Here is a 57,671-nt window from a genome sequence, read left to right as displayed (position 1 = left end):
GCGCCGGTCGTGACATTCACGGCCGGCGCTTTTGTTTGTGGACTGCCGGCCGCCGTAGCGCGACCGAGCGGCCCCGAGGAGAGGAACCCGCCCATGATCCTGCTCTCGCGCCTTGCCGTCCTGGCCCTGCTGTCGATCGCCGCGCTCTCCCCCGCTTACGCGGCTCCTGCAGCGCCGGTGGCCGGCGTGGATTACGTCGAGATCCCCGGCGGCATGCCGTTCGACACTGCGCCCGGCCGGATCGAAGTGGTCGAGGTGTTCGGCTACACCTGCTCGCACTGCGCCGCGTTCGAACCGGCGGTCGCGGCGTGGAAGCGCAGGCTGCCCGACGACGTGTCGTTCGTGCCGGTGCCGGCGCCCTTCAGTGGCTACTGGCTGCCGTATGCACGGGCGTACTACGCCGCGCAGGCGCACGGGCTTGTGGAGCGCACCCACGCGGACATGTTCCGCGCGCTCCACGAGGAGCAACGTCTCCCGATCATGCGGGCCACGCCGGCCGAGATCGCCGCCTTCTACGCCGGCTACGGCGCCGACCCGGCCGCGTTCGCCGCCGCCATGACCAGCGCCGCGACCGATGCGCAGCTGGAACGCGCGCGGACATTCATCCGCCGCAGCGGCGTCGACGGCACCCCGAGCCTGGTCGTGGCCGGCCGCTACCGCGTGATTGGACGCAGCTTCGAGCAGGTACTGGACACCGTGGACGCGCTCATCGCCCGCGAGCGAGCGCGCCTGCGGTCGACCGCAGGCAACTGAACCTACGTCACCCGGCGACCAGCCACCGATCGGTATCCTTGGCCGAACGTCATTCCAACCCTTCCGAATCCGGAGATCCACCCATGACCGCACGCCCGGCAACGTTCCACCGTCTCGGCCTCGCCCTCGCGGGCGCCCTCGCCCTGGCCGCCTGCTCGCAGGAAGCGCCCGCGCCGGCGACCCCGGCCGCCACGGATGCTGCTCCGGCCGGCACCGCCGATACCGCGACGCCTGGCACCAACGCCCCGGCCGTCGCCGAGGCGCCGGCACGCACGCCGGGCCCGGTCGTCCCGCCCACCGGCCCGGCGCCGGTGGCCGGCCAGGATTACATCGTGATCCCGGGCGGCACCCAGTTCACCCCGGGTAACGACATCGAGGTGGTCGAGGTGTTCGGCTACACCTGCCCGCACTGCGCCACGTTCGAGCCGCTGGTGAGCAGCTGGGCGGCGAAGTTGCCGGCCGACGTCGGCTTCGAGCCGGTGGCAGCAGCGTTCGGCGGCTACTGGGAGCCCTATGCGAAGGCGTTCTACGCGGCCCAGGCGATGGGTGTTGCCGAGCGCAGCCACGATGCGATGTTCCGCGCTGTCCACGTCGACCGCAGCCTGCCGGTGCAGCCGCTGCCGACCGACGAGCAGCTGGGCCAGTTCTACGCGCAATTCGGGGTCGACCCGAAGCAGTTCGCCAGCACGATGTCGAGCTTCGCGGTGAAGGCCAAGATGAACCAGGCCGGCCAGTTCCTGCAGCGCAGCGGGGTCGACTCCACCCCGGTCCTGATCGTCGACGGCAAGTACCGCGTCACCGGCCGCAGCCACGAAGAAAACCTGCGCATCGCCGAGCACCTGGTGGCGATGGAACGCGCCGCCGATGCCGGTGCCGCCCCGTCGGCCCCCGCCGACGGCGCCAGCGCCGACTGAGCGACACCGGGCACCGTGTCCAGCCCAGGTCCCGACCAGCAACCCGCCGTTGCGGCGCCGCCGCGCGGCGCGCGGCGGTTGCGGCTACTCAGCGCCAACATCCAGGCCGGGTCCAGCACGCGCGGCTACCACGACTACGTCGCGCGCAGCTGGTCGCACGTGCTGCCGGCCGGCAACAAACGCGGCAGCCTCGACCTGATCGCGCAGCTGGCCGGGCAGTACGACATCGTCGGCCTCAACGAGAGCGACCCCGGCAGCCTGCGCTCGGGGTTCACCAACCAGACCCACTACCTCGCCCAGCGCGGCGGCTTCGACTACTGGAGCCACCAGCCCAACCGGCGGGTCGGCGGGGTGGCGTCCAGCGCCAACGGACTGCTCAGCAAGCTCGAACCTCGGGAGGTCATCGACCACTCGCTGCCGGGACGCATCAGTGGCCGCGGCGTGCTGATGGCACGTTTCGGTGACGGCGACGCGGGGCTGGTGATCGCGGTGGCGCACCTGTCGCTCGGGGCGACGTCGCGCGCGTCGCAGCTGGGCTTCATCGCCGAGCTGCTGCAGGACCATCCGCACGCGGTGCTGATGGGTGACTTCAACTGTCCGGTCGAACGGCCGGAAATGCAGGCACTGTTCCGCACCACCCGGCTGCAGCCGCCTGCGTGCGTGGTGCCGACGTTCCCCAGCTGGCGTCCGCAGCGCGCGATCGACCACATCCTGATCAGCGACGGGCTGGCGTGCTCCGACACCTGCGCGATGCCGGCGGCGATGTCCGACCACCTCGCGCTGTCGCTCGAGCTGGACGTCCCCGAAGAGGCGCTGTCCTGACACGCGGCCGGTGGCGAACCACCGGCCGCGCCTTGACCGCTCCGATCAGAACCGCAGGTCGGCCCGCATGTAGAAGTAACGGCCACCCGGGATGTCGTAGGTGGAAGCGTCGTAGCCGTTGAGCGAGCACGACAGGCAGATCGGCGGATCGTCGTCGAGCAGGTTGTTCACGCCGGCAGTCAGCTGCAGGCTCCTGAAGACTTCGAACCGGTACCCGACCTGCAGGTCGTGGTAGGTCATCGCCTCGAGCGTGTTGGTGCCCTCGGCCTGGTTGCCGCAGATCGCGAACGATGCGGCGTCACCGCAGTTCTCCTCCAGCTCGCTGATGTGGCGCACGCTCCACGAGGCGTTCCACGGGCCGCGGCGCCAGTCGAGCGTAGCGGTCGAGGTCCAATCCGGGATCGCGCTGTCGTTGACCTCGATGCCCACGCCCTGCGGCTGGCGCTGGCCCGCCGCGCCGACGGCGTCGTAGCCGGTCACGAAGGTGTTCTGCCAGATCACCTTGAACTGGCCTGCCGCCATCTCCGGCAGGGTCCAGAACACGTCGGCATCCCAGCCGGCGGTCTTGATCGAGCCGAGGTTGGTGAGGCGGTTGTTGAATGCGCTGATGCCGCCGATCGGCGAACGCTCGATGCCTTCGCAGTACAGCGGATCAAGCGTCTCCACGCACAGGTTGAGCTGGGTCTGGGCGTCGATGGCCTGGACCGCGCCGTCGATGCTGTGGCGGTAGTAGGTCAGCTCAAGGTCGAGCCGGTCCGACCACGACACGCCGCTGGCCAGCGACGGGCTGAACACCAGCCCCGCGGTGAAGCTGCGCGCGGTCTCCGGCTCGAGGTCCTCGTTGCCACCGGTGGTGACCGATATCTGCGAGTTGGTCTGCTCGGCCCCGACCGGCACGCCGAGCGCGGCGCAGTTGCCCGGGTCGCCGGTCGGCGCGCTGCCGTCGGTGCCGACCAGGCAGGGGTCGTCGATCTGCAGGTCGGCCCGGCTCGGCGAGCCGAACAGTTCGCCGATCGACGGCGCGCGGAAGCCTTCGGCGTACGTGGCGCGCAACAGCAGCTCGTCGGCCACCTGCCAGCGCAGGCCGTACTTCGGCGTGAACTGTCCGCCGAAGGTGGAGTAGTCCGAATAGCGCCCGGCCAGGCTCAGGTCCAGGCTCTTGCCGAACGCGCCCTCGGTGATGAGCGGCACGTTGAGCTCGAGGTAGGCCTCGTTGACGTCGTAGTCGCCCGAGGTCGGCAACGACGGCACGCCGTTGTAGAAGCCGGCGACGGTGAGCGGGTCGGGCGTGTACGAACCCTCGTAGCGGCGATGCTCGATGCCGGCGGCGGCCGACAGCGGGCCGGCCCACAGTTCCAGCAGGTCGCCGGAGATGTTGGCCGTGAACTGGCTGAGCTTCTGCTCGCTGCGGTCGTGCACGACCGGCTGGATGAAGGCCAGCATCTCCGGGGTGATGGTGCCCGGGCCGCCGAACAGGTTCAGCGGCACGCAGCCCGCCACCGCGGCGCAGGCCGCCGGGTCACCCAGCGCGAGGGCGATGTTGCGGATGTCGTAGCTGCCGAAGTTGGTCTGCTCGGCCTCGTTGCGGCTGTGCGCCGCGTTGACGTCCCAGAACCAGGTGCGATCGCCGGCGGTGAAGCTGCCTTCGAGCCCGGCGCCGACGTACTGGGTGTCGACCTCCTGCTCGAACACGCGCGGACCGCCCTCGACCGGACGCCGGCCAAGCAGGATGAAGTTGAGTTCGTTCTCCGGCGTCGCCGGGTCGTCGACCGAAACCAGGTCGAACCCGAACGGGTTGTACGGGTTGTCGGCCGAGATGAACATGCCGTCGGAGATCGGGTTGCCGGTGCCGGCGTCCGCGCCCAGGAAGATCGGCTCGGGCGCGGCCTGGTTGACCGACTCGCGGCGGTTGACCAGGGCCTTCGCGTAGGCGTGCACGGTGTCGCTGAAGTAGAACCGGTACTGGCCGAACAGCCCCATCCGTTTGGACGGCGTCAGCAGCATGTTGTACTGGGCGAAGTTGAAGCGGTCCGGCGTACCGAAGCAGTGGTAGTCGTCGGTGCGCTCGCAACCGGTCTGGGCCGGGTCGTAGGTCGGGTCGCTGGCGCCTTCGTTGGGCGTCAGGTCGAGCGTGGCGCCGGTGGCCGGGTCGGTGAAGATGAAGCGGCCACGCGGCGTGCCCGAGCTGCCGAATGCCAGGCCGGTGCCCGGCACCGGAAAGCTCGCCTGCTCGCGGGTGTTCGCCAGGATCTCGTCCTGCTCGACGTAGCTGGCTCCCAGGAACAGGTTGCTGCGGTCGGTATTCATGCCCCATGCCACGTCGACGCCCTTGCTGGTGCCGTCGCCCTCGCCGTACTGGCCGACGTTGAGCGAGAGCTGCCCGCCTTCGAAGTTGCGCCGGGTAATGATGTTGACCACGCCGGCAATGGCGTCCGAGCCGTACAGCGATGACGCACCGTCCTCGAGCACGTCGATGCGCTCGACGATCGCCAGCGGGATGGTGTTGAGGTCGGTGGTCGCGCCCACGCCGGACGCGGAGGACTCGTTGACCCAGCGCATGCCATCGACCAGCACCAGCACGCGCTTGGCGCCCAGGTGGCGCAGGTCGACCTGGGCCGAACCCGCGCCGACGCCGTCGCCGTTGGGCGAGAAGCCGAAATTGCCCGACGAGTTGAACTTGGTGTTGAGCGCGGAGCCCGCGCCGGTGAGCTCCTGCAGGATGTCACCGACCGAGGTCAGGCCGGTGCGCTCGAGGTCCTCGCGACTGAGGGTCTGGACCGGTGTCTGGCTTTCGATCTCCGCCTTCTTGATGCGGGTACCGGTGACCTGGACGGTGTCCAGGGTGGTGGCGCTGGATGGCTGCGGCGCGTCCTGGGCAACGGCCAACCCGGGGGCGGCGGCGATCAGGCACAACGAAACGGCGGTCGCCAGGCGATGGCGATGGGGTGCGTTCATCGACTTCTCTCTCCATAGAAAAACGATCAAGGGCGCCGCACCCCTGTCTGCGGCGTGGTTCCGGTTGTAAACAATTCATGACCCCGCCACAACAGGCAAAGGGCACCCGCCCCGGGCCCAGGCCGGTCGCGAACCGCTATCGGCCTGCCAGCAGGCTCACCCCGACCGCCACCAGGAACAGCGCGAACACCCGCTTGAGGACGTCGCCGTGCAGCCGGTGGGCAAGCCGGGTGCCGTACGGCGCGGCCAACACCGATGCCACCGCCACGCCGATGGCGGCGGGCAGGTATACATAGCCGATCGCGTGCTCGGGCAGCGCCCCGGGCGGCGCGTGCAGCGCGTAGCCGGCGGCGCTGGCCAACCCGATCGCCACGCCGCAGGCCGACGAGGTCCCCACCGCGCGCACCGGTGCGACACCGCGCCAGACCAGCAGCGGCACCGTCATGCTGCCTCCCCCGATGCCGACCACCGCCGACAGTGCACCGATGCCGGCGCCTGCGCCGCTCATCGCCGGACCGCGTGGCACCACCGCATCTCCGCCGCCCGTGCGCGGCTTGCCGAAATGCAACTGCGCGGCCGCCAGCAGGCAGTAGCCCGCCACCACGTAGCGCAGCACGTCATCATCGATCCGCACCGCCAGGCCGCTGCCGAGCCAGCCGCCCAGCAGCAATCCCGGGACCATCCAGGCGACCGTCGGCCACAGCACGCTGCCGCGCCGCGCGTGCGCGCGCGCCGAGGCCGCCGCGGTCAGCACGATGCTTGCCAGTGAACTCGCCAGCGCCGCGTGCATCGCCGCCTCGGCCGGCACGCCCAGCAGCGGCAGCAACCACGCCAGGGCGGCCACCAGCACCAGCCCGCCCCCCACGCCGAGCAGGCCCGCGAGCACGCCCGCGACAACGCCCAGCAATGGAAACAGCAACCACTCGATCGACATGCGGACTCCGGGTCGGTGAGGTGAACGCGCGAAGCTGAAACGTTCACTTTCGCCTCGCTATATTCGCCGAATGGTCCCCCGCCCGCTCTACCTCGCCTTCGCCGCGCTGGCGACGACGTTCGCCACCGTCGCCTGCGCCCAGTCCAACCCCGTCCCGCCCGCCGAGCCCCCGACGCGGACCGCGACACCCGTGGCACCGCCCGTCGCTGGCCCCGCGGTAGCGCCGGTGGTCGACCCGCGCCTGGAGCGGATCGGCGCGGCCATCGAGGCGGCCGAGCGCGGCAGTTTCGACGCCGCGCGCGACGGTGACCTGACCGATCACCCGTTGTACCGGTGGGTCGAGTACGCCGGCCTGCGCCGCGACATCGACTTGATCACGGCCGACCGCGCGATGGAGTTCCTGCAGCGCTACCGCGGTGACGCGGTCGCCGACACCTTCCGCGAAGTGTGGCTGGCCGCCGCCGCCCGGCGCGACGACGATGCCGCGTTCCTGGCCGCGTGGAGTGACCAGGTCGACTCCACCAAGTTGCGGTGCGCCAAGCTGGGCGCGGAGCTGGCGCTGGGCCGTACGGACACGCAGTGGACCACCGACGCGCAGGCGATCTGGAACGGCAGCAAGGGGCAGTCGCTGCCCGACGATTGCGATCCCGTGTTCGCGGCGCTGGCCGAGCGCGGTGGCCTGACCGGCGCGATGCGCTGGCAGCGATTCGACGAAGCCGCCGCCGCGTGGCAACCGGGGGTCATGCGCGCGATCGCCCGGGACCTGCCGGAGGCGGAGCGCGTGCTGGCCGAAGACTACGCGGCGTTCATCGATGCGCCACATACGCGCGCGCTGCAATGGCCGAAGACCGAACGCAGCCGGTGGGTCGCCTCACACGGCCTGGCCAGGCTCGGCAAGGCCGACCCCGATCGCGCTGAAGTACTGCTCCCGCAGTACGCGTCCGCGCTCCAGTTCACCGAGGCCGACCGGGGCCGCGCGCTGTACATGGTCGCGCTGTGGACCGCGGCATCGCTGCTGCCCGAGTCCGGGCGACGCCTGGCCGCGGTGCCGGCGGCCAGCTACGACGAACGGTTGCACGAGTGGCAGGTGCGCGCGGCGATCGCGCGGTCGGACTGGCCGGCGGCGCTCAACGCGATCCGTCGCATGGGCGATGAGCAGCGCAACGATTCGAAATACCAGTACTTCGAAGGCCGACTGGCCGAACTGACCGGCGACCGGGCGACCGCACGGGCCCGTTACGCCGCCGCGGCCGACCAGCCCGAGTTCCACGGCTTCCTCGCGGCCGACCGGCTCGACCAGCCCTACGCGCTGTGCCCCGCGCAGGTCGACGCCGACGCCGCGACCAAGGCGGCGGTGGCCAGCGACGCGGCGCTGCAGCGCGCCGTTCGCCTGGCCCGGCTCGGCCGCCACGGCTGGGCGGTGGCGGAGTGGAAGGACGCATTGGAGCGTTTCGACGACCGCCAGCGGCGCATCGCGGTGGAAGTCGCGCAGGCCAACGGCTGGTTCGACCGTGGTGTGTTCGGGCTGGAGTCCGACGAGCGCAACTACTACGCGCTGCGCTTCCCGCTTCACCACGACGACACCATCCGGCGCGAGGCCCGTCGCAACCGGATCGACCCGGCCTGGGTGGCGGCGGAGATCCGCGCCGAGAGCATCTTCAATCCGCAGGCGCGCTCGGGCGCGGACGCACGCGGCCTGATGCAGGTGCTGCCGTCGACGGGCGCGGCGGTGGCCCGGCGCATCGGCCAGCCTTGGGGCGGTGGCGAGAGCCTGTACGACGCAGACACCAACATCGTGCTCGGCACCGCCTACCTGCGGCAGATGCTGGACGAGTACGGCGGCAAGCCGTACTTCGCGATTGCCGGCTACAACGCCGGGCCGACCCCGCTGCGCCGCTGGCAGGACGACCGGTCGGGCATGGACGCCGATTTCTGGATCGAGACGATCACCTATGCCGAAACCCGCGACTACGTCGCACGGGTGTTGGCCTTCAGCGTCATCTACGACTGGCGGCTCGACGGCGACGCACTGCGGCTGACCGACCGTATGGAAGGACGCGTCGAAGGGCCGCGCAAACAGTTCGCCTGCCCGGCCGGCTGACTTCGCCGGCATCATGGGCGGCATGAAGACCTACCTTGTCGGCGGTGCGGTGCGTGACCGGTTGCTTGGGCTCGAACCCGGCGACCGCGACTGGGTGGTCGTCGGCGAAACCCAGGCATCGATGGAAGCGGCCGGGTTCAAGCCGGTCGGGCGGGACTTCCCGGTGTTCCTGCATCCCGCCACCGGCGAGGAACATGCGCTGGCGCGGACCGAACGCAAATCCGGCCGCGGCTATCGCGGGTTCGTCGTCGACGCCGACCCGACGGTGACCCTGGAGGAGGATCTCGGGCGGCGCGACTTCACCATCAATGCGATCGCACAGGACGTCGACGGGCAGCTGGTCGACCCGTTCGGCGGAGCCGCGGATATCGAGGCGCGCGTGTTGCGGCACGTCGGCGATGCCTTCGTCGAGGATCCATTGCGGGTGCTGCGCGCGGCGCGCTTCATGGCGCGGTTCGGGTCGCTCGGGTTCCAGGTCGCCGACGAGACCATGGCGCTGATGCGCACAATGGTCGACTCGGGCGAACTGGCCGAGCTGGTGCCGGAGCGGGTCTGGCAGGAACTGCGTCGTGCGCTTGCGAGCGAACGCCCGTCGGCCTTCCTGCGCACGCTGCACGATTGCGGCGCGCTGGCGGTGGTGCTGTCCGAAGTCGATGCGCTGTACGGCGTGCCCCAGCGCGCGGAGTACCACCCGGAAGTGGACACCGGGGTGCACGTGGAGTTGGTTTGCGACATGGCCGCCAGGTTGGCACCGGGCGACGACCTGATCGGATTTGCCGCATTGGTGCATGACCTGGGCAAGGCCCTGACACCGGAGGACGTGCTGCCCAAGCACATCGGCCATGAGCAGGCGGGCGTGGCGCCGGTGCGCAGGGTGTGCGAACGCCTGAAGGTGCCGGTCGCGCACCGCGAGCTGGCGATCGCCTGCTGCCGCGAGCATCTCAACGTGCACCGTTTCGACGAGTTGCGCGCATCGACCGCGGTGAAGCTGATCGAGCGTTGCGACGGTTTCCGCCGGCCGGAACGGATCGCGCAGATCGCGACGGTCTGCGAGGCCGACAAACGCGGACGCGCGGGTCTGCAGGACGCGCCTTACCCGTCGGCGGAGCTGTTGCGCCGGGCACACGCGGCAGCCTGTGCGGTGCGGGCGTCGGACCTGCCGGAAGGCCTGGAAGGCCCGGCGATCGGTGAGGCAATGCGCGCCGCGCGCATCCGCGCAGTAGCGGCGGCGACCGGCAAGAAGCCCTAGACCGGATCGCCGGGCACCCGCGCGGGTACCCGGCATTCCCGAGCAGGGCGTGGCTCAGAACTCGTAGCCGACGCGCGCGTAATAGAAGCCGCCGTTGAAGCCGTACGGTGTGTGCACCGGGTAGCGCGCGCCGGCAACGCCGGCCCACGGGTTCTCGTCGGGCATTTCGTCGAACAGGTTCTGCGCACCGAGGCTGAAGTAGAGGCCCGAGGCGAACTTCCAGCCGATGTCGGCATCGACCGTCACCGCGCTGTCGCCATGGATCGGCAGCCCGCCGTCCGCCGCCAGCACCACGTCGCTGTCGAGGTGGTCCTCGTAGAACGACCCGTAGTAATTCAACCGCAGGCTGGCGTGGAACACCTCGCGCTGGTGTTCGATGCCCAGGTATCCCTTGGTCCGCGGCAGTGATTCCTCGATCTTCTTGACCCGCGCCTCGGAGATGATGCCCGGGGTGAAGTCGTCGACCTCGGTGCGGTTCCAGTTGGCCGCCAGCGAGTAGGTGGTGTCGCCGCCGAAATGCTGGCTGGTGTAGCTGGAGACGAGGTCGACGCCGGTGGTCGTGGTGTCGAAGTCGTTGACGAAGAACTTCACCTGGCTGATCGATGCCGCCTCCGGGTTGCCGCCGGCGACCAGCGCCGCGCGGTCCGCGTCGGTGACTTCGAAGCCGGCACTGAGGGCGATGCGGTCTTCGGTCTCGATGCGGTAGGCGTCGAGCGTGGTGAGCCAGCCACCGCTGTTCCAGACCACTCCGAGTGACGCATTGCTCGACTCCTCGGGTTGCAGCGGCTCGGCGCCGTAGAACGCCGCGATCGGGTTGGTCGGGGCCAGCGAGGCGCTGTCGAGCAGGTGGCCGTCCGCGAACTCCGTGATGACCTGCTCGGCGTTGGCCTGGCCCGGCGTCGGCGCACGGAAGCCGGTACTGACCGCACCGCGCAGCGCGAACGCGTCGCTGACGTCGTAGCGGCCGGTGAGCTTCCAGTTCGTGGTGCCGCCAAAGTCGCTGAAGTCCTCGTGGCGCACCGCGGCGGCCAGCAGCAGCTGCTCGGTGAGCTGGCTTTCGGCGTCGATGTAAAGCGCCCAGTTGTCGCGGCTGTGGCTGCCGGCGACGCGTGGGTTGAAGCCGTTGAAGCCATTGGAGCCGAGCGAGAAACCCTGTTCGACCAGTGGGCCGATCGCGTACGACGATGGGTCGCCGGCGATGACCTCGAACTCCTCCTCGCGCCATTCCGCGCCCATCGCCAGGCTCAGCACGCCGGTGCCGAAACCGACGTCGAGGTCACGCACGAGGTCGAAGTTGAAGTTGGTCTCGGTCTGCACGTTGGCCCCCGGCGCGAACTCGTTGTCGGCCGGCTGGTCGGGCCCGAGCGAGGCGTTGACCGTGTCGAGCATGTAGAACTCGACTTCGTTGCGGCCGCGGCTGCCGCTGATGTCCCAGTACCAGCCCTCGCCCCACATGCCCTTGAAGCCGAGTACCAGCGACCGGTCCTCCATGCGGCCGCCAAAGCGCGGGGTGAAGCCGCCGGTGAACTGCGACAGATGGGTGAAGCACTCGGCCGGCAGCGCGGCAACCGCGGCGGCGACGCCGGCATACGGCAGCAGGTTCCCGTCGGCGTCGCGCAGGGCGATGGTCGGGCAGCCGACGCCGTTGCCGGTATCGAGGTCGCCGACCAGCAGGGTCTGGGCGCCGTCATTGGAAAACACACCGGCGCGGTCGGTCGGGTTGCGGTAGTAGAAACTGCCCTCGACGTCGCGCTTTGCGTAGTTGCCAAAGCCGTAGAAATCCACGCTGTCGCCGGAGATGCCGAAGTTGGCGACGAACTTCATGTCCTCGTGGGTCTGCGGCGAACCCCACACCTGCACCGGGTCGGCGACCCCCGGGTAACCGGCGGCGGCGACCGCCGCGGCATCGTCGCGCTGCACGCTGCGCGAGGTCGCATCGGCGCTGCGCCACTCGGCGGTCAGGGTGGCGAAGCCACGCTGGGTCAGCGGCAGGCCAACCTGCGCCGAATACTGCTCGGTGAAGCCATCGCCCTCGTAGTACTCGCCGGCGAACGCCTCGACTGCGCCGCCCCGGTCGCGCTGCCTGAGGCTGAAGTTGACCACGCCGGCGATCGCGTCCGAGCCGTACTGCGCGGCGGCGCCGTCACGCAGGACTTCCACCTGCTCCAGCGCCATCGATGGGAACACCGATATGTCCGGCCCCTGCGAGCCATCGGACAGGCCGTGGCCGAGGAAGGTGATGACCGCCGCGCGGTGGCGGCGCTTGCCGTTGACCAGCACCAGGGTGTTGTCCGGCGGCAGCCCGCGCAGGTTCGCCGGGCGCACCAGCGTCGCGGCGTCGTCGATCGGGATGGTGCTGACGTTGAACGACGGCACCAGCGTGCGCATCTTGTCGAGCACGTCGACCGACGGCTGCCGGTGGAATTCCTCGCCATCGAGGATGTCGATCGGCACCGCCGAACTGGCCTCGGTGCGTGGCTTGGTGCGCGAACCCAGGACCGACACCGTGTCGAGAACCGTCGGCTCCTCGTCAGTGGTCGACGCTGGTTGCGCCGCGACGTCGTCGAGGGACTGGGCGAATGCGGTGGAGGTCGTGGTGCTGGCCGCGAGCATGGCGGCGACCGCCACAGCAAGCCGGTGACGTGCGATGGAGCGCATATCGGTTTCCTTTCCGTGTGTCGTGGACATCCCCTGTCGTCGCGCAGACTCCAGCATCCGCCGGCCACGCGCAAGCACTCGCGCGGCGACACGCGCCTGCTAAATCGTGACGTTCTTCACGGAATGACGTCGAGGTACGCCCCTAGGCGCGCGTACGGCCCAGGCGCGCATCCAGCCGTTGCAGCGCGCCAGCCAGCGGCGTGGGTGACAGCAACAGTCCAGCAAGTGCACCCAATGCGTTGGCCACCGCGTCGGCGCTTTCCGCGCTGCGGTCGACCGTCATCAGGCCCTGCGCGACCTCGATAGCGATGCCGAAGGCGATCACAAGCAGCGCCGCCAGCGCCTGCGCCCGGATCCGGGCGAACAGCATCACCGCCCAGGCCGAAAGCACCGCGTAACCGACGAAATGCTGCAGCTTGTCGAAGCCGCTGATCGAAGGGCTCGGGAGGTCATCGGCGCTCCACAGCGAGCCGACGGCGACCAGCGCAAACAACAGCACCCACCCCGCGACCCACAGAACCGGGTGCCGGAACGCGCGCAGCGTGCGCCCCGCCGGCCCGGCCCCGCTCACAGTCGGAAGCTCAGGTCGCCTGCCAGGAACGCGGCACCGAACTCGACGTCCTTCTCGAAGCCCATCACCTGGAATCGCTCGCCCATCTCCGACGGCAGGGTCAGCCGCTTGACCTCGTTGGTGCGGCGCTGGCGCTCGACGGCATCATCGATCGCCTCGATCCGTTGCAGCACGCCGGCCAGGCCGTTGCCCAGGAGGAAACTGGCCTGGCTGCAGTAACCGGCGAAGTCGAAGCCCGCCGCGACGCCGGCCTCGGCCAGCGCGGTGAAGTCCACCGACGCGGTGATGTCCTGCAGGCCCGGCCACAGCAACGGATCGGCATGCATGCGATGGCGGTAGTAGGCACGCAAAGTGCCGTCGTCGCGTCCGGGTTCGTAGTACTCCGCTCGCGGATGGCCGTAATCCACGAACAGCATCGCGCCGCGTTGCAGGCCGCCAGCGACGGCCTGGATCCAGTACGGCAACTGCGGCAGCACCTCGCTGCGGTAGCCGGACGGGAAGCGACGCTCGAGGCGGCGCTCGATGTGCCGCACCGCATTGGTCAGGAACGCATCGGCCGGCCGCAGCACGCGCACCAGCGCGTCGTCCTCGAGTGCGACATGCTCCTCGTACACCTCGCCGGCCTCGCCGCCACCGCCGCCCTCGATCGCGAAGCGCGGGGTCGGCAGCGCATCGATGACCTCGTTGGCGAACAGCACGCCCTCCCAGTCGTCGGCAAACGGCGCATCGAGCCACTCGACCAGCTCGAATACCGGCGGGATCAGCCGCTGCTGCAGGCGATCACGCTGGCGCTGGCGCAACTCGGCGCTCGGTTCGAGGATCGCGTAGCGGTCGGGCAACGCGTCCAGTTCGAGCAGGCGCTTGAGCGCGACCTCGGCGAACGCGCCGGTGCCACCGCCCAGCTCGAGCAGGCGCGCCTGCGGGCCGATCTGCTGCAGTACCGGGGCCAGCGACTCGGCGATGCAGGCCGCGAACACCGGCCCCAGCTCCGGCGCGGTGACGAAATCGCCCGCTTCACCGAACTTGCTCGCTCCCGCGCTGTAGTAGCCCAGCCCCGGCGCATACAGCGCCAGCTCCATGAATCGCGAGAACGGGACCACGCCACCGCCCGCCTCGATCTGCTCCCGGATCAGCGTCGCCAGCCGCGCGCTGTGGGCGGCGGCGTCGGCATCGGGGACTGGCAACTTGAAGTCGGTCACGGTGGCATCCGCTGGGGCAGTCACGCAGGATAACGGCACGCGCGGCAGCATCGCGCGAACCCACACTGGAGGAACGCCATTGGACACCCGGGTTGCCCTGGTCACCGGCAGTGCACGCCGCATCGGCGCGGCGATCGCGCGCGCGCTGCATGCCGCCGGCTACGACGTCGCCCTGCACTGCCGCACGTCCGTCCGCGAGCGCGACGCGCTGGCGGCGGAACTGGAGGCGCGGCGTCCCGGCAGTACGCTGGCGCTGCAGGCCGACCTGGCCGCGTTCGACCGGCTGCCCGAGCTGGTCGCCCAGGTGGTTGGTCGCTTCGGTCGGCTCGACGCGCTCGTCAACAACGCTTCCACCTTCGAGCCGACCCCGGTGGGCACCACCACGCCGGCGCAGTGGGATTCATTGATGGCCAGCAACGCGCGTGCGCCGTTCTTCCTCGCACAGGCCGCCGCCCCACACCTGGTCGCTTCGCAGGGCGCGATCGTCAACCTCGTCGACGTCTACGCCGAGCGCCCGTTGCGCGAGCACACGGTCTACTGCATGGCGAAGGCCGCGCTGTTGATGATGACGCGCTCACTGGCGCTGGAGCTCGGCCCGGAGGTTCGCGTCAACGCGGTCTCGCCGGGCGCAATCCTCTGGCCGGAGGAAAACGGTGACGCGGAGGACCGCGCGTCGATGCTGGCGCGTACCCCACTCGGCCGCACGGGCACCCCCGAAGAGGTCGCCGAGGCGGTGCGTTGGCTGGTGCAGGACGCGGGCTACAGCACCGGCCAGGTGTTGCACCTGGACGGCGGGCGGATGCTCGCCGGCTGAGTGGATCCCGGCGCGGTTCAGATCCGGACGATCTCCAACCCGGCATCGCGCTCGGCGTGCGCATCCCACAGCGCCGCCAGCGTGCGGCCGTCGCCCGGCACGATCACGTCCGGCGCGATGTCGGCCAGTGGCCGCAATACGAAAGCGTGCTTGAGCTCGGGTCGCGGAATGCGCAGGTTGCCGGGCCCGCCGAGCACGAGGTCGTCGAACAGCACCACGTCGATGTCGAGCGTGCGGTCGCCGAAGCGCGGACCGCTGCGGTCGCGCCCGTGCTCGTCCTCGAGGGCGTGCAGCCAGTCGTTGAGGGCCTGCGGGGCGAGGTCGGTCTCGATCACGGCGGCCGCGTTGAGGAAGTCGCTGCCGTCGAACCCCACCGCGCGGGTGCGGTACACCGGCGACAGGACAACGGTACCGAAGCGCCGATGGAGCGCGTCGATCGCGCCGCGCAGGTGGCGGGCCGGGTCAAGGTTGCTGCCGAGGCTGAGGTAGGCACGGCTCATGGCGTGGGCTTTCGGTCAGGGGCCGGATGGCCCGGCGCTCGCGGCATTGTCGCCCGCTGCCGCCCCCCCGGGCACGTCCCGCCCGAGTCGCTCCAGCGCGCCGGCCACGTCGGCCCCGCCCGGCGCCTGGTACAGCCGCAGGCCGAACTCGGGAAGCATCGCGATCAGGTGGTCGAAAATGTCCGACTGGGTGTTCTCGTACGGCTCCCACGACACCGTCGCCGTGAAGCAGTACAGCTCCAGCGGCAGCCCGGTGGCGCCCGGCGCGAGCTGCCGGACCATCAGCGTCATGTCCTGGTTGATACCCGGATGCGCGCGCAGGTACTGCTCGACGTAGGCGCGGAAGGTACCGATGTTGGTGACCCGGCGGGTGTTGACCGGATCCTTGCCACCGGCCAGCAACGCCTGGTTGTACTCCTCCAGTTCGCCGCGCTTCTGCTCGAGGTAGTCGTCGATCAGCGCGATCCGGCACAGCCGGTCGCGCTCGGCGGTTTCGAGGAAGCGGATCGAGCTCTGGTCGATCAGCAGCGAGCGCTTGATCCGGCGACCGCCCGACTCCTGCATGCCGCGCCAGTTCTTGAAGCTCTCGCTGATCAGCTTGTAGGTCGGGACCGTCGTGATGGTCTTGTCCCAGTTCTGGACCTTGACCGTGTTGAGCGCCATGTCGATGACGTCGCCATCGGCGTTCTGGGACGGCATCTCGATCCAGTCGCCCACCCGCAGCATGTCGTTGCCGGCCAGCTGCACGCTCGCCACCAGCGACAGGATCGAGTCCTTGAACACCAGCAGCAGCACCGCGCTCATCGCACCGAAGCCCGACAGGAGCAGCAGCGGAGAGCGCTCGATCAGCGTCGCGATGACGATCACGGCGGCCAACACGAACAGCACGATCTTGGTGACCTGCAGGTAGCCCTTGATCGGCCGCTCGTGCGCCCGCGGGCTGTGGTCGACGTAGAGGTCGTTGGCCGCGTCGAGCAGGCGGCTCAGCGCGAGCGCGACGGTCAGCGCGATCCACGCCAGCGCCACGTTGCGCACGACGGTGACCACGCCGGGGTGCAGTTCGGGCACCAGCGGGATCCCGGAAGCGATGATGATCGCCGGCACCACCTGCGACAGCTTGGCCAGCACCTTGCGGCGCATCAGCGCGTCGTCCCAGTGCATCGGCGAGGCCGCCGCGACGCGCCCCACCACCTGCAGCAGGATCCGCCGCGTCACCCAGTTGGCGAGCCAGGCGACCAGCAGCAGCGCGAGCAGCCCCAGCACGGGGCGGGCATAGGGGAATCCGGAAACCGGGGCGAGCAGTTCGATGCTGGCGGGATCAATCATCGGGCAAGGGTAGCGGCCGAACGCTCGATGATCACCCCGACCGCGCGCGCACCGCGCACCGCGCCCGGCTTGCTGAGCTTGAGCCGAACGTGCGACACCGCGAATTCGTCGAGGATGATCGCCGCGACTTTCTCCGCCAGCGTCTCGACCAGCCCGTAGCCGGACCCGGACACGAACTCGATCACCCGCTTGCTGACCGCCTTGTAGTTGAGGGTGTCCTCGATTGCGTCACTGGCGGCGGGGATGCGGTTGTCGAACGACATCTCGATATCGAACACCAGCGCCTGGCGGATGCGTCGCTCCCAGTCGTAGATGCCGATCAGCGCCTCGATCTCGAGGCCTTCGATGAATACCTTGTCCATGCGTCTCCTCAGACGGCGGGCAGCGTGGCCATGTCCCAGCGCGGGGTGACGCGCACCGAGGCGTCCTCGCGCTGGCCGGCCTGCAGCCGCAGCGCGCCGGCGAAGGCGATCATGGCGCCGTTGTCGGTGCAGAAGGCCGGCCGCGGGAAGCACGTACGGCCACCGCGCGCGGCGGTCATCGCGGTGAGCCGCTCGCGCAACCGCGTGTTGGCGCCGACGCCGCCGGCCACCACCAGGGTGTCGCAGCCGGCCGCGTCCAGCGCGCGCTCGCACTTGATCGCCAGCGTGTCGACCACAGCTTCTTCGAACGCGCGGGCGATGTCGGCGCGGGTCTGGTCGGTCTTGTCGCTGTCGCGCCAGGCCAGCAGCACCTGGGTCTTGAGCCCGCTGAAACTGAAGTCGAGGCCGGGCCGGTTGGTCATCGGCCGCGGGAACCTGAACGCACCCGCGCGCCCCTGGCCGGCAAGCGCCGCCAGCTGCGGTCCACCCGGGTACGGCAGGCCCATCAGCTTGGCAGTCTTGTCGAAAGCCTCGCCGGCGGCATCGTCGAGCGTCTCGCCGAGCAAGCGATAGCGGCCGATCGCGTCCACCGCGACCAGCTGGGTATGGCCACCGGAGACGAGCAGTGCGACGAACGGCGGCTCCGGCCGGCCGCGCAGCGGATCGCTCTGGTCGTCCTCCATCAGCGGCGCTAGCAGATGGCCTTCCATGTGGTGGACCGCGACCGCCGGCACGTCGAGGGCCCAGGCCAGCGCACGCGCAACCCCGGCCCCGACCAGCAACGCGCCCACCAGCCCCGGGCCGGCGGTATAGGCCACACCGTCGATGTCATCGACCGCCATGCCGGACTCGGCCAGCGTCTGGCGGATCAGCGGCAGCAGTTTTCGCACGTGGTCGCGGCTGGCCAACTCGGGCACCACGCCACCGTACTCGGCGTGCAGGGCGATCTGGCTGTAGAGCGCGTGCGCGCGCAGGCCGGCTTCCGTGTCGTACACGGCCACGCCGGTCTCGTCGCAACTGGTTTCGATACCGAGGACTTTCATGCAGCCGATCTGGGGTCGCGCAGGCGCGATTGCGAGTGGGCACGCCGGTGGCGTGTCCGGCCCGCAAGGATAGCCCGCGCCGGGGTATCGGGGCCCGGCATGAGCGTGGCTCGCTTGCCGCGGGTCAACGGCTGGGCGTCACCCGCCAGATGGTGTTGGACAGGTCGTCGGCGACGATCAGGGCGCCGCGCGGATCCACCGTCACGCCGACCGGGCGGCCGTAGGTCTTGCCGTCGACCCGGAACCCGGTTACGAAATCGACCGGGTCACCGGCGGGGCGGCCGTTGCGGAACGGCACGAACACGACCTTGTAACCGACCGGTTCGCTGCGGTTCCAGCTTCCGTGCTCGCCGACGAAGGCCCCTTCGGCGAACGCTGCGCCCATCGCGGGCGTCGAGAAGTCCAGCCCGAGCGCCGCCACGTGCGAGCCGAGCGCGTAATCCGGCACGATCGCCGCGGCGACCTTCTCCGGGTCCTGGGGCATTACCCGCGGGTCGACGTTGCCGCCCCAGTAGCTGTACGGCCAGCCGTAGAAGCCGCCCTCGCGGACCGACGTCAGGTAGTCGGGGACGAGGTTGGGGCCGAGCTCGTCGCGCTCGTTCACCACCGCCCAGAGCTGGTCGGTGCCCGGCTGGATCGCCAGCGCGGTCGGGTTGCGCAGCCCGGTCGCGTAGGGACTGTGCATGCCGGTCTGCGGATCGATCCGCCACACCATCGCGCGGTCGACCTCGGCGGTCATGCCACGCTCGGTGATGTTGCTGTTGGACCCGATGCCGACATAGAGGAACCGCCCGTCGGGGCTGGCCGTCATCGCCTTGGTCCAGTGGTGGTTGATTTCCGACGGCAGCTTGGTGACTTCGACCGGTTCCGCGCTGGCACGGGTCTGGCCCTCGGTGTAGTCGAAACGGACCAGCGCACCCTGGTTGGCGACATACAGCGACCCGTCCACAAGCGCGAGCCCGTAGGGCGCGTCGAGGTTCTCGGCGAACACCGTCTGCAGTTCATAGGTGCCGTCGCCGTCCGCGTCGCGCAGCAGGGTCAGGCGGTTGCCGCTCTCGACCGACGTGGTGCCAGCCGACTTGATCGGCCCGGCGACCACGTCCTTGGGCTTGAGCTTGGGTGCGTTGCCGCCACGGCCCTCGGCCACCAGGATGTCGCCGTTGGGCAGCACCAGCGTCTGCCGCGGGATCAGCAATCCGGTCGCGATCGCGTCGATGCGGTAGCCGTCGGGCACGACCGGCCTGCGGTCGCCCCATTCGCCCGGGTCGGCGATGACCATGCTCGGCAGCAGGCCACGTTGCGGCTCGGGCAGTGTCGGGCTGGCGCCGTACTCCGGTGGCGGGGGATTGCCACCGCATCCAGCCAGCAGCACTACGGCGGCGATCGCGGTGCACGCGACACGGCGGTTCATGGCGCACCCCGACGATATCCGGAGAAACCGAGCCAGGTCGCCACGCAGGCCAGCAGGAAGACCACCGCCGACAGCACCACCGCCTCGGGCATGATCGCCCACGCGTCCTGGCCGTGGACCAGCGCGTTGACCACGCCGAGCGCGAACGTTACGACCAGCAGTACGAAGTACGGCACGCCGCGGCCCTTGCCGGCCCGGAACAGGTCGACAAGCGCGAATACCAGGGCCACGCCGACGAGGACCATCGCGCCGACAATCAGCCACGAGGCGAAGTTGCTCCACTGGATCTGGTGGCTCGCGCGGTACGCCAGGTCGGTCAGCAGGGCGCCAAGCAGCAATGGCAGCGTTCCGGCCAGCACGACCGCGTGCAGCGGGTGGATCGCGAGCGGGGCCCGCGTCGATGGATAGTCGCGCACGTGATGCGCGTGGGGATGTGGATCGGCAGCGACGGCCACGGCGGTCCTCCTGGGTGCGGGTGGGCAGGGCGCGCGCGGCGAATGGGACATTGCCGCCCGGTCATCACCCGGCAGCTTCGCGCCCGTGGTGTCATGTCGCCGTGAGGCGACGCGGTTCGCCCACCAGCCGAACCTGTCACATCCGCCCCGCCCGTTCGTTCCTGAAGGCAACAATCCCTGACACAAGGCCGACGATGAACGACGCAGCTCCCGCGATGAACCCGGTCGCACATGACGACTTCCTGGCTGCCCAGCGGGGCGACCGCAACGCCTTTGCGCGGCTGGTGCTGGCGACGCAAAGGACCGTCACCGCCGTTGCGCTGGCGGTGACCCGCGACGTGCAACTGAGCGAAGACATCGCCCAGGACACGTACGCGAAGGCGTGGCAGCGGATCGGTGCACTGCAGACGCCCGAGAGCCTGCTGCCGTGGTTGCGCCAGGTGACGCGCAACGGGGCGATCGACCAGGTGCGCAGGCGCCGCCACCTGGAAGTCGCGCTCGACATGGACGACCCACGCATCGAGGGTGCGGCTGGACGCGGGCCCGAACCCGACGCCTGGCTGCACGACAGCCAACGTTCCGGACAGCTGGCGCGCGCGCTGGACGCCATACCCGACGACAGCCGCGAAGTGCTGCTGCTGTATTACCGCGAGGGCCAGAGCAGCCGCCACGTGGCCGCCTTGCTTGGCCTCAGCGACGCCGCGGTACGCAAACGGCTGCAGCGCGCCCGCGATGCATTGCAGTCCGAGGTGCTCGCCCAGGTCGGCGAAGTGGCCCGGCACAGCGCCCCCGGCGTTGCCTTCGCCGCACTGGTGGTGGGTTCCCTGGGGCCACGCGAGGCCGCGGCGGCCACCACCGCATCGGCCGCGGGCGCCAAGTGGGCCGTGGGTGCGATCGCCAGCGTGCTGGCGGCCCTGGCATTGGTCCTCGGCGCGGTGCTGATCGACGTCCGCCTCGCGATGCGGCGGGCCCGCAGCCGCGCCGAACGCCATGCCCTGCTACGCCACGGGCTGGTCTACGCCGCGGTGATGGCGAGCTTTGTCGGCATCCTGTTCTGGTCGAGGCACGGCGACTGGTCGCAGGCCCGGCTGCTGGCCGTGTCAGCGGTCTACGCGCTGGTGATCATCGCGCTGGGCGCGGCCCGCGCACGCATCCATCGCCGACATCGGAGGCGATGAAATCCAGCAATCGCTGCGTCGCAAAACACGCCGCCGCTTCCGCGACTGGTGGGCCCACCAGCAACCACATAACGACTGCAAACTATTGATAGAGTGAACTAATTAATCAATGCGACTTATTGTTGACTCACCATCTGACTCACTTTTGAGTACGCCTCGGAATGGCAGCTGAAGCGGCTCTAGATGGCTTGGCGCTCACCCTACCGCAGGTATCGGACGAGTCGCATAGCCTTAGACGAGAACGGTCGGCAAGCCAGATAGTCGGGCGGTCCTAGAGAGCCGGCAATTAGCGTGTAGCTGCGTCGACGATCACACACGCCAGTGTCCAGCGACCATCACCAGTGCTCCAAGGAGGATCAATCCGCCACCGAGCAAGTCGATGCGATTGAGTCGGCCGTTGTCAACGAGCACCAGCCAGACCAATGCCGTTGCGACGTATATGCCGCCATATGCGGCGTAGATCCTGCCAGACGCTACTGGGTGAAGCGTCAGCAGCCAAGCGAATGCCGCGAGACTGATTGCAGCCGGCAGTAGCAGCCATACGGTTCCGCCTTCCTTGCGCCACAACAGCACCAGCCAGCAGCCGACGATCTCCGCGACAGCGGTGAGGACGAAGATGGCAGTGACCTTGAGGACCGCAATCATGTTCCGCCTCTCGCGTCCGTCACCAGCGTTTTAAAGACGCCAATGCCGATGGTGGCGCCGCAGCAGGAATCAGCCATTTCGGTCGGTTCTCCAGCCCTCTTTTTGACCGGAGCCGCTGTCCGTATGTAGCAACGGGAGGAGCCGGGCTGCGGTCGGTTCTGTTGACCGCATCTCAGCTAGACGTGCGAATTCTCCGCGGCGCAGGCAACCAGTTCTACCTGCAATGTGGCATGGGCGATACCGAACTGCTCATCAAGCGCAGCCGCCAAGGTTTCTCGCACCTTGTCGACATCGTCTGTCGCACTGGCAAGGACGATATGAGCGGTAAGAATCGGCTCTTTTGATGCCAAGGCCCATGCATGCACGTCATGGATGGCCTCGACGCTTGGATGGCTGAGCATCATTGCCCGCACCGCTTCGAGATCCAGCCCGTCAGGGACACCCTGCATCAGCACCTGTCCGGCCGCGCGAAGGAGTGTCCAGGTGCGTGGCAACACCCATAGCCCGATCAGTACCGCGATGATGGGGTCGGCGATGTAGAGCCCGGTGAACTGGATGATCAGCGCGCCGATTATCACTCCGACCGAACCGAGCATGTCAGCCCAGACTTCCAGGTAGGCGCCCTTGACGTTGAGGCTCTCGCCGCTTCCGGCTTTTAGCAGGCGCATGGCAATCAGGTTGATCACCAATCCCAGTGCCGCAATCACCAGCATCCCGGTCGAGGCTACTGACGGGGGCTCGCTGAAGCGGCCGACCGCCTCCCAGAGGATGTAGCCGGCGACCAGGAACAGCATGCCTCCATTGACGAGCGCGCCGATCGCTTCCATGCGCGCATAGCCGTAGGTGCGTTTGGCATCAGGCGGTCGCCGGCTCAGGCGCACGGCGACCAATGAGATCGTCAAGGCGATTACGTCGGTCGCCATGTGCGCCGCATCCGACAACAGTGCCAGGCTATTGGTCAGCAGGCCGCCGATGACCTCGGCGACCAGGAAGGTGGCGGTTAGGCCGAGTGCCCACCACAAGGGCTTTTCGTGCTTGACCTCGCCTCCGCCATGATCATGTCCTGCGCCCATCATGCATCTCCCGTTTTGTAGCTACGCCACGCCGAGCGCAGTACCCTCCACGCCGAGCGCAGGAACATCACCAGCAACGCCGCGGCGATGAGCAGATCGGGCCAGCCAGCCTCGAACAGCCAAACGCCGACGGCTGCCAACAGAACTGCGATGCCTTCAAACACATCGTTGCGCGAGCATTCCCAAGCCGAGGCCATGTTCACGTCGCCATGGCGGTACGGAGTCAACAACCATAGGCAGATACCATTGAACGCCAGGTTGAGCAGCGCGGCGAGGCCGATGGCTTCGAAGATCGGCACTTCCGGATGCGCAAGGCGCCAGCCAATCTGGACCGCCACCGCAATCGCAGCCCCCAGGATCAGCAACCCCTTGAGCAGCGCGACCTTGGCCTTGGCCCGTGTGCTGGCACCGATCACAGCGATGCTCAGCAGGTAGGTGAGCGCATCGCCCAGGTTGTCGAGGCTGCCCGATAGCAGCGACGACGATCCGCTGTAGATGGCCGCCGAAAGCATCATCACGAACGTGGCGATGTTGATCGCCAGCACGATCATCAGCACCCGCCGCTGCCGCGCCTCCATGGCGCGGATATCGACAGTGCCGCTGCAGCATGAATCACCCATGGGTCAGCCCTCCAGGACTTTCTGACTAGACTCGGTGTCGCGGTGCAGCCAACGGTAGAGCGCGGGCAGCACCAGTAGCGTGAGCAGGGTCGAGGACACGATGCCGCCGATCACAACCGTTGCGAGCGGCCGCTGTACCTCCGAGCCGGTGCCGACGTTGAACGCCATCGGCAGGAAGCCTAGGGAGGCCACGAGCGCGGTCATCAACACCGGGCGCAGACGGCCGAGCGCGCCATCGACGATGGCATCCTCCAGCGGATCGCCCTGTTCGCGCAGCTTGCGGATGAAGGCGATCATGACCAGGCCGTTGAGCACCGCCACACCCGACAATGCGATGAAGCCGACCCCGGCGGTGATCGACAGCGGAATCCCTCGCAGCGCCAGCGCGAACACACCACCGGTCAGTGCCAGCGGCACGCCGCTGAACACGATCGTCGCATCCTTGGCCGAGCCGAAGGCCATGAACAACAGGCCGAAGATGAGCACCAGCGTCACCGGCACCACCACCGCCAGTCGGCGGCTGGCCGAGATCAACTGCTCGAACGTGCCGCCGTAGTCGACCCAATAACCCCCCGGGATGTCGACGCGCTGCTCGACGCGTTGCTGCAACTCGGCAACAAAGCTGCCCAGGTCACGGTCGCGCACGTTCGCAGTGACCACCACGCGGCGTTTGCCGTTCTCGCGGTTGATCTGGTTCGGTCCCAGAATCTTCTCGATCGTCGCCACCTCGCGCAGCGGGATGGTCTGTGGGGTGTCGTCCGACCATGCGGGATCACGGCTGGATTCGTCGGCGTTGATGTTGCCGCCCAAGGGAATCGGCAGGTCTTCCAGCGCCGTCGGATCCGCCCGCATCTGTTCGGGCAATCGCACCACGATGTCGAAGCGCCGATCGCCGTCGTACAACTCGCTGGCGACCTGTCCGCCCACGGCGGTGGCGACGGTCTGCTGCACCACACTCGGGTTCAGGCCGTAACGAGCCAGCGCCTCACGGTCCGGCACCACTGTCAGCAGCGGCAAGCCGGTGGCCTGTTCGGTTTTCACGTCGGACGCGCCGCTGACCTGGTTGGTCACCGCCTCGATCTGCTCGGCCACCTCGACCAGCGTATCCAGGTCATCGCCGAAGACCTTGATCGCCACGTCCGCGCGCACGCCGGAGATCAGCTCGTTGAAGCGCATCTCGATGGGTTGGGTGAACTCGTAGTTGTTGCCGGGAATCGTCGATACCGCGTCTTCGATCTCCGCGATCAGCACCTCTTTGGGCTTGCGGGGATCGGGCCAAGCGTCACGTGGTTTCATCATCAGGAACGTGTCGGCCACATTCGGCGGCATCGGGTCGGTGGCGACTTCGGCGGTGCCGATCTTGCTGAATACCCGTTCGACCTCGGGGATCTGCATCACGCGCTCCTCTACCGCGATCTGCATCTTCACTGCCTGTTCAATGCCGGTACCGGGGATGCGCATCGCGTGCATCGCGATATCGCCTTCATCCAGGCTCGGAATGAACTCGCTGCCGAGCCGCATCGCCACCAGACCGCTGACCACGACCAGCGCGAGTGCACCGCCGAGTACCCACCGGCGGCGCCGCAGCGACCACGCCAACGCGGGCGCGTAGCGGCGCTTGGTCCACTGCATCACCCGGTTTTCCTTCTCCTCGACGCGGCCGCTCAGGAAGATTGCGACCGACGCCGGCACGAACGTCAGCGACAGCACCATCGCGCCGGTCAAAGCCAGCACCACGGTGATCGCCATCGGGTGGAACATCTTTCCCTCGATGCCGGTCAACGCGAAGATCGGCAGATACACCGCTGCGATGATGAACAAGCCAAACAGGCTGGGCCGGATCACCTCGACCGTGGCGGTGGCAGTCAGGTCCTTGCGCTCGTCATCGGTCATGACCCGGCCGAGCCGGTGCTGCATCTCGCCGAACCGGCGCAGGCAGTTCTCGATGATGATGACCGCGCCATCGACGATCAGGCCGAAGTCGAGCGCGCCCAGGCTCATCAGGTTGCCCGACACGCCGCCCTTGACCATGCCGATGATGGTGAACAGCATCGCCAGCGGGATCACCGCGGCCGTGATCAGCGCCGCGCGAAAGTTGCCGAGCAGCAGGAACAGCACCACGATCACCAGCAGCGCGCCCTCGACCAGGTTCTTCGAGATCGTCTTCATGGTGCGGTCGACCAGCTCGGTGCGGTCGTACACCGCCGTGGCATCGACCCCCGCAGGCAGGCTGGCGTTGGCGTCTTCCAACTTGGCGGCGGCGGATTGCGCAACTTCGCGGCTGTTGGCGCCCACCAGCATCGCGACCGTGCCCAGCACGACTTCCTCGCCGTTCTGGGTCGCCGCACCGGTACGTAGCTCTGGCCCTTCGCCGACCTGCGCCACATCGCTTACGCGGATCGGCAGGCCGTTGCGCCGATCAAGCACGATGTTGCGGATTTCGTCGAGTCCACCCACTTGGCCGGGCACGCGCACCAGGTACTGCTGGCCATTGCGCTCGATGTAGCCCGCGCCCATGTTCTGGTTGTTGGCGGCCACCGCATCGACGATGTCCTGCAAGGTGAAGCCGAGTGCGACCAGCTTGGACGGATCCGGGGTGATATGGATCTGCCGCTCGTAGCCACCCATGGTGTTGACCTCGGTGACCCCGGGCGTGTTGCGCATCTGCGGCCGGATCACCCAGTCCTGCAGGGTGCGCAGGTCGGTCGCCGTCCACGGCGTGCCATCGGGTTTGCGCGCCTCCGGCGCCGCGTCGACCGTATACATGAAGATCTCGCCAAGACCGGTCGAGATCGGTCCCATCTGGGGCTCCAGCCCTTCCGGGATCTGCGACTGGATCTGCTGCAGCCGCTGGGCCACCTGCTGGCGCGCGAAGTACAGGTCGGTGCCGTCCTCGAACACCACGGTGACCTGCGACAGCCCGTAGCGGGACAGTGAACGGGTGTAGTCCAGTTGCGGCAGGCCGGCCAGGGCGGTCTCGATCGGATAGGTGACGCGCTGCTCGGACTCCAGCGGCGAATAGCCGGTCGCCTCGGTGTTGATCTGCACCTGCACATTGGTGATATCGGGGGTGGCATCGATCGACAGCTTGGTGAAGCTCCAGATGCCCACGCCGATCAGCGCCAGGGTCGCCACCATCATCAGCCAACGATGATGGATACCGAAACGAACGATCTTTTCCAACATGCCGGGGGATTCATCGTGGTTTAGGTCAGTGCGCATGCGACGCTCCCGACTTCTCGATATCGGCCTTGATCAGGTAGCTCTCCTCGACCACGACCTGATCGCCCTTCGTCAGCCCCGACAGGATTTCCACGCGTTGGCCGTCGCGTTGGCCAACCTCGACCGGTTGCGCCTGATACACCTCGCCAACGCGGACGAACACCACTTCCTCGCCGCCCATGGTCTGCAGCGCCGACAGCGGCACCATCAGTTCGACGGGTTGCTGTTCGACCGTGATCCGCGCCTTGACCGCCGAGCCGGGCCGCCAAAGGCCATCGGCGTTGTCGACCGTGGCCCGGGCCACCGTGCTCTGGCTGGCCGTCGCCATGCCCGGCAGCACGCGTTCGAGCACGGTTTCGACCGTCTTGCCGTCGCTCATGCGGGTGACTTCCACTGGCACACCCGGCTGGATGTGCTGGGCGTCGGCGCCGAAGATGTGCAGGTCGACCCACAGTTGCGACAGGTCGGCGATCTCGAACAGCGGCATGCCTTCGCCGGCGAGGCCGCCGACCGAAGCGCTACGCGCGGTGACCACGCCGGAAATCGGCGCCGCGACGCTGTAGTTGCTCAGGCTGAGGTTGCTCTCGATCGTCGCCAGTGTCTGTCCGGCGCCCACCTGGTCGCCGACATTGGCTTTCAGGGAGCGGATCGGGCCGGGAAAACGTGCGGTGGCCTCGGCGACCCGACCTTCGATCGGCGTCAGCAGGCCTTGGACCTCGTGCTCGTCGGCGATTACACCTGGCTGGGCTGGTTGCACCTTGATGCCGGATTTATCGGCGGTAGCCGCGGTGATGGCCGTGCGGCCTTCGTAGCTCGCATACTCCCAACGCAGCATTTCATCGCCAATGCTAGCCAGCACTTCGACCTCGAAGGAATGCGGCTCGGCGACGGTTTTGGCGGCGGCCAGACTGCCGTCTTCCTGCGGGGCGAGCGTGTAGCTCTCGGTCCTGCCGCCCAAGCGGGTGACCCGCACCTCGACCTTGCCACTCGATGCCGGCAGCGGCTCGCCGTCTTCATACAACCAGGCCTGGAACCGCGGCGGCGCGCCGTCCTCGGCCATCGCCAGTTCCACTGTGTAGCCGTCCTGCTGGAGCAATCGGCCGCCGTGCTCGCCGGTCGCGGCTTCCGCCTCGGCGTGTTCGCCGGATTCTTCCGCGGCATGCTCGCCGGCGGCCTCGTCGGCGTGGTCGTCGCCGCCGGACTCTCCGCCGCAGGCGGCCAATGACAGCGCCAGCGCCAGCGCGCTGATCAGGTGGATAGGCTTCACGGTGAAACTCCTTGTTCGGTGTTGGACCCGGCGCCGGCAACGAACGCCTGGCCGGTGAGTCGCTGGATTTCGATCAGGGCGCGCTGAGCATCCAGTGCGGCCTCCAGTTGTTGTTTGCGCGTGGCGGTGCGCTCGGCCTGCAAGGTCGCCCATTCCAAGTAGCTGGCCGCGCCGGCGCGGTAGGCCGCGCGCGTAGCGGCTTCGGCTTTGGTCAGCCGAGGCAGCACGTCGTTCTGCAGCCGATCGACCTCGACCTCGGCGACGCGGTAACGGCCGTGGGCCTCGGCGAGGGTCGAGTACAGCGAGAGGCCCTTGGCTTCACGCTCGATCTCCAGCCCGGCCAGTTCCGCCCGCGCGGCGCGAATGCCCGGCTGGGCCCGGCTCGCGCTGCCCAGCGGGATCGAGACGCTGCCGATCAGGCCGAAGTCGTCGCTCCCCTGGAATCGGCGCACGCCCACCTGCCAGTCCAGATCCGGCGTGGCCTCGCTGCGGGCCAGTTGCAGGCGCGCCTCGCGAATGCGCGCCTCGCCTACGAACTGCGCCAGCTCCGGCGTCCGCGCCAGCCAATCGGCGAGCACCGCAAAGTCGGCCACCTCGGGCAGCGCCAGCGGATCACCGCCGGCTACCTCGAACGTGGGGGCACGTTCGCCCCACAGCGCCGCGAGGTGCTGGCGTGCGGCCGTCTCGCGTTGCTGCGCCCGTGCCTGGTCGAGTTCGGCACGGGCCAATGCCGCCTGCGCGGTCAGTACCACCGATTCAGGCGAGGCGCCGGCTTGCAGCCGCTTGCGGGCTTCGGCGACGGTACGCTCGCGCTGCTCGATATCGAACCGCGCGATCACGGTTTGCTGCTGCGCGGCGACGATCGCCAGATACCGACGCGCCACCTCGGCCAGCAGGTCGAGTCGCTGGGCCTCGCGCTCGACGGCCAACGCATCGATCCGACTCTGCGCCAAGGTCCGTCGCGCATCCAGCTTGCCGCCGCGCTCCAGCACCGAAGCCAGGCTCAGGGTGATCTCGGCACCGTCCAGGCCGCTGGCCTCACCGGTGCCGAAGGCGTTCTCGATGCTGCCGCCGGCGACCAGTGCAGGCCGCAGCGAGGCGCGATCCAGTTCGGCTTCCAGCACATCGCGGCGTGTGCCGAACAGGCGCAGGTTGGGATGGGTGTTGGCAACGCGTTGAAACGCGTCGTCCAGGGTCAAAGGGTCGGCGGCGTGCGTGGGAAAGGCCACGACACACACGACGACGAGCACGGCCAAGGCCGCGAATCGCAAACGCATGGGGAATGCTCCGATTATTCGAGATGACAGGTGCCGGCGTCATGCCGGCGGCGCGGTCACGCGAAAATCGGAGGCTTGAAGGGCGAGCTCAGCCGCGGCTGTGGCGGCATCAGTGTCACCGCAGTAGCCAGGCTGGCATCCATCGGCATGGACGAGACCGGTTCGAGCACTTGCACCAGGGCTGCGGTCGCGCCGCAGCAGTGGGCGAAATGCAACAGCACATGCAGCGTCCTCGCCCCGTCCTCGTCTTGCTCGTCGCCCGCGTCCAGGCCCGCGTCCAGATCGTCGGCATGCTGGCCGTGAACATGCGAACCGGTCGGATCGTGCGCAAGCTCGTGGATCTCGCCGACGGCTGCCATTACCGGTTGCAGCACCAACCCCAGCGCAAAGAGCCCCAGCACGAGAACGCGCAGGAGCGGCAACCAGCGGCGGGGGCGCAAACGCATCATGGTCGCGCAGGGTACCTGTGGGACGCGGGGTTACACAATTTCACTGTATGCCGGTGTCGCTTCGATGGACTGTGTGCCGGGCTGCAGTGGACAACAATTTGGTGCCGCTCGCCTGCTCGTGAGCTCGTGAGCTCATGAGCTCGACGGAAGCAGTACCCGTCCTCCAAGTCCGAGCATCTCAAGTCATGACCGAGTCCAGTACAAAACGCATGCTCGCACCGCCCAACGAACGATTACGATTCCGCATCAACCATCAGCAACGCCAGAACCGCACCATGAGCAAGAAGAAGACAGATCTAGAAGCCAGCAAGTACCTCTATCCCGCCGACACCAATTATCCCCGGACTCATTTCCTCTACGAATACGAAGGCGAAAGGGCCGTGGACCCGGCCGTACTCGTCGAGAACGGCATCTTGCTTTGGCACGAACAAATCCACGCCAATGAGCTCGACGACGTCAGCCCGCTCTGGGCCTACGCCGAAGTGCTTCTTGAGAATCGAGATCAGACGCCGACCCACTCCTATCTGGAATGGCTTCGCCAGGAAGTCATCGTCAATACCCTAGCTCCGGATTCGTGGAACACGCTAGAGCCCTATCCCTACAAGGGTTTGCTGATCTCCGCCCTGTATCTCCAAGAGGCCCGGCGGCTGTGCCACAGCAACGACATGAGTCGCATATGGCACGTCGTAGCTCTTGCCTACTACAACCTTGGCCTGAGTACGACGCAATCCGCTTCACACATGTTCGCAACCTATGCCGCCAAGGAGAAGGCCGAGGACAGCGAGTACAAACGTGCCATCGTGTTGCAGGTCCTCAAGAGGCTTGAGGCCGACAAGTCGATTACCAGCGTCGCCGAAGCCAGGAGGGCGGTCATCAGGTTTATCCAAAGCTACAAGAGTTCGGAAGGAAAGCACGTGCTCTTATCGGAACTGGAAAAGCTCGACCGTCTAACACCAGACAACTCCAAGCACAACGACGATAACGACGCTATCGACCGGCTTGAGAGCACGCTCAAGTCATGGTCCAGTCCCAAAGGCCCCTACCCTGAAATGACCGAGGCTTTCGCTATGTTCGACCGAAAGAAGGGCTCGCCTGTTCCCCCCGGCCCTGCGAGAACCACCAGCGAAGCATTTGAGTTCGAGACGGCCGACTACCACACGCGCATTTTCAATCTTCTGGCCAATGGCGACGTGTTGAGCCTGCGTCTGGCCCACGATCAGGATCAATAGGGCAACCGCATACTCACTGCACCGCAGAGCGCAGCGCCTTTACGTCATTCATGCCGCACATGTCAAATGGTCTGCCGCTGACCTTTAGGTCGATCCCCCCCTTTTTTTTAGGCTTTGCCCGCACTGGGACGCACTACCGCGGCCTAGGCAACCAAAGGGAAAGTCTGAAATGCTCGCAACCAAGATCCATTCTGAAGTCGCACCTCGTCAGGTCTGGTCATCCGATCCGATCGTTGCTCCCATCTCCAAGCCCGGTAGCCAGTCGTCAGCCGCTTCTGACCTGGAGTTCCTCCAAGAGCTCGGCAACAGCAACGTCCTGGACCGCCTCAAGGACATCTTTCAGCTCGCTCGAATCAACGATCGTTCCAATGATCGCGCAATCCGCCTGCCTGATGTGCTGCACATCTTGAGCATCGGCAAGAGCAGCTGGTATCAGCGTCTGAACGCGCGCTCCCCTTCTTACGACCCGTTGGCACCCAAGCCGTTCAAGTTGGGCAACTCCGAGCGCTCGCCATCCGTCTGGTGGTACTCGGAAGTCATCGCCTACCTCGAAATCCGCGCCGCTGCGTCGCGTACCCGCTAACAGGACTCATACAACATGAAGATCAAGAACGAGATCACCAAGCCGAAAGATGAGCGCATGGCCAAGCTCCAGCGCCAAGTCGATCTAGCCCTCTCTATGAAAGCACCCAGCGTGGAGACCACCTTCTCCGCGACCTATGAGCTGATCGAGATTGCGCTCAACAAGGGACTTTCGCAAAAGGAGGTCATTGCCCTGGTGAATGAGACCTACGACCTGAAGCTGCATTCGGCCAGCTTTCGCACGCTGCTCAAGAACGAACGGGATGTCCGCTTGGCAGGGGGGAGTAGCGCGACGTGTCCGACGTGCGGCCACAGCTTGACGCCGTGCGCATCGCCTGACTCGAAAACTTTGGCAACCGAAAATACAACTGAAATTTCACCGAAGGAGGTCGCGTAATGAATCTTCATGACCACGAAAAATATCCAGTCGATTCGTTCACGCCTCGGCTCTTCGAAGCTGGCATGGACGTGCGGCAGGCCATCCAAGCCCCAGACGCATTGGTCGCGCTCGTTCTGCTTTCCGCCGCATCATCGGTGTGTCAGCGAAGTGTCGACGTGGTGCTTCCTGTCGCTGGCGGCCTCGTTCGACCAACGTCTCTTTTCACGATGTTCATCGGCGAATCTGGCGAGCGGCGTAGCGCCGTCGACGCGCTTATCTCCGCACCAATTTACGAACGTGACGAACACGCGACAAAAGCTCACGACGAAGCCGTGCGCGCCTACAGAACGCGGCGCGAGATCTGGTCCGCTGCTAAGCGACCGATCCTGAAGCGACTGAAGAAGACCATCGCGGACGGGCTTCCCATCGATCAACTGGAGCACGAACTGGAGGAACACAATGCCAAGGAACCCACTCGGCCGCGTCTGCGCCGCATGATTCGCCAAGACATGACTTCGACCGCGGTTTACGAAGCCCTGGCGGGCGACCGCGAGGGAATCTCATTCATCACGGACGAAGGCCAGATGATGTTTGACTCAGCGTCGATGCGGAATCTTGGTCTGTACAATAAGCTTTGGGATGGCCCGCGAACGCTCCCGCTGGACAGGGCAAACGACACGAATCTTTCCATCCACAACCCCAGGGTTTCCATCAACATCATGACTCACCCTGTGGTAGTTCACCGGTTCATTCAGAAGAGGGGTGATGTAGCACACGGTTCTGGCACGCTTGCTCGATTCTTGATTGCAATGCCGCCGTCCGAGAAGGGCAATCGCATGTTGCGCGATCTCAGTCCTACCTTGGCCGGACTCGAAAAGTTCCAGGAGCGCATGCGTGAATTGCTGAAGGAATACGATCAAATATCTGTGTCAGGCAAACCTGCGCTCGACCCGCTCAAGTTTGACGACAATGCGATCTCGCTTTGGCGTCGAGCAGCCGACGATGTCGAGTTAGAACTCCGCCCGGGGGGGATGTGTGAGGAGGTCGGCGATGTCGCCTCCAAGCTCATGGAGATGGCAAGCCGAATTGCAGCGATCATGCACTACTTCGAGGGTTACGACGGGGATATCACCGAAGACACGCTGCGCCGAGGCATTGACATTGCTAAGTGGCATCTCCACGAGTTTCATCGGGTGTTCGTTGCAAGCATTTCCTCCCCCGAAGAATTGGACGCCGATATGCTATTGCGCTATCTGCACAAGCGTTACTGGCGGTTCGGCGTGCATGAGGTCGACAGCAGGGAGGTATCGCACAATTGCGGCCTTCGTCCGAAGATCAGACTGGATTCAGCGGTCGATGTGCTTTGCCGACGCGGTGACATCTACGTCGTCTCCGATGAAAAAGACAAACGAAAGTACAAAATCAGTCACAGGCATGCATTTGCGCAAGCATCCTAGGGCCTTCCTTAGCCAGCCAGCCCATCGGGGCTGGCTGTATGCCATTCCTCGACAAAGGAACGTGATGTCACTCCGGCGGCCTGACCTGGGCGATCTCAGCCCACCCTTTATCGAAGGTATACGATTTGGCACTTCCTGCCGGGTTTTGGATTCGCAAAATGCGGCGATTATCGTGGGCCGTGGCGAACTCCACCACGTAAAGCCAATAAGCCTCGCGTTTCTGTAGCGCATGCTCGAACTGGGTATGAGACAGAGTTACGGGGCGATGGTCCAGTGAGCCCGTCATAGCTTTGACCTCGATCCAGCGTACCGGCTGATTTCCACCGTCCTTCTCCAACAGATCGAAGCCAGCGTTGCCGGTACTGGTCCGATGCAGATGCGGCTCCGCCTCCAAGATGTACTGAATGGCTACCGCTTCGATGTCCATGCGCTGTGTTTGGTCGAGGCCATCGGGGTCACTCTCTTCCAGGTCTGGGTGGGCGCCGACATAAGAAATGAAAGCCCGTCCGCCCAAGCTACCTGGAGGGCGTCTGCCACGCTCCCCGGTGCGTTGTCGGGAACCGCCATCGCTAGATGGCCCAACTTGCTTCCCGTCAGTGACGTCGCCCCTACCTTTCACAGATGGGCCGCTCCCGGCGTGTCCATCAAAAGGACGATCACCATCGCCACCTTCAGGGTCATACGTGCCTTCGGGACTGTCTGGCAGGTCATCGCCGTATAAGTCCTTGTTCTCGTCATAGACGGAACCTTCCGGAACTACGGCGGCGGCGTCCTCTGTACCAGCCGAAGCAGCTTCTGCTTGCGGCTCGGTCAACGTGATGTCGCGTTCCGATGGTTGCTCAATGCCGGACCTTGCGGTCAGCAAGGCCGCCAAGTCAGCTGCGGTCAGCTTGTGCTTTCGCAGCATATCGAGTGCCGCGGGGTCGATGTCAGCTTCTATTGCCAACTGGTCGAGGACATTTGGCTTGAAGATGATCTTGGATTGAAGGAACGGATTCTCCTTCCAGCCAAGGGCCTCAAACACGACAAGCTGTGGCCGAACCAGATCACCTTTGGCATCAGGCACCCAGGCTGCTTCATTGAGACTTCGAACGAAAGATGCGGGAAATGGAGGGGCAATTCTCTTGCCGTGATGCGTCCACGTGTAAGTTCCCTCAAAGACTCCGCGTCCACGACGCTCCTCCAGGTCACCAAGGCTTTCCCAGATTAAACGAGCACGGTCGACCCGATGCTCCACCGCTAGATTCGGCAGGTGCTCGATCAACTCTGCAAAACCTTGAAGCTCCCAGTCTTCGACGTAATCGTTCTGTCCGGAGGATTCCGGATATCCTGAAAGCACGCGAAGCGCCTTCAGCCGATCGCTCCACGAGTGCTCGTGGGTCGCCCGCTCTGGCCTCGGATACCGCACTGCCCCACACGCCTCCAACAGCTCGCGGGCATCTTCGCCGCGCAAGCAGCTGTAGCCGCTGTCCACAATGGAAATATCATCGACGCCGTCGAACAGTCGTGTCAGCCGATCAGTGGCGAGGTAGACCCGTCCAGGCCGTTCCAAATAGTCGCTGCCATCGCCCGTGGATACCGCCATGACAAAGTTGGACTTCTTGAGCTCATTGACCAGTGCGGAACGCTTGGACGCGGAGTCCGTGTTGAAAGCGGAAAGGATTCGTGCAACGTCATCCTCGTAGCTGGTGACATCAATTTCGCCGTCCACCTGATACTTGGGAAGGACCTTCCGGATGACCGCATCGACTGGATCAGGTGCGTGCAACCCGAGCGAGGCGAGGAACTCGTTAGCAGATTCGGATGTGCAAACTGATGGCCTCACCGTCGGGAATCCCGTTTCCTCGCCTGTAGGCAAGAAGGCATTCAGCTGACCGTCCTTCTTGGCTGTGACATGCGTCCCATCAGCCAATCGAACAATGGGCGTGTTCCCAAGAAGTGGCCTGATCGCACCCTGATCCTTCAAAAACTCATAAGCGCGTACGATCCATTCATCGGACTGCGATTCAAGGAACTCTGTGGTCAACATCGGAAAGATGTCGCGCGGATGAATTTCCTTGACCTCAAGTTCCTTGATGACGAACTGCCGAATGTCATTAGCGCGGTCTTGCGTGATGTCTCCGGTCAGCCAACGAGTACCCTCCACACCGTACAGCGACGAAAGCTGGTCTCCATCGAACAGCTCACGCAGTTCCGATGTGCGGCCCAGCTTGGATTCTTCGGCATGCGAGTAGCCACCCTCGCTGTTCGGCAAAAACGGATGTGCCTTGAACGCCGCCAGCGTTGCTTCGAAAAGAGGGGTGAGCATGCCGCCGTCTGGGAACTTGGCCCTATCCAGCGGCAGGCAGCGCAAGGAATTGATGTCTAGCCGCCCACTATCGCGTAGCCATGCCATGGCCTCGACAAGTAACGAGGCCGCTTCGGACATCAGGTGATGGTTCCAGGGTTCGTCGCTCCGGATGTTGTCGCGACTTGGCGTACTCTGAAATGGCCCCTGGAGATAGAACCCAAGATTGGTTCTATAAGCCGTGGGGAAGAACACGACTAGTGGCGACAACAGCAATGGCTGCACCGTCCAATTGTTCTGGTCGCCTTTTTCGGCAATAACCGAGAAGGCCAGTTCGACGCACCCCTTCCCCACGTCCCGGTGGAACACTAACCAGTCCTGATCAATATCTGGCGCGCCGGAGGCTTGGCCGATGACCTTGATCCGGCTGACGTTGGCGTCCAATACTTTCGGCTCATCCCGCAAATACAAGCCGGATGCGCCACCCTCAATGCTCCAGGACACCTCCCGGATATGGCGCAGGAACAGCAGGGAAGTCGCCCCCAGCGCCTTAAGGCCATCAGTAACGCGGGCCTTGAGTGCGGCCTTATCCGCCTTCAGCGGCAGGAAGATTTGGGTTTCCTCGGCATCACGCCGAGTCTTGTTAGCCCTTTTCGGGAAGACATAGCCTTCGATGACAAAGTCTTCGTCACCGGAATGGATCTCCGGCAGATCCGAAACCTTGTACACCGACTTGAAGCCCAGCCCGAAGCGCCCAATCGAGTTCTCGTCCTTGGTGCTCTCAGAAATGTCACAAACGCTCCGCACATCGTTTTCGGTGAACGGGTGGCCGCAATGAGATACCAGCAGCCGGTCATCGCTCAGTGTGAAACTGACCTGCCGGGAGCCTTTCCAATCCTCCCCTCGACGCTTGAGCGCATCCTCGGCGTTCTGGAGCAGCTCGTAGATGAAGTGAGTTTCATCGTCATAGAGACCGGCAGCCAGGTCGCCCGACTTCTTCGCCCCCTTCTTGCCATAGTCCTCGCGGTTCTGCCGGCAAATTTCTTCGTAATTCGACGCCACCGTAATCCCCCTGAGAGCGCATCGTCACTCTGATGTTCGTAAAGGTAGCTGAGCAACGGCGCTTCTCGCCATGACATGCGACCATGGAAGCCCGCCCGCCGGCCGGGGGTGCCGCCCTTCCCTCTACGGGATGGTGAGTTGAGTCGGCGAGGGCGCTGCTTCTGAAAGCTTTGACCGGGGGTTGTGATGTCGGCGGAAGAAGAGACGCTTCTTAGCAGGGCCAATGCCCAGCAGCGCGAGGCCATCCAGACTACGGAGGGCCCGGTGCTCATCATTGCTGGACCTGGCTCTGGCAAGTCCTACACGTTGGTCGAGCGCATCGTCTATCTCATCACCCGGAAAGGCGTGGCCCCGGAGTCTCTGCTGGTCGTCACCTTCACAGACAAAGCCGCGCGGGAGCTGACCACCCGTATTTCGAACCGCCTGACCGAGCTGGACATTCGCTTCAACTTGAACGACATGTACCTCGGTACCTTCCACTCCATCTGCCTGCGACTGCTGGAGGACCATCAGGAATACACCCGCCTGAAGCGCAGCTTCACTCTGTTCGACCAGTTCGATCAGCAGTACTTCCTCTACCAGCGCATCAAAGAGTTCCGTGCAATCCCAGACTCGAACTTGGTCATGGGTGACGGCGTTGGCCGTTGGCACCAATCCGAGAACCTGTTGCACTGGCTCAACAAGGTCAGTGAGGAGGCTTTGGATGCGGACACTCTGGCGCAGGCACCGGAGATCGAGGTCAAGGCCTTGGGGCTGATTTTCCGCCGCTACCAGGAGCTTCTGGCCGAGCACAACGCACTCGACTTTTCCGGCATCCAGTTTGAGGCTCTGCAACTACTTGAAAGGCACCCGCGGGTGCTGGAGGCCGTACAGGCCAACCTCTCCTATTTGATGGTGGACGAGTACCAGGACACGAACACCATTCAGGAACGGCTGTTGCTGCTTCTGGCCGGAGAGAGCAAGAACCTGTGTGTGGTGGGCGACGACGACCAAGGCCTGTACCGCTTCCGCGGCGCGACCATCCGAAACATTTTGGAGTTCCCGAAGCTCTTCGCCGACGGCTGTTGCAAGCAGGTCAGACTCTCCGTCAACTACCGCTCTCACCCGGACATCATCCGCTTCTACAACGAGTGGATGCGGGAGCAGACGTGGGACGACGGCGAACGCAAGTTCCGCTTCGACAAGAAGATACTGGCGCGCGAGGCGCAATTTCCCGAAGTGCCTGCCGTTCTGAAGCTCAAGGCAGCCGACCCCGCCGGACAGAGCGCCAACTGGAACGCCGAGGTGCTGGCGTTCCTCACCACACTGAAGGACTCGGGCAAAGTGACCGACTGGAACCAGGTCGCCTTCCTGTACCAGTCAGTGAAGAGTACCCGCGCCCAAGACCTGGCCCGCTTCCTTGAAGAGGCCGGGGTGCCCGTTTACTCGCCGCGCTCCAACATGTTCTTTGAACGCGAAGAAGTCCGGTTGATGATCGGGGGGATGATCTTCTTGTTCCCGCAGTTTTCCAAGGTCCGTGTGTGGGCCGACGGCGCGACGATGCCGATTTGGGACTACTACGACCAGCAGTGTTTCAAGCCGTTCGCCGACGAGCTGCGCAAACCCGAGAACAAGTCCCTACTAGAGTGGGCACGGCCGCTGGCCAAGCGCCACGTCGTGCTGACGCAGACCACTGACTACGCCTTCTCTAGTCTGTTCTACCAGCTACTTCAGTTTCCACTTTTCTCGCGCTATCTGAGCGAAGAGTCGATCCGAGGTGTGGACAAGGGACGTGCGGCTCGCAACCTAGCCACCTTTTCCAGCCTGCTCACCAAATTCGAGTACCTGCACTACGTCAGCGTACTGAGCCCCGAATGGCTCGAAAGGAACCTGCGTGACCTGCTCAACCACTACCTCCGCTTCCTCAAGGACGGTGGCATTGGCGAGTACGAGGACTTGTCTGACTACGCGCCCAAGGGCTGCGTCTCGTTTCTGACCATCCACCAGTCAAAGGGACTGGAGTTCCCCGTTGTGGTGTGCGGGTCGATGGAGGCGGGTCCACGTAAGCAACACCGGGACATGGACGTGCTGCTGGAGGAAGGCGGATATCTTTCCAAGACCACCTTCGAGCCGTTGGAGCAAATCAAGATCTTTGACTTTTGGCGACTGTTCTACACCGCCTTCTCGCGGGCACAAAACCTGCTATTGCTCGCCGCACACCAGCGTATGGGCAAAGGTCAGCGTCGCTCGCCCTCCAAGCATTTCGAGCGCATGTTTGACGAGCTGCCACGGTGGCGTGACGTGGATCTTGGCGCGCTCGACTACGAGCCCGTGAAGGAGATCAACCTCAAGCGCGAGTATTCGTTCACCTCGCACATCACCGTGTTTGAGAACTGCGCCGAGCAGTACCGGTTCTTCAAGGACCTGAACTTTGCGCCCATCCGCGAGAGCCAGATCCTGTTCGGTACGTTGGTGCACCAGACGATCGAGGACATTCACAAGACAGTGTTGCGGGGCGAGGAAAGCACTCTGGACGGAGACAGGATTGCCGGGTGGTTCTCTGCCAACTACGCCACGCTGTCCAAGAAGGAGCGCGTATACCTGGCCACCAGCTCCCAGCAAGCGGCGCTGAACCACGTCCTGCGCTATTACGAGCGCGAGAAGGCCCATTGGGACAGGATCAGGGAGGCCGAGGTCGAGATTTCGCTGGTCAAGGACGACTACATCCTCAAGGGCAACGTCGACTTGATCCGGGGCGAGAACGACACGGTCGAAATCATCGACTTCAAGTCGGAAAAAAAGCCCGACCTGGAGAAGGACCAGGAACGGCTGAACCAGTATCGGCACCAGTTGGAGGTGTACGCCCATCTGGTCGAAGAGCGCACCGGGCAGCGGGTCAGCCGGATGCACCTGTATTACACCGGGGAGGAAGGCGGCAATCCTTACGTCTCGTTCCCAAAGGACGACCGTGCCATCGGCAAGACGATTGCGCGGTTTGATGACATCGTGGCTCGAATTGAGCGGCAGGACTATCAGATGGTGGCGCGACCGACCAAGCTGTGTGTCGAGTGCGACATGCGAGCCTACTGCGACAACAAGAATTGGAAATTCAGGAAGACTGGAACATGAGCAAGACGACAACACCGGCGCAGGACAACCTGCAACTGGCCACGCCCGATGGCGGCACCACCACTGTCGACAAGTACGAGTTCGAGCCGATCAAGGGCTATCCGATGCTGAACTGGCGCGGCAAGCGTCCGTTCACGGCGACGCAGTTCTATCCGGCGCAGTTAAAGGAAGTTCACGGCGAGGAGGTGGACGGTTGGCGCAACAAGGTTTTCTGGGGCGACAACCTTCAGGTGATGAGCCATCTACTGAAGCAGTTTCGCGGGAAGGTCGATCTGATCTATATCGACCCACCGTTTGACTCGAAGGCGGACTACAAGCGTCGAATCACACGCAAAGGGAAAGAGGCGGAGTCCAATCAGACCAATTTCGAGGAGAAGCAATATACCGACATCTGGAACAACGATGAGTACCTTCAGTTCATATTTGAACGGCTCATCATGGCGCGCGAACTCCTGTCGGAGAAAGGCAGTATTTACTTACATTGCGACTGGCATAAAAGTCACCACCTGCGCCTACTATTGGACGAAGTGTTCGGCTCGGACTGCTTTTCCAATGAAATTATTTGGCTTGCTGAAGGTGGCGGCACTTCTGGCCTGCGCTTCTCAAGGAAGCACCAGACCATCTTCTATTACACCAAGTCCAAGAAAGAAAGCGATCGAATCTTCAACGCCGACAGCGTTCGCGTGCCCTACAAAACGGAAAACATAAAGTCCCAGACTTACAACTTCGAGAAGAATGCAAAGAAACGCCCTGGCTTCAAGGATGGCTATACCTGGACACCTAACGAAGCCGGAAAGATCCCAACTGACGTCTGGATGGATTGCTTTCTGGCTGAGGGCGAAGGAATACCGCTTGACGTGTGGGCAGACATAAAAGGCCTTTATGGGCCTTCTGGAGAAATCGTAGGCTATCCAACCCAAAAACCCGTCGCTTTGCTTGAGCGAATAATTAAAGCCTCATCGAATGAGGATGACCTCGTGTTCGACTTTTTCATGGGCTCGGGAACGACCCTTGTGGCAGCCCAGAACCTTGGTCGGAGATACATCGGTGCTGACATCAACCTAGGTGCCATCCAGACAACCACCAAGCGTCTGATCGGAGTAGCGGAACGGCTACGACAACGGACGCTTGGCGACGAGGATAAGCGTCACACCGGCTTTGAGATTTACAACGTCAATCACTACGACGTGTTCCGCAATCCCTTGGAAGCCAAGGAGCTGCTGATCGAGGCACTGGAAATCCAGAAGCTCGAATTCAGCACCGTATTCGACGGCGAGAAGGACGGCCGCATGGTCAAGATCATGCCGGTCAACCGTATCGCCACCCGCGCCGACCTCAATGAACTGATTGCCGGCTTCGACTACAAAGCATGGGACCGCCGAAAGTCCGAAGCGCCGACGCGCCCGGTGGAAAAGGTCACGCTTGTCTGTATGGGGCACGAGCCCGACTTGGCTGCTCACTTGGTATTCGAGGCGAAACCCTACCTGATTGAGGTGCAGGTCGTGGACATCCTGCGCGACAAGTCCAACCTAGAGTTCAAGCGCGATTCCGAAGCCAAGGTCGTCATCAAGAACGGCGAGCTGCTCGTCGAGCGCTTCTATCCGATGAACCTGCTGCAGAAGCTGTCCTTGCAGAAGGAAGCTGCTAGCGATTGGCGCGAGTTGGTCGAGAGCGTACTGATCGACTGGAACTACGATGGCGCGGTACTGCAGCCTGCCGAAGTGGATATCCCTGGCAAGAACGAGCTTGTCTCCGGCAAGTACAAGGTGCCGGCCGACGCGGGGACCATCCGCGTGAAGATCACCGACCTGCTGTCGGAATCGTGGGAAGGAAGCATCGACAATGGCTAAGGGCGCTCACACGGCTGCCAAGAAGGGCACTTCAAGCGTGGCCGCCTCACTCGATTTCGCCTTCTTCCGCTTCCTGTGGCAGTTCTACCAAGCCAACGACGGCAACATCCGCAAGAGCTACCGCGAGCTGACCCGCAAGTTCCTAGACTTCAACGACCCGGCAAAGAACCCCAAGGCGTTCCTGCGCCAACCGCAGTTCGAAGCACTAGAAACGTACGTGTTCCTGAAGGAGTTCCTGGGTAACGCCAAGGTCGAGGAGATCTTCAAGGCATGGTACGAGCGTAGCGGCAAGTTCGAAGGCCGTCAGTTCGGCTCGTTCCGCGGTACCGCCGGGCAGGAGATGTTCCAATTCGGTGACAGCGACGAGTTGGAGTTGACCTCGTACAAGTCGTTGTTCGACCGGATGCGCAAAAACAGCCGGGTGTACCCCAACTACATCTTCGCGCTGACGATGGGCACGGGCAAAACCATCCTGATGGCGACGTGCATCTTTTACGAGTTCCTGCTTGCAAACAAGTTCCCGAAGGACCCCCACTTCTGCCACAACGCTCTAGTGTTCGCGCCCGACAAGACGGTGCTGCAATCACTGAAGGAAATCGAAGGGTTTGACCTGTCCGGGGTCGTGCCGCCGGAATACGTTTCATGGATGACCGCAAACCTGCATTTCCACTACCTGGAAGAAGCCGGAACGTCGCTGGATACGATGGACAAGTCCAAGTTCAACATCATCGTCTCCAATACCCAGAAAATCATCCTGAAGCGTCGGCATAAGGACAAGAACGCCACCGACAAGCTCTTCGGAGCCACGGCGCAAGTCCTTACCCCCTCGACCGTGTACGACGAGAACGCCGACTTGTACGGCTTCGACCAGCCTGAGGACGAGGGTGACCTGACCACCAATCAGCGCTTCGAGAAGCTACGCCGGCTGGAACAGATTGGCATCTACGTGGACGAAGCTCACCACGCCTTCGGCAAAAATCTGGCCAAGGACATGGGCGTGGGCCAGAAGGCAACCGACACCAGCCTACGCACCACGATCGATGAACTGGCGAAGAGCCTGAAGAACACTGGTACACACGTCGTAGCCTGCTTCAACTACACCGGCACACCCTACGTCGGCCGTGAGGTCCTGCCGGAAGTCGTGTATGCGTACGGACTGAAGGAAGCGATCCACAAGGGCTTCCTCAAGCAGGTTGAGCTCCATGGCTACACCAATAGTCGCACCGAGGAGTTCGTGGATATCGCCATCGAGGAGTTCCTGGGGCAGACCACCGACCTGAGACCGGAAGGCATGCTTCCGAAGATCGCGTTCTTTGCCGCCACGGTGGAAGAACTGATGGGCGAACTGAAGCCCGCCGTAGAAGCGGCCCTCGTCAAGCACGGAATTCCCACATCCCGCATTCTCGTCAACGTGGGCGACAGCAAGATCACCTCCAACGACGACATCCGCGAGTTCAACCGGCTCGATACCGAAGGCTCTGAGAAGCAGTACATTCTGCTGGTAAACAAGGGACGAGAGGGCTGGAACTGTCGCTCGTTGTTCGGCGTAGGCCTGTTCCGTCAGCCGAAATCGCGGGTGTTTGTGCTTCAGGCAACCATGCGGTGCCTCCGCTCCATTGGCCAAGCCCAATACACCGGCCACGTATTCCTTTCCGACGACAACCTTGAAATCCTCAATGAGGAATTGCAGCAGAACTTTCGCATCAGTACGGAGGAGCTACAGAAGAAGGACGACAGCAAAGTACGTGTCGAAGTTAAGGTCGTCCCGCCTCCCGTGAAGATCAAGCTAGTTCGGGTGCGAAAGCAGTTCCTCATCAAGGAGAAGACGCTGAAGCCGGGCATCGCGCTTGGGCTGGACCGAACAAATACGTTGGCCTGGAAAGAGCTGACCGACAAATATCGCCTGCTTGCCAGCAAACAGGAAGGCCTGAGCCTGGATGACGCTGCACAGTCCGGCAAAATGGATGTGCGTGACTTGACTCACCGACGGCAAAAGCGCGAGTTCTCGCGCCTGACACTGGTCGCGGAAGTTGCACGCTACCTCAATCGTAGTCCGCTGGAAGTCGAAGGCATTCTGGACTCTACCAAGGAAGGATCGGATGAGCTGGCGGCCATCGCCAACGAGTTCAACGAGTTGTTGTACGACGAGATCATCCCCCGCTTATTCCGCCTGTTGTATGAACTCGACCCGTCCGAAGAGAAGGAAGAGCACGAGGTTGAGCTCATCAAGATCCCCGACAAGGGCTACTACGAGATCAGCGCGGCAAAGGACAAGATCATCAAGCACGACGACGCATCGCTGTCCGTTGAGACGCGAACCAAGAGTTTCCATCTGGACACTTACTGCTTCGACTCGGGGTCGGAGCGCCAGTTGTTCTGGGATCTGCTCGGGGAGAAGAAGGTGAAGAAGCTCTACTTCACCGGCATGCTGACGCATGGGCAATCCGACTTCTTCATCCAGTACATCGACCCAGAGTCCCACACTGTCCGAAGCTACTACCCAGACTTCGTGTTCCAGCGAGTGGAAGAGGACGGGTCGCTCAAATACGTCATCGTCGAAGTGAAGGCCGACAATCAGATCGATGACGCTGTCGTGCAGGCCAAGAAGGAGTTCGCTAGCCAGATGGCGGTCGCCAGTGGCATGGAGTACCACATCCTACCGTCGTCGCAGGCTGATGGTCGGAAGTACAGCGCCCTGCTTTAGCCCGTTCTCGACAGCTACATTGTTGTAGTGCGCACATAGCTAACAGGGTCGTACGTATTTCTATACATAGGAAAGGTAACCGTTTGTAGGACTGGCTTAGTCACTGAGGTCCGGCCTACTAGCTGACCATCGTCACCTAGTGATATCAGGGTTGGCTCTGTCATTAGTTTTAGGGGGAGATGAGGAAGCGCAGTTAACGTTTCTCCCCAACCTTTATCAATCACCCTGCAATACACCAACCGGCGCGGGCCTCCCTCGCCGGTTTTTTGTTGTGGCAAGAACAGGATACGAACATGGCCAGCTATCGCGTTGAAGTAAAGAGTGGAAAGAAAGGTACCTGTGTCGAACACAGCCGCTACGACGCTCGCATAGGACAGAAGTACTCGGACAAGGAAGACCTACTCGCGTTCGAGTTCGGCAACATGCCCGATTGGTGCACAGACCATCCGCTCTCCTTCTGGAAGCATGCGGACAGGCACGAGCGCAAGAACGCAGCAGCCTATCGCGAATGGATCATATCCCTCCCGAACGAATTCGATGACGAGCAGAACACGATGTTGGGCCGGAAGGTTGCGAAGGCCGTTGCCGGAACTCGCCCTTGGCAGATGGCACTGCACGGTCCTGAAGGCGAGCTTTCGGGAAACCCTAACCCACACATCCACGTAATGATCTCGGACCGCGCACCCGACGGCGTCTGTCGCCCGCCCAAGCAGTACTTCTCGCGATACAACCCAGCGCACCCCGAACGAGGAGGATGCAGGAAGCTCAGCGGGGGCAAGACGCGTCAGCAAATGCGTGACGACCTGATCACAACCCGCGAGGAGATCGCCGCTCTTCAGAACGAAGCACTGGCCGAAGCCGGATGGGACGTTCGCGTCGATCACCGGAGCCTCCGAGAACAAGGAATCGATCGAGCCCCGGGAGTCCACCTGGGACCGGCACGGATCAAGAGAATGACGAGAGAGGAACGGCGGGAGTACACCGCGAGCAGGCGAAAGAGCCGCCTGGTCGACGGTGAGCCTCCAGTTCTGTAGCCGCGACGTCTCCAGATGGGGCGAACCGACTTCGCGAGTCCAAAATTTTCGGGGCTGCCGCCTGATAACCGATGCGATTAAGCGATCCAATCGCTTAATCGCATCGGTTTCGGTAGCAGGCCGATGCTTTTTCGTGCTTCTGGCCCGTTCGTGGCCCCGGATGAGCACGCCTGTAAGCAACGCACCTCGCTTCAACCCTGACTACAGACTTCCTAGACCGTTCTCACTGCGTCCACCGCCGTCATCGCAGCGTCACTGCGTTGTTCACCGATACTGCGTAGCGCCTAGGCAAAAAAATGAAGAGCGCGGCAGCGCGCTCCGGCAGGGGAGCCGAAGCTCCCCTGCCGCTCCCACATGGGTAACCTACCAACACCATCGTCAACCATTCGCCGCGCGAGTAACCTTGGCTTCCAACTTGCTTCCCAAGCTAGTCGCTGCCTTACGAAGCGACGGCTCACTTGCATCTGTCATTCGATCCTCGGGGTAGAACTCCTCGACCACAGCCGGCACGTCCTCGATCAGGTCCTCGAACGTCCCGTTTGAAAACCCTCTCCTAGCCGCCTCGTCCAACGCATCCTGATCAAAGCCGCTGGCCTTGCGGCCCGCGTCCAGCTCCCGAGCCTGGCTGATCGCCTGTTCCAACGTCATCCCCATGCGCACCACCAGATCGACGTAGTAGATCGCTGTGCGGAAACTCATTGCCGTGCTCTTCCCTCGCAGCTTCAGTTCCAACGGCATGCAGGCCAACCGCCCACCCGATACCGCGCTGAAGTACTGCAATCGCGCCGCCAGTGTGCGGATAGTGTTGAAGGACGTGGTGCGCAGCACGAAGCTCCCCAAGGCATCCTCCTCGCCGTCACCCACTATGACGTTGAACCGAGCGTAGGCTTTGCAGTCGCCACTGGCGAACGGACAGACCTCCGGTCCGGGACACGGTTGCTGGGTCACTCCCTCGTTTCCAACCCGTCGGCTGGTTTCACCGTTGCCCACGCAGACAGGCCGGCCAGTCGTTCGATCGAACAGCGAGTAGTCGGCCCGCAGGTTCAGTCCCGGGTCGTTGAACACAAGACGCACCGGAATCGACCGGAGCTTGCCGCCCGCCTCCTTGCGAAGCGCTTCATCCATCGGATGCAGCACCCATCCATCCCGGTTCTGCACTTGGCTGGTCAGGGTGAACTGGTCATCCTTCTCCGGCAGGCGCTTGCCGTTGCGTTCGACCACACGACCGATAGATATTCGACCGACGACGGGCGGGGTTATCGCTAAACCTTTCAACATGTTGATGTCCTCAGTTGTTGGAGGCGCGCAATACAAATCGACGCGACCCGGATCGGGCCACGCTGTATCGCGCAACCAGTTCGGGGTGGTCGGCAGCCAGCTTCTTGGCGTCCAAGCTGATTCCATCCTTCGATCGTTTGAAGGTCACTTCGCCCTCGGCGAACAACGCCCGTGAGGCATCGCCCATGGCCTGCTGGATCGTCTGTTTGAGACGCTCGGCCTGCGCTTCCTGTTCGTCCAGCTCGGCCCTGAGCACCGCCAGCGAAGTGAAGGCTTGGCACAAGGTGGCGTCCTGGCTGAAGTCCAGCGTGGTGCTGTTACCGGCGTAGAGCTGGCGCAGCGTACGAGCAGCCGATTCACTGCCATCCGCAGGTGGCGGGGTATCGGTTTCGACGTAATTCCAGAAACGGGTTTCCAGCACCACCAATCGTGAGATGACCTCGTCATCGCGATCGATGCGATGCACCTCCATCTTCTGGCCGCAGAGCAAGACAGCAACGTCGGCCGCTGCCTTGCCCGTCACCGCCAGTTGGTGCTGGACTTGGAGCTGGACGTACTCAGGCACGCCGTCACGCCATAGGCGCGAGCCGAACTCACCGGCCGTCTTGCACTCCAAGATCTGCACCTCCGGGCAACCCACGACCTCGCGGTCAATGTTGGCCAGCATGAAGTTGAACGTCGGGTGCTGAAGTACGGCGTTGACCTTCCGCACCTTGTGATCCGTCTTCTGTTGGTACGCCACCGCAACGTAGGGTTCGAGAAGCGTTCCCCAGAACATCGGGCTATCCATGCCAGGCTCTTCTCCGTTTGCAGCTGCACGCCCCGTCTTTTCCATCCACAGTTCCAGCTGGCTCTTGTACGGACACAACCCGACTGCCGCGGCAGCGTCTGAGCTGCCGATCCCGCCCTTTCGCACTTCCAGCCACTGCTCGCGATCGAGCGTGCGGGTATCCACCAGGCGCAAGGCCGTCGTTCTTCCCATCTCCTTCTCCCAAATGAAAAAGGCCGCCCCTCGACGGGGCGGCCTGTGTGTGGTTGCTGCTGTCCTGCATGACTAACCATGCAGATACGCGCCATCGCTCATTTTCGTGAAAAGGACCGCACGAGACGGCCCTAAATCAATTTGCTGACCCGCAGCCAGGGGAGCGCTCCCTCTTCGCGGTGCTACCGGATTACTTTCCTGTTACCAGTTGATCAGCGTAGTTGTTGACGACGACGGGCATTTTCATTTTGTCGATACCGCCGCTGTAGTTGAGCGTGAAGCTTTGGCCATCGGTGGACAGCAGAGAAAATGACACTGTGTCGCCCCTGACATTGCTGCCCCCAACCATAGCTTGAAGAGCTCCAGTGCACCTGTAGCTCATCTGCGAGTTCTCTAGGTCCTCCCAGCTCACCGGCGACCTTTCGATGGTTTGTATTTCAGCGACGCCGACCTTCGCGCTGGCGAAGTCGTCCACGACCTGCCGCTGGATTTCAGGAGGGAACTGGCCTACGTGATAGCCAACGTCGTTGATCGTCACCTGAGTGTCGACGTGGTTGCTGACGAAGGCATTTTGGTGGAGTTTTTCGGCACAGACGTTGCCAGACGGAAACCTGTCCATAAAGGCTTCAATCTCCGCCTGCCGTTCGGCCGCACGTTCGTTTGCCTGCTTTGCAGCTTCTGCGTTGGCGATTCTCACGTAGACGCCATTCACCCGATTCAACAGTGGCGCAGCGTCGTCATCCACCTCAACTTCAAATCCGGACTCGTAGTTGTTGACGGCGTAATGGAACTCGTCCTCGAAGGTGTTCTCCGGCGTTTGAACGATCATCCGTGCCTTGCAGGTCCACCTACCATCATCAGATTTCTTGAAGGCGAATACATCATTGATTTCGGCAGCGAGGATGGCATTAGCCGCGCCATTGCTTGTATGTTCGGCAATGATCTGGCGGATAGTGTCGATAACTTCGTCGTCCTCGCAGTTCATATCGCCACTGCATGCCGTCAACAAGCAACTCAGACCCAGCAGGGCCCACAAGTAGATCTTGCTCATGTGTCGTGATTCCTTCTTCAGGGAACGGTATCGGGGGCATTTTTGGAGGCGGCGACTTCGACCTGCCCCAGCTCGGAGACTGCCGGAGTGGCCGAAGCCAGATAGCGCCTATTGAAAGTCAGGCCGATGATCGCAGCTGCCAGCATCGCCAGCCCGCCCAGAAAATTGGAGAACAGGAGGACGAGAACCGGAACGCCCCAGTAAATCACGTGTTTCCACTTGGAGTTGCCACGCAGGATGGCGGTGAAGTTGACGCCACACTTGAAGATGAACTTGTCGTGTGCAGCCTGCCCTTTCGGAAGCCAGTAAAACGTGGCCATCAGAAGGGCGGACATTGCAAAGAAGCCAGCAAAGACTATGAAATATTGCATTTTGGATCGCCTCATTAGATTCGGTTGGGAAGGTTGATTCGTATTTGTTTGTGGTTGCGTACAACGCGCGGGCCTTGGCCATAGCTGTCCAAAGGGCCGCAGGGCTTCTTCAACGGAATGTGCGGGGCCACAAACACCCGCTCGAAGGAATCAGCGTTGAACTTATATCCCTGCAGCGCGGCCCTGAGCGTTGCCCGGGACTTCGGTGTCGGCGGCGTCGACCCTTGTAGGCAAGGTCGATCTCGTCGCGACCCGCACTTGGGCGAATACCCAAGATTTCGTAATAGTCCTCTTCGGACACGTCTTCCCCCCTGTCTCTACATGCCGAAACAACACCCCAGCGGAGGCGTCTCGACGTTCAACTTGACGCGGCCGACCCTCTATCTGAAAGATAGAGTCTGCCACACGGTTAGAGGTTTGGTCATGATCCGGGCGGTCTCCCTCATCCCTGTGCTCGGTGTCCGACTCCTCCGCACGCGCCTTGTTCGCTGCCCGCCTGGTTCAGGCGCGGCAACTGCGTGGACTCAGCCAACGGGCGCTGGGGGATCGCATGGGGTTGGGTAAAGACAAAGGTTCATCGCGCATCAACCGATACGAGCACCAGGTCACCGCCATTGGCTTCGACAACCTGGACAAGCTGGCGGAAGTGCTGGACGTACCCGTCGCTTACCTGTTGGCTGATGATGCAGCCATGGCCGATGCCATCTTGGCGCTGTCCGAGGCCGACGAATCCCAGCGAGATGTACTGGCTACGCTGATCCCTGCTCTGATCCAGGACCCGACCCTGCTGTCCCGGCTCGTGAAACTGTTGCAATTGCCCAAGCGGGAACAGTCCAAGGCGCTAAAGACTCTGACCGACAAGGCCTGAGAGCGGGATCGCCCCTCGGGCTCGGCCATGGCGCCATCACGATGCCAGGGAGATCGTATCGGCTTCGATCGGTTCGCGGCGTGTGGCTATTGGCCTGGCATATCGGTCGCGTTAATCATGGCTCTTCCTCCCAGCGAAGGCCCGGCCATCGGGCCGGGCGCTACGCCGTTACTGAGCTGCACGTCTACACCAGCCCGCGGGCCGCCATCGAGACCACCTCTCCAGCGGTGATTACGAAGTGGTCCAATAGCCGGATATCCACCAGCCCCAAGACACTTTTCAACCGGGCGGTCACCGCCCGATCGGCGGCCGACGGCTCGCTATGGCCGCTGGGATGGTTGTGGGCCACCAGCACCGCAACCGCATTCAGGGCCAACGCCCGCTGGACCACGATGCGCGGATGGATCTCCGCTCCATCCACCGATCCAGAGAACAACCGCTCCACCGCGATGAGCCGATGCTTGGTATCGAGGAACGCAACCTCGAAGTGCTCCCGGCGTTCGCTGCCCAAACGTAACCGGAAGAACGCCCCGCAGGTGGCGACATCGCCCAGCGATAGGCCCGCTTCAGAAGCCCTTCGTTCGAGGATGCCCAAAGCCCGGGCGATGGTCCGATCCTCCCGGACCCGGGCAGCCTCCTGGGGGGACGCGACCCGGGCCGACTCACGCACGCGCGACCGGTCGTCCATCACGCCACCAGCTTCATCATCTCGTCCCATGTTTTCTGCTTGATCTGCGCTCCTTGCCCGAACCAAGCCGCATCCCGGCGGTGGTCATCACTCCGGGCACGCCGATGGTGGTCCACGTACTCGGTCACGCTGTTGAGCAACCCCCAAGCCGTACCTCGGCTGGAGGCATACAACGCGCCCTTGCCACCACCGTCATAGAGCGAGCGCACGGCCTTGACCGCCTGTTCGTTGACCACCGTGCTGTCCCCGCCCTGCCCTGGGTAAGTGAGAATGCGGCGAAGCAACCCTTCGACGGAATCCGGATCCACCGGGCGATCCACCAGTGCCTTCATCCGGACGACAAAACCGTCCCAAGCCGAGACCGTGATACCAAGCTGCCGCTTGACCATGTTGGGATCGAATTGGCTCCGATGAGGCACCTTGATCGCGCCACGGTTGTCACCCAGTGCGATCGACAACGTGTTGTTGCACACGACGCGTACCGACGTGAACTGTGCTGTGGTGGCAAGCGTGCCATCGCACGCGGTGGCCAAGAGCAGATAGCCGTCCACTCGGTCGCGCCCCTTCAGGGACACACTTTGGCCGGTCCGGGCCAACGCCCAGAACTTACGCCCCTCACGCAAGACACCCGCTGTCTCCAGTTCGAAGCCACCGACTTCGGTCAGATCCCGGTAGAACTCAAGGATCTCGCCGGGCTGGACGACTTGGAACCGTTTGGACACCACCGCAAGCGGTGCTTTGGTGTCCGATCGGTACAGCACCTTTTGCTCGGGGAACGCGTTGATGGTCCCGATCCCGTTTTGGCCGGTGATGTAGCGCACTTCGGAGTCCTGGATGGACCAGTCCATCCCGGCGCTTTCCTTCCAGTCGTCGATCGACTGGTTGGGTTGGAGCTTGGTGCCCAGCCCATGCCACGGCTTCTCGCCGGCATAGGCCATCGACTCAACTTGATGCATGTTTGACTCCTTCTTAGACGCCATAAACGCACGAAGCCCGGATAGACCGGGCCTCGTGCGCGATGCGCGCGGATGTGTTCAATCGGGGAACCTTGACGTGCAACCTACGCACTTGGCGAAGCCCACCAACAGTGCGGCGGCCACGACAAGAACGCAGGTCAGGACATCGGTTTTCTCAGGCATATCTCAGACATCCCAAAGCAGCGCGTCGGTGCGGAGCGCTCTCACGCGAGACCAGTCGCTACCGGTCTCAGTAGAGTGGTATGTGTCTGAAATTTGTTTGCTTCCGCACCGCATCCGACCTGGGCTATCAAAGCGGTTTACCAAAGCTCGGCATCCTCTTGAGGCCTGAGAGTTGGTTGACGCCGCTCTAGTCTCATCACGTGAGAACTCAAAGGGATAACAAGTACCCATGAACGAACGGAAGGTTCCCTTTGGCCTGAGAGAAGGCGTGCTGCACTATGTTTCCGAGGTGGATACAGGGCTGGCATGCAACTGCACTTGCCCAGATCCTGCGTGCGCCAAGCCGCTGATCGCCCGCAACCTTCCCTCACCGACGCGTAAGCGTGCGCCTTACTTCGCCCACGCCTCGCAGACCCCCGGGTGCGGAGGACGCGAGAGCGCACTTCACCGCATGGGTAAGGAGATTGTCGAGTGCGCGACGCAACTTAGACTGCCAGGTTGGTCGGCACTGGACGGTGAGCTTTCTTTTTCTACGGTTCCCGCGACCTTGGCGCCCGGTAGCGCTCAGGAAGTGGTGCTGCGTGAAGGTCAAATGCGCCCTGATGTCAAAGTCATCGCGCTCACCGGCCAAGCCCTACTTCAAGCGCTTTACGTCGAAATTAAAGTTTCACACGCGGTGGACTGGTCCAAGCGCGAACGTGTGATGGCCCAAGGGCTGAACATGATGGAGATTGATCTCGCCGATGTCTCTGATGAAGACCTGCAAGACAAAGCGACATTCGCCCACCACGTCTTGGAGCGCGCCGACAACCGCCATTGGATTCATATCGCAAGCGCTCCGTTCCTGTCGAGGATGTTGGGGCACAGCGTCATACGAGTCGTCAATCAGGAGTGCCGGGAGAAGCGCGTTCCGACACAGAAGGGAAATCAGCTAGTTTTGCGGGAGCAGGCGATGTGGCGACATGAACCCGCGGAAGATGATCCAAAACCGTTCTTTGGGGAATTGGCCAGCTACATGAAGGGCGACCAGCGGGTTGACTGCTTCGGCAATCACCTGCCGTATCGGAAAGGTCTTTATGTGGTCGCGTACGTCCCGGGGCGCGGCTCCTACTACGACGACACGCGCTTTAAGACGCAGCTGCGCCCCATAGTTCAAGATGTGCCTTGGAATGCGCAAAAGCCGCTACTTTGACTTTGATCTATCAGGAGCTGCCGAGAACGTAAGTAGGCTCAAGCGTCCGCTTCCAGCCGAAGCAGACATTCATGTCGAACTCTGATCACATCGTGCACGACAGAGAATAGCCAAATTTTCATCGCGGACGAAACCAATGACCGCAAGTGCAGATCGCCATTCCTTGCCAACAAAGGCTACATTCTTTGTTTGCTTTCAGGCGGTTCCGACCACGCTTAACACACAGTATTCCGCTGTCGGCGGTGCCTATGCGGCCTGTTGGGTCGTAGCAGCAAATCCCGAAGCTGCGTATACAAAAGCACGGTTTTTCGTCGCGAAGAGCGAGTGGGAAGTCGTCGGGGTGGAAACGCCACCCACTGAAGTGGTCGAGACGTCATTTGAAGGCCGTGAGATCGGGCTGATCCAATTTCGGACAGCACAGACGAAAGGCATTGCAATTGTTTACACCTGCTGGTCAAAGGATGGGCTTACCGAGGCAGGACCAATGGCATTCGACGAGCCAGGGCTGTTCGATCTAAATGCATATGTCGGGAGTAAGAAGAAGTTATCAAGAACGGGGCGATGCTTTCATCCTGAGAGCGGGGATCAATGCGGTGAGTTCATCAGCGCGCACTCCATACAGAGGAACGGCCAGCTCTCCGTGATCGCGCACGAAGGACATGTCTACACATTGTCGATGAACGTGGGCGACCTAAAGAAGAATGACGGCAGCGCTTCGCTCGTCAAATGTGGAATTGGCGTCTCATCAACGTTCTTCGGGTTTTGCGACAAGCATGACAACGAGCTTTTTGCCCCGATCGACAAGGCATTTCTTGTTCCCACGAGCCAGCAAGTTCTGCTCTATGCCTACAGGTCTGTGTGTCGAGAGCTTTTCGTCAAAGAGAACGCCCTTGCATTGATTGAAGGACGGATCGAAGCCCTCCCCGAAACAAGTGCGCTGCGTCGAACCTTCGATGCAATGCACTCGGGAACGTCGTTCTCGCTCGAAGCCCTCCGTATTCACAAGTCTGCACTCGACACATTGATAGACGACCTCGCGCACGTAGACATCGAATACGTGCTGTTTACATGTCGACAGCCTCAGTTTGTAGCGTTTTCGGGATTGTTCTATCCCGAGTTCAATTTCCTGGGTCGCACTCTTCAGGACCTGATGGACCCGGAGTGCCGCTTGGATCTCCTGACATTCTGTTCGGTGCCAACTCACAATGGCTGGGGATTCTTGTTCGCATGGCACAAGTCTAGTGCTCCGACTTGCCGGGAGTTCATGCGGTCCCTTGCAACCGTTAGCCATGAGGACCCAAGGGCCGGCGCGGATGCCATGTTTCGAATGGTCCTGTCTAACTGTGAGAACACCGCTTTCTCCCCAGTGTGGTGGGAGCAAGCCTCGTCGCAACAGAAAGCCGCAGTCCTTGAGTGTTTCAACCGAGGGGTAGACATGTTTACCCCCACCGACCCAGCCTATTTGACCTATGGGGCCGAAGACGTCAGCCAGTGGGTCTTTGATGGCGTGTACGCATCGCACGACTAGTCCTGCGATGCGCAGGCGTGCTGGGCCACGGGCGCGGCCTTGCATCTGGGGGGCGATTCGCAAGCCGAAAACAAGGTTGAGCCAAGACCCGGCGAGCAGTCTTGCAATCACGATCCGCTACATGCCTGCGATCCAAGGTTGAGGGAGGCCTCGGCACTGTGCTTCGATTCCGTTCGGCCGGACTCCGCTGCACGATCCTTGACAGCTTCAGTGGTGGCCTAGCGCCGGGGCAGGGAAGAGTGCCCGGTCCAGCGGATGCGCGCCCTTGGTGGATGCCGCGCCTCAATGTCAGCCTTTGGCCAATCTGGTGCGGCCGGTACGTCGGGCCCTGTGCTCCATTAGTCTGTCTTGCCGCTCGTGCTTGTAGTCGAAGTACGCATCGACCGCGGCGATGAACGGGCACTCGTGAAATGGCCACTCCTCGTTCTCATCAAGCCCGCCCACGAGGATGTCACCCGTGAAGCTCGGCCCGATACTTTCAAAGGCGAGCACCACGAAGATGCTGCAAACGCGATGAAACTCTCGGGCGACGTCTGACATCATCTCGACGGTTTCGAGACCCAGCCGGACCCCTTCTGCCCGCAGCCGAATCTTTTCGTCCATTCCGCGTTTGGTGAGATGCACGTAGTTGGAAGCATCTACCCACGCAGCACGCGTCGCGTTCACGAACGAGACGCGCTCTGACCCTAGAAGTCTCAATGGGAGGTGCTGCACATGGTCCACGTTCTGCTTCTTGACGTGCGAGCCGCGGTAGAAGCGGACCTTGCCTTCGAGGTCCTCGGAGGCAGCTTGCTCGTCGACATACGCCGTGTTAACTGCAACTTCCAGCGCGTAACGAAGCTCTCGGCGCGCCGCGTTTAGGCCGCCGTTTTCTACTGCTAGTTGTGCAACCACCACGGCCTCGGCGACATCAGCCTGATGCCTGGGAAAGAGAAATCGCTCGCCGTATTCCGGCCATCGAGTTACCGCAAGCTCGCAGTAGCGCAACGTCTGGAACAGCCCTCTGACGGTTCGTTGAATGGCCATCGATGCCTGTATGTACTCCGGCGAGGCCCGTAGTTCTTCGTGCTCCTCGGCGCGACGCTTCCACGCCTCCGATGCCTCGGCGAGCATACCCATGAGGGGATTGTCAGCAGGATCCATCGTCATCTCAAAGCCGGAACCTGGAACGGGATGAGCCTCTAAAAGCACGAAGCAGCGCTACACCACACGGGGAGCCCCTTCGCAAGCGGCTTAGCTTAACTGTCACAAAGCAACGGGCACCCTGTCCTCTAGCGTCTGCTTCGGCTATGAGCAGACGTCACGAACGCTTCTAGCTTGGCCCAAGAACCTGGCCCAGACGCTTCAGCTCAAGCACTAGTTCGTTGTGGTCGTCAGAGTTCCGTTGGTGAATCAAGATGTCCGGGAACACCTTGCTTTCTTCGTCTCTCGCAAGCAGCAACAACCTCTTCTGAATGCGGAGACGGCGGCTGTACTCGCAGTCAACACTAAGTGGTGGTGCGACCAGAGGAGACCGTGCGATGTAGTGCGCGAGCCGGAATTTGCAACGCACTCACACACATTGAGATCAAGCAACTGGAGGTGGTCGCGCACGACGCGACCCATAGCGTCTCCGGTCAGCGCTGATACTTGCTCGCGATTCATTCAGCTACGTCCCCAAGCTGCCTGAAAGTCTGGGCCACGGGAGTCGGGCGGATAGCTGGGCATATCAACTGAGACCGTCAACGGAAATGGAAAGTCCACCCCGACGAATGCCGCTTGCCCTGGCGCTAACGTTGGCAAAAAGGCAACTGCTGCCCGATCAATTTCTCCGCACGCGCGCTCCACTACATCCCTATCGCGGTCATTGATGAGGCGATGAACGATCATTGCACCCATCTGGCTCAGCACCCCTTCAGGCAAATCGCGTGGTCGCTGGGTAGCGAGACAAATGCTCAACCAGTGCTTCCGCCCTTCCTTGGCGATCTGATCGAAAGCATCCAGCCGGACGCTTGCGTCGTCCTCGCCAATCTTTCTATTCAAGAAGTTGTGCGCTTCATCCAGGAACACTGTGACCGGAGCGGTCTTGAACCGTTGAGCACGTGCAAGCATGAGAAGTCGACGGCCAATCGCATTCGCGACGATTTCTCTTGCATTAAACCCATACGGAACTGACGCAAGCGAGACTCGAAGAACACGCTCATCGCCCGCCAGGAATGATTCAATGTCGCTAAGCAAGCTAGGCCCTTTAGGTTCAAATATGACACGCAAGTCCGGGCCAGCGACCACTGCGTTAATTCGCGCGATAAGCGGTGCGCAGTATGCCTCGTTTCCATCTCCTCCGCCGTAGTAACCCGCCTTCTTGAAGTCGGTCGGCCAAATGCATTCACACACGATCTGTCCGGCAAGAAGCCTCACATTGAAGGGAGCGTCTGGCGCCTCAATCACGTGACGTAACGCGTTCAATGCGTCATCGTAGGGCTTTCTTTGCAGGCCGGCCTTCAAGAGTAACCCGTTGGCTTGAAGCGAACCGGATGCCGTCAAAGCCATCTTTAACGCCAGCACCGGCGCGGATGTTTGTGTCATAAGTACGTGTGCAATGCGCAGGCTATAGATCGCCTCGCGCAGCTTCGGACCTTGTACTTTCCCAGAGGGCTGGAACAGGCCGTACAAATCTTGTTCCTCTAAAGCTGAGTGCGGAAGGTGCACTTCGCTCTCACCGTTTAGTGGTTTCCCGAGAGCCAAGTGTCTTGCAATGCCTCCTAACGTATAGAACTCGCCCGTTGCATCAATAAGAATCACTTTGCATTTGTGCCTCGCGCTTTCCTCGATCAATTTCGAGATGGTAAAACTTTTGCCGCCGCCAGTGGCGCCAAGAATCGCGCAGTGTCGGCCAAATAGACGCTCCGGCGTAACGGATGCAGTAGCGTCCTGAAGAGATGTCACGACTCCCAGATGAAGCCTGGCCTTCGCGCTCGCCTTGTCAGAAGGTGCATCGGCGACAAGCGCCGACATGAGATTCGGCGCAGGTGAATAAACATGGGCTCCAAGTCGGGGTCTAGAAGCGATACCTTGCGATACACGCCCGGTCTCCTTGTCCAAAGT

The 57,671-nt window shown here is 63.3% G+C and carries 45 protein-coding genes (1 of these 45 running past the window's edge); 18 read left to right on the top strand and 27 right to left on the bottom strand.

Features of this window, described 5'->3' with window-relative positions:
- Nucleotides 1–93: 93 nt before the first annotated feature.
- The 3 genes from KOD61_RS01555 (at nt 94) to KOD61_RS01545 (ending at nt 2,489) form a co-directional block, all read left to right on the top strand.
- Nucleotides 94–753 (top strand): thiol:disulfide interchange protein DsbA/DsbL, encoded by a 660-nt coding sequence (locus KOD61_RS01555; RefSeq protein ID WP_215219334.1) that lies wholly within the window; start codon nt 94–96, stop codon nt 751–753.
- 83 nt (nt 754–836) lie between these two features.
- Nucleotides 837–1,667, top strand: coding sequence for a thiol:disulfide interchange protein DsbA/DsbL (locus tag KOD61_RS01550; RefSeq protein WP_215219333.1), 831 nt, complete (start codon nt 837–839; stop codon nt 1,665–1,667).
- Between the two features lie 78 nt (nt 1,668–1,745).
- A complete protein-coding gene (locus tag KOD61_RS01545) occupies nt 1,746–2,489 on the top strand; it encodes an endonuclease/exonuclease/phosphatase family protein (RefSeq protein WP_215220233.1) in 744 nt (247 codons plus the stop codon).
- A gap of 45 nt (nt 2,490–2,534) precedes the next feature.
- Here KOD61_RS01545 and KOD61_RS01540 read toward each other — a convergent pair whose 3' ends face one another.
- Both KOD61_RS01540 and KOD61_RS01535 read right to left on the bottom strand, forming a co-directional pair.
- Nucleotides 2,535–5,444 carry a TonB-dependent receptor plug domain-containing protein gene (locus KOD61_RS01540; RefSeq protein WP_215219332.1) on the bottom strand — a complete coding sequence of 970 codons (2,910 nt, stop codon included), beginning with the start codon at nt 5,442–5,444 and terminating at the stop codon, nt 2,535–2,537.
- 136 nt (nt 5,445–5,580) lie between these two features.
- On the bottom strand, nt 5,581–6,378 hold the full coding sequence (locus tag KOD61_RS01535; RefSeq protein ID WP_215219331.1) for a sulfite exporter TauE/SafE family protein: 798 nt from the start codon (nt 6,376–6,378) through the stop codon (nt 5,581–5,583).
- Between the two features lie 70 nt (nt 6,379–6,448).
- Between KOD61_RS01535 and KOD61_RS01530 the strand changes: the two genes are divergently transcribed.
- Nucleotides 6,449–8,479, top strand: coding sequence for a lytic transglycosylase domain-containing protein (locus tag KOD61_RS01530; RefSeq protein WP_215219330.1), 2,031 nt, complete (start codon nt 6,449–6,451; stop codon nt 8,477–8,479).
- Between the two features lie 22 nt (nt 8,480–8,501).
- Nucleotides 8,502–9,728, top strand: coding sequence for a multifunctional CCA addition/repair protein (locus KOD61_RS01525; RefSeq protein WP_215219329.1), 1,227 nt, complete (start codon nt 8,502–8,504; stop codon nt 9,726–9,728).
- Between the two features lie 54 nt (nt 9,729–9,782).
- Here the strand turns inward: KOD61_RS01525 and KOD61_RS01520 are convergent, their stop codons facing one another.
- The 3 genes from KOD61_RS01520 to KOD61_RS01510 form a co-directional block, all read right to left on the bottom strand.
- Nucleotides 9,783–12,386: a TonB-dependent receptor plug domain-containing protein gene (locus tag KOD61_RS01520; protein WP_251370620.1), complete on the bottom strand. Its 2,604-nt coding sequence runs from the start codon at nt 12,384–12,386 to the stop codon at nt 9,783–9,785.
- A 142-nt stretch (nt 12,387–12,528) separates the two neighbouring features.
- The gene (locus tag KOD61_RS01515) at nt 12,529–12,957 is read right to left on the bottom strand and encodes a VanZ family protein (protein ID WP_215219328.1); all 429 of its coding nucleotides are present in this window, start codon (nt 12,955–12,957) and stop codon (nt 12,529–12,531) included.
- Nucleotides 12,954–14,156, bottom strand: a complete 1,203-nt coding sequence (locus KOD61_RS01510) for a class I SAM-dependent methyltransferase (protein WP_251370619.1) — start codon at nt 14,154–14,156, stop codon at nt 12,954–12,956. Before KOD61_RS01510 ends, KOD61_RS01515 begins: the two co-directional genes overlap by 4 nt.
- A gap of 79 nt (nt 14,157–14,235) precedes the next feature.
- On the opposite strand from KOD61_RS01510, the gene KOD61_RS01505 reads away from it, so the two are divergent.
- Nucleotides 14,236–14,970: a pteridine reductase gene (locus tag KOD61_RS01505; protein ID WP_215219326.1), complete on the top strand. Its 735-nt coding sequence runs from the start codon at nt 14,236–14,238 to the stop codon at nt 14,968–14,970.
- A gap of 17 nt (nt 14,971–14,987) precedes the next feature.
- On the opposite strand, the gene folK is transcribed toward KOD61_RS01505, so the two are convergent.
- The 6 genes from folK to KOD61_RS01475 all read right to left on the bottom strand — a co-directional run bounded on the left by folK (nt 14,988) and on the right by KOD61_RS01475 (nt 20,028).
- Complete coding sequence (folK, locus tag KOD61_RS01500) at nt 14,988–15,470, bottom strand: 2-amino-4-hydroxy-6-hydroxymethyldihydropteridine diphosphokinase (RefSeq protein WP_215219325.1); 483 nt, start codon at nt 15,468–15,470, stop codon at nt 14,988–14,990.
- A 15-nt stretch (nt 15,471–15,485) separates the two neighbouring features.
- The gene (locus tag KOD61_RS01495) at nt 15,486–16,796 is read right to left on the bottom strand and encodes a mechanosensitive ion channel family protein (RefSeq protein ID WP_215219324.1); all 1,311 of its coding nucleotides are present in this window, start codon (nt 16,794–16,796) and stop codon (nt 15,486–15,488) included.
- Nucleotides 16,793–17,158, bottom strand: coding sequence for a dihydroneopterin aldolase (gene folB, locus KOD61_RS01490; RefSeq protein WP_215219323.1), 366 nt, complete (start codon nt 17,156–17,158; stop codon nt 16,793–16,795). Before folB ends, KOD61_RS01495 begins: the two co-directional genes overlap by 4 nt.
- Before the next feature lie 8 nt (nt 17,159–17,166).
- On the bottom strand, nt 17,167–18,201 hold the full coding sequence (gene tsaD, locus KOD61_RS01485; RefSeq protein WP_215219322.1) for a tRNA (adenosine(37)-N6)-threonylcarbamoyltransferase complex transferase subunit TsaD: 1,035 nt from the start codon (nt 18,199–18,201) through the stop codon (nt 17,167–17,169).
- Between the two features lie 124 nt (nt 18,202–18,325).
- Entirely contained in the window at nt 18,326–19,612 is a 1,287-nt protein-coding gene (locus KOD61_RS01480; protein WP_215219321.1) for a PQQ-dependent sugar dehydrogenase, read from the bottom strand.
- Complete coding sequence (locus KOD61_RS01475) at nt 19,609–20,028, bottom strand: DUF2231 domain-containing protein (protein WP_215220231.1); 420 nt, start codon at nt 20,026–20,028, stop codon at nt 19,609–19,611. Before KOD61_RS01475 ends, KOD61_RS01480 begins: the two co-directional genes overlap by 4 nt.
- A 233-nt stretch (nt 20,029–20,261) precedes the next feature.
- On the opposite strand from KOD61_RS01475, the gene KOD61_RS01470 reads away from it, so the two are divergent.
- On the top strand, nt 20,262–21,245 hold the full coding sequence (locus tag KOD61_RS01470; protein ID WP_215219320.1) for an RNA polymerase sigma factor: 984 nt from the start codon (nt 20,262–20,264) through the stop codon (nt 21,243–21,245).
- A gap of 309 nt (nt 21,246–21,554) precedes the next feature.
- Here KOD61_RS01470 and KOD61_RS01465 read toward each other — a convergent pair whose 3' ends face one another.
- From KOD61_RS01465 to KOD61_RS01435, 7 genes are all read right to left on the bottom strand, one after another.
- A complete protein-coding gene (locus KOD61_RS01465) occupies nt 21,555–21,890 on the bottom strand; it encodes a YnfA family protein (RefSeq protein WP_215219319.1) in 336 nt (111 codons plus the stop codon).
- A gap of 176 nt (nt 21,891–22,066) precedes the next feature.
- Nucleotides 22,067–22,963, bottom strand: coding sequence for a cation diffusion facilitator family transporter (locus KOD61_RS01460; protein WP_215219318.1), 897 nt, complete (start codon nt 22,961–22,963; stop codon nt 22,067–22,069).
- Complete coding sequence (locus tag KOD61_RS01455; RefSeq protein WP_215219317.1) at nt 22,963–23,583, bottom strand: cation transporter; 621 nt, start codon at nt 23,581–23,583, stop codon at nt 22,963–22,965. Before KOD61_RS01455 ends, KOD61_RS01460 begins: the two co-directional genes overlap by 1 nt.
- A gap of 3 nt (nt 23,584–23,586) precedes the next feature.
- Nucleotides 23,587–26,769 (bottom strand): efflux RND transporter permease subunit, encoded by a 3,183-nt coding sequence (locus KOD61_RS01450; protein ID WP_215220230.1) that lies wholly within the window; start codon nt 26,767–26,769, stop codon nt 23,587–23,589.
- Nucleotides 26,770–26,794: 25 nt separating this feature from the next.
- Nucleotides 26,795–28,072 (bottom strand): efflux RND transporter periplasmic adaptor subunit, encoded by a 1,278-nt coding sequence (locus KOD61_RS01445; protein ID WP_407074553.1) that lies wholly within the window; start codon nt 28,070–28,072, stop codon nt 26,795–26,797.
- Entirely contained in the window at nt 28,069–29,349 is a 1,281-nt protein-coding gene (locus tag KOD61_RS01440) for a TolC family protein (protein WP_251370618.1), read from the bottom strand. The genes KOD61_RS01445 and KOD61_RS01440 overlap by 4 nt, the downstream gene beginning before the upstream one ends.
- A gap of 56 nt (nt 29,350–29,405) precedes the next feature.
- Complete coding sequence (locus tag KOD61_RS01435; protein WP_215219315.1) at nt 29,406–29,798, bottom strand: hypothetical protein; 393 nt, start codon at nt 29,796–29,798, stop codon at nt 29,406–29,408.
- A gap of 185 nt (nt 29,799–29,983) precedes the next feature.
- Here KOD61_RS01435 and KOD61_RS01430 point away from each other — a divergent pair, with 185 nt between their 5' ends.
- From KOD61_RS01430 to KOD61_RS01415, 4 genes are all read left to right on the top strand, one after another.
- Nucleotides 29,984–31,027, top strand: a complete 1,044-nt coding sequence (locus tag KOD61_RS01430) for a hypothetical protein (protein WP_215219314.1) — start codon at nt 29,984–29,986, stop codon at nt 31,025–31,027.
- Between the two features lie 169 nt (nt 31,028–31,196).
- On the top strand, nt 31,197–31,610 hold the full coding sequence (locus KOD61_RS01425; protein WP_215219313.1) for a helix-turn-helix transcriptional regulator: 414 nt from the start codon (nt 31,197–31,199) through the stop codon (nt 31,608–31,610).
- Between the two features lie 15 nt (nt 31,611–31,625).
- Nucleotides 31,626–32,006, top strand: coding sequence for a hypothetical protein (locus KOD61_RS01420; RefSeq protein WP_215219312.1), 381 nt, complete (start codon nt 31,626–31,628; stop codon nt 32,004–32,006).
- The gene (locus tag KOD61_RS01415) at nt 32,006–33,445 is read left to right on the top strand and encodes a YfjI family protein (protein WP_215219311.1); all 1,440 of its coding nucleotides are present in this window, start codon (nt 32,006–32,008) and stop codon (nt 33,443–33,445) included. The genes KOD61_RS01420 and KOD61_RS01415 overlap by 1 nt, the downstream gene beginning before the upstream one ends.
- Nucleotides 33,446–33,512: 67 nt before the next feature.
- On the opposite strand, the gene KOD61_RS01410 is transcribed toward KOD61_RS01415, so the two are convergent.
- Nucleotides 33,513–36,794 (bottom strand): DUF3883 domain-containing protein, encoded by a 3,282-nt coding sequence (locus KOD61_RS01410; protein WP_215219310.1) that lies wholly within the window; start codon nt 36,792–36,794, stop codon nt 33,513–33,515.
- Nucleotides 36,795–36,980: 186 nt separating this feature from the next.
- Between KOD61_RS01410 and KOD61_RS01405 the strand changes: the two genes are divergently transcribed.
- The 4 genes from KOD61_RS01405 (at nt 36,981) to KOD61_RS01390 (ending at nt 45,490) form a co-directional block, all read left to right on the top strand.
- The gene (locus KOD61_RS01405) at nt 36,981–39,902 is read left to right on the top strand and encodes an ATP-dependent helicase (RefSeq protein ID WP_215219309.1); all 2,922 of its coding nucleotides are present in this window, start codon (nt 36,981–36,983) and stop codon (nt 39,900–39,902) included.
- Nucleotides 39,899–41,752, top strand: coding sequence for a site-specific DNA-methyltransferase (locus KOD61_RS01400; protein WP_215219308.1), 1,854 nt, complete (start codon nt 39,899–39,901; stop codon nt 41,750–41,752). The genes KOD61_RS01405 and KOD61_RS01400 overlap by 4 nt, the downstream gene beginning before the upstream one ends.
- The gene (locus tag KOD61_RS01395; protein ID WP_215219307.1) at nt 41,745–44,456 is read left to right on the top strand and encodes a TnsA endonuclease N-terminal domain-containing protein; all 2,712 of its coding nucleotides are present in this window, start codon (nt 41,745–41,747) and stop codon (nt 44,454–44,456) included. The genes KOD61_RS01400 and KOD61_RS01395 overlap by 8 nt, the downstream gene beginning before the upstream one ends.
- A gap of 293 nt (nt 44,457–44,749) precedes the next feature.
- Nucleotides 44,750–45,490, top strand: coding sequence for a MobA/MobL family protein (locus KOD61_RS01390; RefSeq protein WP_215219306.1), 741 nt, complete (start codon nt 44,750–44,752; stop codon nt 45,488–45,490).
- Between the two features lie 378 nt (nt 45,491–45,868).
- On the opposite strand, the gene KOD61_RS01385 is transcribed toward KOD61_RS01390, so the two are convergent.
- The 4 genes from KOD61_RS01385 to KOD61_RS01370 all read right to left on the bottom strand — a co-directional run bounded on the left by KOD61_RS01385 (nt 45,869) and on the right by KOD61_RS01370 (nt 49,172).
- Nucleotides 45,869–46,768, bottom strand: coding sequence for a recombination directionality factor (locus KOD61_RS01385; RefSeq protein WP_215219305.1), 900 nt, complete (start codon nt 46,766–46,768; stop codon nt 45,869–45,871).
- 10 nt (nt 46,769–46,778) lie between these two features.
- A complete protein-coding gene (locus KOD61_RS01380; protein WP_251370733.1) occupies nt 46,779–47,723 on the bottom strand; it encodes a YqaJ viral recombinase family nuclease in 945 nt (314 codons plus the stop codon).
- Between the two features lie 217 nt (nt 47,724–47,940).
- Nucleotides 47,941–48,801, bottom strand: a complete 861-nt coding sequence (locus KOD61_RS01375; RefSeq protein WP_215219303.1) for a hypothetical protein — start codon at nt 48,799–48,801, stop codon at nt 47,941–47,943.
- Between the two features lie 17 nt (nt 48,802–48,818).
- Complete coding sequence (locus KOD61_RS01370; protein WP_215219302.1) at nt 48,819–49,172, bottom strand: hypothetical protein; 354 nt, start codon at nt 49,170–49,172, stop codon at nt 48,819–48,821.
- 457 nt (nt 49,173–49,629) lie between these two features.
- Between KOD61_RS01370 and KOD61_RS01365 the strand changes: the two genes are divergently transcribed.
- Nucleotides 49,630–50,040, top strand: coding sequence for a helix-turn-helix domain-containing protein (locus tag KOD61_RS01365; protein ID WP_251370617.1), 411 nt, complete (start codon nt 49,630–49,632; stop codon nt 50,038–50,040).
- 184 nt (nt 50,041–50,224) lie between these two features.
- On the opposite strand, the gene KOD61_RS01360 is transcribed toward KOD61_RS01365, so the two are convergent.
- Both KOD61_RS01360 and KOD61_RS01355 read right to left on the bottom strand, forming a co-directional pair.
- Nucleotides 50,225–50,758 (bottom strand): JAB domain-containing protein, encoded by a 534-nt coding sequence (locus KOD61_RS01360; RefSeq protein WP_456307128.1) that lies wholly within the window; start codon nt 50,756–50,758, stop codon nt 50,225–50,227.
- Nucleotides 50,728–51,684 (bottom strand): DUF932 domain-containing protein, encoded by a 957-nt coding sequence (locus tag KOD61_RS01355; protein WP_215219301.1) that lies wholly within the window; start codon nt 51,682–51,684, stop codon nt 50,728–50,730. Before KOD61_RS01355 ends, KOD61_RS01360 begins: the two co-directional genes overlap by 31 nt.
- Nucleotides 51,685–52,096: 412 nt before the next feature.
- Here KOD61_RS01355 and KOD61_RS01350 point away from each other — a divergent pair, with 412 nt between their 5' ends.
- Complete coding sequence (locus tag KOD61_RS01350) at nt 52,097–53,059, top strand: competence protein CoiA family protein (protein ID WP_215219300.1); 963 nt, start codon at nt 52,097–52,099, stop codon at nt 53,057–53,059.
- Between the two features lie 136 nt (nt 53,060–53,195).
- Nucleotides 53,196–54,587, top strand: coding sequence for a hypothetical protein (locus KOD61_RS01345; protein WP_215219299.1), 1,392 nt, complete (start codon nt 53,196–53,198; stop codon nt 54,585–54,587).
- Between the two features lie 288 nt (nt 54,588–54,875).
- On the opposite strand, the gene KOD61_RS01340 is transcribed toward KOD61_RS01345, so the two are convergent.
- Complete coding sequence (locus tag KOD61_RS01340; RefSeq protein WP_215219298.1) at nt 54,876–55,730, bottom strand: hypothetical protein; 855 nt, start codon at nt 55,728–55,730, stop codon at nt 54,876–54,878.
- Nucleotides 55,731–56,231: 501 nt separating this feature from the next.
- Nucleotides 56,232–57,671, bottom strand: partial view of an ATP-binding protein gene (locus tag KOD61_RS01335; protein WP_215219297.1) — the 3' portion only. 309 nt of this gene lie beyond the right edge of the window; the window shows 1,440 of its 1,749 coding nt (coding positions 310–1,749); its start codon lies off the right edge, out of view; its stop codon occupies nt 56,232–56,234.

Source organism: Lysobacter luteus (genome assembly GCF_907164845.1).
In the GTDB taxonomy this organism is placed as follows: Bacteria; Pseudomonadota; Gammaproteobacteria; order Xanthomonadales; family Xanthomonadaceae; genus Novilysobacter; species Novilysobacter luteus.
The sequence above is the reverse complement of the archived record's forward strand: the minus strand, read 5'-3'. Positions and strand labels throughout refer to the sequence as shown.

Bases quoted from the DNA above. Each gene is read 5' to 3' on its own strand.
- KOD61_RS01525 (WP_215219329.1), top strand. From the start codon at position 8,502: ATGAAGACCTACCTTGTCGGCGGTGCGGTGCGTGACCGGTTGCTTGGG.
- KOD61_RS01460 (WP_215219318.1), bottom strand. From the start codon at position 22,963: ATGGGCGCAGGACATGATCATGGCGGAGGCGAGGTCAAGCACGAAAAG.
- KOD61_RS01455 (WP_215219317.1), bottom strand. From the start codon at position 23,583: ATGGGTGATTCATGCTGCAGCGGCACTGTCGATATCCGCGCCATGGAG.
- KOD61_RS01350 (WP_215219300.1), top strand. From the start codon at position 52,097: ATGAACGAACGGAAGGTTCCCTTTGGCCTGAGAGAAGGCGTGCTGCAC.
- KOD61_RS01355 (WP_215219301.1), bottom strand. From the start codon at position 51,684: ATGCATCAAGTTGAGTCGATGGCCTATGCCGGCGAGAAGCCGTGGCAT.
- KOD61_RS01535 (WP_215219331.1), bottom strand. From the start codon at position 6,378: ATGTCGATCGAGTGGTTGCTGTTTCCATTGCTGGGCGTTGTCGCGGGC.
- KOD61_RS01520 (WP_251370620.1), bottom strand. From the start codon at position 12,386: ATGCGCTCCATCGCACGTCACCGGCTTGCTGTGGCGGTCGCCGCCATG.
- folK (WP_215219325.1), bottom strand. From the start codon at position 15,470: ATGAGCCGTGCCTACCTCAGCCTCGGCAGCAACCTTGACCCGGCCCGC.
- KOD61_RS01450 (WP_215220230.1), bottom strand. From the start codon at position 26,769: ATGTTGGAAAAGATCGTTCGTTTCGGTATCCATCATCGTTGGCTGATG.
- KOD61_RS01395 (WP_215219307.1), top strand. From the start codon at position 41,745: ATGGCTAAGGGCGCTCACACGGCTGCCAAGAAGGGCACTTCAAGCGTG.
- KOD61_RS01440 (WP_251370618.1), bottom strand. From the start codon at position 29,349: ATGCGTTTGCGATTCGCGGCCTTGGCCGTGCTCGTCGTCGTGTGTGTC.
- KOD61_RS01385 (WP_215219305.1), bottom strand. From the start codon at position 46,768: ATGTTGAAAGGTTTAGCGATAACCCCGCCCGTCGTCGGTCGAATATCT.
- KOD61_RS01530 (WP_215219330.1), top strand. From the start codon at position 6,449: ATGGTCCCCCGCCCGCTCTACCTCGCCTTCGCCGCGCTGGCGACGACG.
- KOD61_RS01425 (WP_215219313.1), top strand. From the start codon at position 31,197: ATGCTCGCAACCAAGATCCATTCTGAAGTCGCACCTCGTCAGGTCTGG.
- KOD61_RS01375 (WP_215219303.1), bottom strand. From the start codon at position 48,801: ATGAGCAAGATCTACTTGTGGGCCCTGCTGGGTCTGAGTTGCTTGTTG.
- KOD61_RS01430 (WP_215219314.1), top strand. From the start codon at position 29,984: ATGACCGAGTCCAGTACAAAACGCATGCTCGCACCGCCCAACGAACGA.
- KOD61_RS01340 (WP_215219298.1), bottom strand. From the start codon at position 55,730: ATGGATCCTGCTGACAATCCCCTCATGGGTATGCTCGCCGAGGCATCG.
- KOD61_RS01435 (WP_215219315.1), bottom strand. From the start codon at position 29,798: ATGATGCGTTTGCGCCCCCGCCGCTGGTTGCCGCTCCTGCGCGTTCTC.
- KOD61_RS01390 (WP_215219306.1), top strand. From the start codon at position 44,750: ATGGCCAGCTATCGCGTTGAAGTAAAGAGTGGAAAGAAAGGTACCTGT.
- KOD61_RS01480 (WP_215219321.1), bottom strand. From the start codon at position 19,612: ATGAACCGCCGTGTCGCGTGCACCGCGATCGCCGCCGTAGTGCTGCTG.
- KOD61_RS01465 (WP_215219319.1), bottom strand. From the start codon at position 21,890: ATGATTGCGGTCCTCAAGGTCACTGCCATCTTCGTCCTCACCGCTGTC.
- KOD61_RS01555 (WP_215219334.1), top strand. From the start codon at position 94: ATGATCCTGCTCTCGCGCCTTGCCGTCCTGGCCCTGCTGTCGATCGCC.
- KOD61_RS01550 (WP_215219333.1), top strand. From the start codon at position 837: ATGACCGCACGCCCGGCAACGTTCCACCGTCTCGGCCTCGCCCTCGCG.
- KOD61_RS01360 (WP_456307128.1), bottom strand. From the start codon at position 50,758: ATGGGACGAGATGATGAAGCTGGTGGCGTGATGGACGACCGGTCGCGC.
- KOD61_RS01495 (WP_215219324.1), bottom strand. From the start codon at position 16,796: ATGATTGATCCCGCCAGCATCGAACTGCTCGCCCCGGTTTCCGGATTC.
- KOD61_RS01370 (WP_215219302.1), bottom strand. From the start codon at position 49,172: ATGCAATATTTCATAGTCTTTGCTGGCTTCTTTGCAATGTCCGCCCTT.
- KOD61_RS01345 (WP_215219299.1), top strand. From the start codon at position 53,196: ATGACCGCAAGTGCAGATCGCCATTCCTTGCCAACAAAGGCTACATTC.
- KOD61_RS01415 (WP_215219311.1), top strand. From the start codon at position 32,006: ATGAATCTTCATGACCACGAAAAATATCCAGTCGATTCGTTCACGCCT.
- KOD61_RS01420 (WP_215219312.1), top strand. From the start codon at position 31,626: ATGAAGATCAAGAACGAGATCACCAAGCCGAAAGATGAGCGCATGGCC.
- KOD61_RS01400 (WP_215219308.1), top strand. From the start codon at position 39,899: ATGAGCAAGACGACAACACCGGCGCAGGACAACCTGCAACTGGCCACG.
- KOD61_RS01540 (WP_215219332.1), bottom strand. From the start codon at position 5,444: ATGAACGCACCCCATCGCCATCGCCTGGCGACCGCCGTTTCGTTGTGC.
- KOD61_RS01470 (WP_215219320.1), top strand. From the start codon at position 20,262: ATGAACGACGCAGCTCCCGCGATGAACCCGGTCGCACATGACGACTTC.
- tsaD (WP_215219322.1), bottom strand. From the start codon at position 18,201: ATGAAAGTCCTCGGTATCGAAACCAGTTGCGACGAGACCGGCGTGGCC.
- KOD61_RS01405 (WP_215219309.1), top strand. From the start codon at position 36,981: ATGTCGGCGGAAGAAGAGACGCTTCTTAGCAGGGCCAATGCCCAGCAG.
- folB (WP_215219323.1), bottom strand. From the start codon at position 17,158: ATGGACAAGGTATTCATCGAAGGCCTCGAGATCGAGGCGCTGATCGGC.